General features: G+C 71.3%; 53 protein-coding genes (2 of these 53 cut by a window edge). 30 read left to right on the top strand and 23 right to left on the bottom strand.

Annotation, left to right across the window (positions count from 1 at the left end; genetic code table 11):
• The 3 genes from ACFYZ8_RS05025 to ACFYZ8_RS05015 all read right to left on the bottom strand — a co-directional run.
• Positions 1-135 carry the 5' portion of an ABC transporter permease subunit gene (locus ACFYZ8_RS05025; protein WP_359034426.1) on the bottom strand. It extends 774 nt beyond the left edge of the window, so only the first 135 of its 909 coding nucleotides appear in the window; the start codon lies at positions 133-135; its stop codon lies beyond the left edge, outside the window.
• Positions 136-148: 13 nt separating this feature from the next.
• A complete protein-coding gene (locus ACFYZ8_RS05020; RefSeq protein WP_388535262.1) occupies positions 149-1,153 on the bottom strand; it encodes a carbohydrate ABC transporter permease in 1,005 nt (334 codons plus the stop codon).
• A 110-nt stretch (positions 1,154-1,263) separates the two neighbouring features.
• A complete protein-coding gene (locus ACFYZ8_RS05015; protein WP_359034422.1) occupies positions 1,264-2,532 on the bottom strand; it encodes an extracellular solute-binding protein in 1,269 nt (422 codons plus the stop codon).
• A gap of 362 nt (positions 2,533-2,894) precedes the next feature.
• On the opposite strand from ACFYZ8_RS05015, the gene ACFYZ8_RS05010 reads away from it, so the two are divergent.
• Entirely contained in the window at positions 2,895-3,929 is a 1,035-nt protein-coding gene (locus tag ACFYZ8_RS05010; RefSeq protein ID WP_388535266.1) for a LacI family DNA-binding transcriptional regulator, read from the top strand.
• A 131-nt stretch (positions 3,930-4,060) separates the two neighbouring features.
• Complete coding sequence (locus ACFYZ8_RS05005; RefSeq protein WP_388535269.1) at positions 4,061-4,927, top strand: phosphatase PAP2 family protein; 867 nt, start codon at positions 4,061-4,063, stop codon at positions 4,925-4,927.
• On the opposite strand, the gene ACFYZ8_RS05000 is transcribed toward ACFYZ8_RS05005, so the two are convergent.
• Complete coding sequence (locus tag ACFYZ8_RS05000; protein ID WP_388535271.1) at positions 4,915-7,902, bottom strand: bifunctional [glutamine synthetase] adenylyltransferase/[glutamine synthetase]-adenylyl-L-tyrosine phosphorylase; 2,988 nt, start codon at positions 7,900-7,902, stop codon at positions 4,915-4,917. The two genes, ACFYZ8_RS05005 and ACFYZ8_RS05000, sit on opposite strands and share 13 nt — an antisense overlap.
• A gap of 246 nt (positions 7,903-8,148) precedes the next feature.
• On the opposite strand from ACFYZ8_RS05000, the gene ACFYZ8_RS04995 reads away from it, so the two are divergent.
• Positions 8,149-8,658 carry a pyridoxamine 5'-phosphate oxidase family protein gene (locus ACFYZ8_RS04995; RefSeq protein WP_359034414.1) on the top strand — a complete coding sequence of 170 codons (510 nt, stop codon included), beginning with the start codon at positions 8,149-8,151 and terminating at the stop codon, positions 8,656-8,658.
• A 40-nt stretch (positions 8,659-8,698) separates the two neighbouring features.
• Positions 8,699-9,133 carry a VOC family protein gene (locus ACFYZ8_RS04990; RefSeq protein WP_359034411.1) on the top strand — a complete coding sequence of 145 codons (435 nt, stop codon included), beginning with the start codon at positions 8,699-8,701 and terminating at the stop codon, positions 9,131-9,133.
• Positions 9,134-9,215: 82 nt separating this feature from the next.
• On the opposite strand, the gene glnA is transcribed toward ACFYZ8_RS04990, so the two are convergent.
• Positions 9,216-10,577: a type I glutamate--ammonia ligase gene (gene glnA, locus ACFYZ8_RS04985; protein WP_359034409.1), complete on the bottom strand. Its 1,362-nt coding sequence runs from the start codon at positions 10,575-10,577 to the stop codon at positions 9,216-9,218.
• Between the two features lie 339 nt (positions 10,578-10,916).
• On the opposite strand from glnA, the gene ACFYZ8_RS04980 reads away from it, so the two are divergent.
• The 3 genes from ACFYZ8_RS04980 (at position 10,917) to ACFYZ8_RS04970 (ending at position 14,271) form a co-directional block, all read left to right on the top strand.
• The gene (locus ACFYZ8_RS04980; RefSeq protein ID WP_359034407.1) at positions 10,917-11,573 is read left to right on the top strand and encodes a DUF3105 domain-containing protein; all 657 of its coding nucleotides are present in this window, start codon (positions 10,917-10,919) and stop codon (positions 11,571-11,573) included.
• Positions 11,574-11,584: 11 nt separating this feature from the next.
• Positions 11,585-12,187, top strand: coding sequence for a DUF305 domain-containing protein (locus ACFYZ8_RS04975; protein ID WP_388535275.1), 603 nt, complete (start codon positions 11,585-11,587; stop codon positions 12,185-12,187).
• Positions 12,188-12,330: 143 nt separating this feature from the next.
• Complete coding sequence (locus tag ACFYZ8_RS04970; protein WP_388535277.1) at positions 12,331-14,271, top strand: protease pro-enzyme activation domain-containing protein; 1,941 nt, start codon at positions 12,331-12,333, stop codon at positions 14,269-14,271.
• 75 nt (positions 14,272-14,346) lie between these two features.
• On the opposite strand, the gene ACFYZ8_RS04965 is transcribed toward ACFYZ8_RS04970, so the two are convergent.
• Entirely contained in the window at positions 14,347-14,766 is a 420-nt protein-coding gene (locus ACFYZ8_RS04965) for a hypothetical protein (RefSeq protein WP_388535280.1), read from the bottom strand.
• Between the two features lie 66 nt (positions 14,767-14,832).
• Here ACFYZ8_RS04965 and ACFYZ8_RS04960 point away from each other — a divergent pair, with 66 nt between their 5' ends.
• Positions 14,833-16,869 carry an NAD(+) synthase gene (locus ACFYZ8_RS04960; RefSeq protein ID WP_359034399.1) on the top strand — a complete coding sequence of 679 codons (2,037 nt, stop codon included), beginning with the start codon at positions 14,833-14,835 and terminating at the stop codon, positions 16,867-16,869.
• Between the two features lie 105 nt (positions 16,870-16,974).
• On the opposite strand, the gene panB is transcribed toward ACFYZ8_RS04960, so the two are convergent.
• Positions 16,975-17,841, bottom strand: a complete 867-nt coding sequence (panB, locus tag ACFYZ8_RS04955; protein WP_359034397.1) for a 3-methyl-2-oxobutanoate hydroxymethyltransferase — start codon at positions 17,839-17,841, stop codon at positions 16,975-16,977.
• Positions 17,842-18,022: 181 nt separating this feature from the next.
• Here panB and ACFYZ8_RS04950 point away from each other — a divergent pair, with 181 nt between their 5' ends.
• From ACFYZ8_RS04950 to ACFYZ8_RS04935, 4 genes are all read left to right on the top strand, one after another.
• Complete coding sequence (locus tag ACFYZ8_RS04950; RefSeq protein ID WP_359034395.1) at positions 18,023-19,609, top strand: MFS transporter; 1,587 nt, start codon at positions 18,023-18,025, stop codon at positions 19,607-19,609.
• A gap of 537 nt (positions 19,610-20,146) precedes the next feature.
• On the top strand, positions 20,147-20,770 hold the full coding sequence (locus ACFYZ8_RS04945; RefSeq protein WP_359034393.1) for a TetR/AcrR family transcriptional regulator: 624 nt from the start codon (positions 20,147-20,149) through the stop codon (positions 20,768-20,770).
• Positions 20,771-20,967: 197 nt separating this feature from the next.
• Positions 20,968-22,017, top strand: a complete 1,050-nt coding sequence (locus ACFYZ8_RS04940) for an endonuclease/exonuclease/phosphatase family protein (protein ID WP_359034391.1) — start codon at positions 20,968-20,970, stop codon at positions 22,015-22,017.
• 104 nt (positions 22,018-22,121) lie between these two features.
• Positions 22,122-23,342, top strand: coding sequence for an MFS transporter (locus ACFYZ8_RS04935; protein WP_388535286.1), 1,221 nt, complete (start codon positions 22,122-22,124; stop codon positions 23,340-23,342).
• Between the two features lie 49 nt (positions 23,343-23,391).
• Here ACFYZ8_RS04935 and ACFYZ8_RS04930 read toward each other — a convergent pair whose 3' ends face one another.
• The gene (locus ACFYZ8_RS04930) at positions 23,392-24,351 is read right to left on the bottom strand and encodes an LLM class flavin-dependent oxidoreductase (RefSeq protein ID WP_388535288.1); all 960 of its coding nucleotides are present in this window, start codon (positions 24,349-24,351) and stop codon (positions 23,392-23,394) included.
• Between the two features lie 86 nt (positions 24,352-24,437).
• Here ACFYZ8_RS04930 and ACFYZ8_RS04925 point away from each other — a divergent pair, with 86 nt between their 5' ends.
• A complete protein-coding gene (locus tag ACFYZ8_RS04925) occupies positions 24,438-25,190 on the top strand; it encodes a helix-turn-helix domain-containing protein (protein ID WP_388535291.1) in 753 nt (250 codons plus the stop codon).
• Positions 25,191-25,222: 32 nt separating this feature from the next.
• Here the strand turns inward: ACFYZ8_RS04925 and ACFYZ8_RS04920 are convergent, their stop codons facing one another.
• Positions 25,223-25,645: a hypothetical protein gene (locus ACFYZ8_RS04920; protein WP_388535294.1), complete on the bottom strand. Its 423-nt coding sequence runs from the start codon at positions 25,643-25,645 to the stop codon at positions 25,223-25,225.
• A gap of 181 nt (positions 25,646-25,826) precedes the next feature.
• Between ACFYZ8_RS04920 and ACFYZ8_RS04915 the strand changes: the two genes are divergently transcribed.
• Together ACFYZ8_RS04915 and ACFYZ8_RS04910 are read left to right on the top strand one after the other, a co-directional pair.
• Positions 25,827-26,852 (top strand): ATP-binding cassette domain-containing protein, encoded by a 1,026-nt coding sequence (locus ACFYZ8_RS04915; protein ID WP_359034387.1) that lies wholly within the window; start codon positions 25,827-25,829, stop codon positions 26,850-26,852.
• A complete protein-coding gene (locus ACFYZ8_RS04910) occupies positions 26,849-27,664 on the top strand; it encodes an ABC transporter permease (RefSeq protein WP_359034385.1) in 816 nt (271 codons plus the stop codon). Before ACFYZ8_RS04915 ends, ACFYZ8_RS04910 begins: the two co-directional genes overlap by 4 nt.
• 18 nt (positions 27,665-27,682) lie before the next feature.
• On the opposite strand, the gene ACFYZ8_RS04905 is transcribed toward ACFYZ8_RS04910, so the two are convergent.
• Entirely contained in the window at positions 27,683-31,003 is a 3,321-nt protein-coding gene (locus ACFYZ8_RS04905; protein WP_388535297.1) for a BTAD domain-containing putative transcriptional regulator, read from the bottom strand.
• A gap of 572 nt (positions 31,004-31,575) precedes the next feature.
• Here ACFYZ8_RS04905 and ACFYZ8_RS04900 point away from each other — a divergent pair.
• On the top strand, positions 31,576-32,346 hold the full coding sequence (locus ACFYZ8_RS04900; protein ID WP_359034381.1) for a site-2 protease family protein: 771 nt from the start codon (positions 31,576-31,578) through the stop codon (positions 32,344-32,346).
• On the opposite strand, the gene ACFYZ8_RS04895 is transcribed toward ACFYZ8_RS04900, so the two are convergent.
• Both ACFYZ8_RS04895 and npdG read right to left on the bottom strand, forming a co-directional pair.
• Positions 32,328-32,510, bottom strand: a complete 183-nt coding sequence (locus ACFYZ8_RS04895; protein WP_359034379.1) for a hypothetical protein — start codon at positions 32,508-32,510, stop codon at positions 32,328-32,330. The genes ACFYZ8_RS04900 and ACFYZ8_RS04895 overlap by 19 nt on opposite strands.
• Before the next feature lie 92 nt (positions 32,511-32,602).
• Positions 32,603-33,310 (bottom strand): NADPH-dependent F420 reductase, encoded by a 708-nt coding sequence (gene npdG, locus ACFYZ8_RS04890; protein ID WP_359034377.1) that lies wholly within the window; start codon positions 33,308-33,310, stop codon positions 32,603-32,605.
• Between the two features lie 184 nt (positions 33,311-33,494).
• Here npdG and ACFYZ8_RS04885 point away from each other — a divergent pair, with 184 nt between their 5' ends.
• Positions 33,495-34,103: a hypothetical protein gene (locus ACFYZ8_RS04885; RefSeq protein ID WP_359034375.1), complete on the top strand. Its 609-nt coding sequence runs from the start codon at positions 33,495-33,497 to the stop codon at positions 34,101-34,103.
• A 92-nt stretch (positions 34,104-34,195) separates the two neighbouring features.
• Positions 34,196-35,452, top strand: a complete 1,257-nt coding sequence (locus tag ACFYZ8_RS04880) for an MFS transporter (RefSeq protein WP_359034585.1) — start codon at positions 34,196-34,198, stop codon at positions 35,450-35,452.
• On the opposite strand, the gene ACFYZ8_RS04875 is transcribed toward ACFYZ8_RS04880, so the two are convergent.
• On the bottom strand, positions 35,453-35,683 hold the full coding sequence (locus tag ACFYZ8_RS04875) for a hypothetical protein (RefSeq protein ID WP_359034373.1): 231 nt from the start codon (positions 35,681-35,683) through the stop codon (positions 35,453-35,455).
• A gap of 58 nt (positions 35,684-35,741) precedes the next feature.
• On the opposite strand from ACFYZ8_RS04875, the gene map reads away from it, so the two are divergent.
• Positions 35,742-36,599: a type I methionyl aminopeptidase gene (gene map, locus ACFYZ8_RS04870; RefSeq protein WP_359034370.1), complete on the top strand. Its 858-nt coding sequence runs from the start codon at positions 35,742-35,744 to the stop codon at positions 36,597-36,599.
• 11 nt (positions 36,600-36,610) lie between these two features.
• Here the strand turns inward: map and ACFYZ8_RS04865 are convergent, their stop codons facing one another.
• The gene (locus tag ACFYZ8_RS04865; protein ID WP_388535302.1) at positions 36,611-37,255 is read right to left on the bottom strand and encodes a PhzF family phenazine biosynthesis protein; all 645 of its coding nucleotides are present in this window, start codon (positions 37,253-37,255) and stop codon (positions 36,611-36,613) included.
• A gap of 157 nt (positions 37,256-37,412) precedes the next feature.
• Between ACFYZ8_RS04865 and efeO the strand changes: the two genes are divergently transcribed.
• Genes efeO through ACFYZ8_RS04845 form a run of 4 tightly spaced genes read left to right on the top strand, consistent with a single transcriptional unit; the run spans position 37,413 to position 41,653 of the window.
• A complete protein-coding gene (gene efeO, locus ACFYZ8_RS04860) occupies positions 37,413-38,558 on the top strand; it encodes an iron uptake system protein EfeO (RefSeq protein ID WP_359034366.1) in 1,146 nt (381 codons plus the stop codon).
• A 10-nt stretch (positions 38,559-38,568) separates the two neighbouring features.
• Positions 38,569-39,819, top strand: coding sequence for an iron uptake transporter deferrochelatase/peroxidase subunit (gene efeB, locus ACFYZ8_RS04855; protein ID WP_388535305.1), 1,251 nt, complete (start codon positions 38,569-38,571; stop codon positions 39,817-39,819).
• A 3-nt stretch (positions 39,820-39,822) separates the two neighbouring features.
• Positions 39,823-40,695 carry an iron uptake transporter permease EfeU gene (gene efeU, locus ACFYZ8_RS04850; RefSeq protein ID WP_359034362.1) on the top strand — a complete coding sequence of 291 codons (873 nt, stop codon included), beginning with the start codon at positions 39,823-39,825 and terminating at the stop codon, positions 40,693-40,695.
• Positions 40,655-41,653: a hypothetical protein gene (locus ACFYZ8_RS04845; protein ID WP_359034360.1), complete on the top strand. Its 999-nt coding sequence runs from the start codon at positions 40,655-40,657 to the stop codon at positions 41,651-41,653. The genes efeU and ACFYZ8_RS04845 overlap by 41 nt, the downstream gene beginning before the upstream one ends.
• A gap of 18 nt (positions 41,654-41,671) precedes the next feature.
• On the opposite strand, the gene ACFYZ8_RS04840 is transcribed toward ACFYZ8_RS04845, so the two are convergent.
• Both ACFYZ8_RS04840 and ACFYZ8_RS04835 read right to left on the bottom strand, forming a co-directional pair.
• Positions 41,672-42,409, bottom strand: a complete 738-nt coding sequence (locus tag ACFYZ8_RS04840) for a bifunctional DNA primase/polymerase (RefSeq protein WP_359034358.1) — start codon at positions 42,407-42,409, stop codon at positions 41,672-41,674.
• A gap of 113 nt (positions 42,410-42,522) precedes the next feature.
• A complete protein-coding gene (locus ACFYZ8_RS04835) occupies positions 42,523-43,152 on the bottom strand; it encodes a TetR/AcrR family transcriptional regulator (RefSeq protein ID WP_388535309.1) in 630 nt (209 codons plus the stop codon).
• Positions 43,153-43,255: 103 nt separating this feature from the next.
• Between ACFYZ8_RS04835 and ACFYZ8_RS04830 the strand changes: the two genes are divergently transcribed.
• The gene (locus tag ACFYZ8_RS04830) at positions 43,256-43,450 is read left to right on the top strand and encodes a DUF6243 family protein (RefSeq protein WP_359034354.1); all 195 of its coding nucleotides are present in this window, start codon (positions 43,256-43,258) and stop codon (positions 43,448-43,450) included.
• A 318-nt stretch (positions 43,451-43,768) separates the two neighbouring features.
• On the opposite strand, the gene ACFYZ8_RS04825 is transcribed toward ACFYZ8_RS04830, so the two are convergent.
• From ACFYZ8_RS04825 to ACFYZ8_RS04815, 3 genes are all read right to left on the bottom strand, one after another.
• Positions 43,769-44,761, bottom strand: coding sequence for a small ribosomal subunit Rsm22 family protein (locus ACFYZ8_RS04825; protein WP_388535312.1), 993 nt, complete (start codon positions 44,759-44,761; stop codon positions 43,769-43,771).
• Between the two features lie 73 nt (positions 44,762-44,834).
• Positions 44,835-46,010: a serine hydrolase domain-containing protein gene (locus ACFYZ8_RS04820; RefSeq protein ID WP_359034350.1), complete on the bottom strand. Its 1,176-nt coding sequence runs from the start codon at positions 46,008-46,010 to the stop codon at positions 44,835-44,837.
• Positions 45,962-47,260 (bottom strand): multidrug effflux MFS transporter, encoded by a 1,299-nt coding sequence (locus tag ACFYZ8_RS04815; protein ID WP_359034348.1) that lies wholly within the window; start codon positions 47,258-47,260, stop codon positions 45,962-45,964. Before ACFYZ8_RS04815 ends, ACFYZ8_RS04820 begins: the two co-directional genes overlap by 49 nt.
• A 117-nt stretch (positions 47,261-47,377) precedes the next feature.
• Here ACFYZ8_RS04815 and ACFYZ8_RS04810 point away from each other — a divergent pair, with 117 nt between their 5' ends.
• The 4 genes from ACFYZ8_RS04810 (at position 47,378) to ACFYZ8_RS04795 (ending at position 51,711) form a co-directional block, all read left to right on the top strand.
• On the top strand, positions 47,378-48,406 hold the full coding sequence (locus ACFYZ8_RS04810) for a Gfo/Idh/MocA family protein (protein ID WP_388535315.1): 1,029 nt from the start codon (positions 47,378-47,380) through the stop codon (positions 48,404-48,406).
• Between the two features lie 21 nt (positions 48,407-48,427).
• On the top strand, positions 48,428-49,186 hold the full coding sequence (locus tag ACFYZ8_RS04805) for an SDR family oxidoreductase (protein ID WP_388535318.1): 759 nt from the start codon (positions 48,428-48,430) through the stop codon (positions 49,184-49,186).
• 344 nt (positions 49,187-49,530) lie between these two features.
• A complete protein-coding gene (locus ACFYZ8_RS04800; RefSeq protein WP_388535321.1) occupies positions 49,531-50,991 on the top strand; it encodes an ABC transporter permease in 1,461 nt (486 codons plus the stop codon).
• 27 nt (positions 50,992-51,018) lie between these two features.
• Positions 51,019-51,711: an ABC transporter ATP-binding protein gene (locus tag ACFYZ8_RS04795; RefSeq protein WP_359034339.1), complete on the top strand. Its 693-nt coding sequence runs from the start codon at positions 51,019-51,021 to the stop codon at positions 51,709-51,711.
• A gap of 13 nt (positions 51,712-51,724) precedes the next feature.
• Here ACFYZ8_RS04795 and ACFYZ8_RS04790 read toward each other — a convergent pair whose 3' ends face one another.
• Positions 51,725-52,705, bottom strand: coding sequence for an aldo/keto reductase (locus tag ACFYZ8_RS04790; protein ID WP_359034337.1), 981 nt, complete (start codon positions 52,703-52,705; stop codon positions 51,725-51,727).
• Positions 52,706-52,772: 67 nt separating this feature from the next.
• On the bottom strand, positions 52,773-53,099 hold the full coding sequence (locus ACFYZ8_RS04785) for a nuclear transport factor 2 family protein (protein WP_359034335.1): 327 nt from the start codon (positions 53,097-53,099) through the stop codon (positions 52,773-52,775).
• Positions 53,100-53,231: 132 nt separating this feature from the next.
• On the opposite strand from ACFYZ8_RS04785, the gene ACFYZ8_RS04780 reads away from it, so the two are divergent.
• The gene (locus ACFYZ8_RS04780) at positions 53,232-53,807 is read left to right on the top strand and encodes a DoxX family membrane protein (RefSeq protein ID WP_359034333.1); all 576 of its coding nucleotides are present in this window, start codon (positions 53,232-53,234) and stop codon (positions 53,805-53,807) included.
• 50 nt (positions 53,808-53,857) lie between these two features.
• On the top strand, positions 53,858-54,208 hold the full coding sequence (locus tag ACFYZ8_RS04775) for a MazG-like family protein (protein WP_359034331.1): 351 nt from the start codon (positions 53,858-53,860) through the stop codon (positions 54,206-54,208).
• A 14-nt stretch (positions 54,209-54,222) separates the two neighbouring features.
• Here the strand turns inward: ACFYZ8_RS04775 and araD are convergent, their stop codons facing one another.
• Entirely contained in the window at positions 54,223-54,948 is a 726-nt protein-coding gene (gene araD / locus ACFYZ8_RS04770; protein WP_388535325.1) for an L-ribulose-5-phosphate 4-epimerase AraD, read from the bottom strand.
• A gap of 22 nt (positions 54,949-54,970) precedes the next feature.
• A protein-coding gene (gene araA / locus ACFYZ8_RS04765) for an L-arabinose isomerase (protein WP_388535328.1) crosses the window boundary here: on the bottom strand, positions 54,971-55,072 show its end. Its footprint extends 1,416 nt past the window's final position; the window shows 102 of its 1,518 coding nt (coding positions 1,417-1,518); its start codon lies beyond the right edge, outside the window; it ends in the stop codon at positions 54,971-54,973.

Below are 55,072 nucleotides of genomic sequence, written 5' to 3'. Positions count from 1 at the left end.
CGCGACGATCAGGATGCCGTGCGAGGCGAGGGAGCCGGCGAGGCTCTGCTCTCCGCGGCGGCGGACCCGGCCGGGGGCCTGTGCGGGGCCGGCCTCGGACACCGCGGCGGAGGTCTCGACTGTGGTCGTACTCATGGGAGCTCCTGCCTCAGATCGCGAGCTGCTGGTCGTTGCGGTTCAGCCAGCGGCGGTAGAAGGAGGTGAAGACGATCAGGATGGCCAGCAGCAGGATGCCGTACGCGGCCGACTGCGCGAAGTCACGCGGCTGCTGTCCGAAGCCCAGGTAGTAGGCCCAGGTGACGAGGATCTGCGCGTCCGGCGCGGTGGTGCCGAACAGCAGGAAGATCACGGCGAACTGGTTGAACGTCCAGATGATGCCGAGCAGGACGACGGTGGAGCTGACGCTTCTGAGTCCCGGCAGGGTGACGTACCGGAAGCGCTGCCAGGCGCTCGCGCCGTCCATCTCGGCGGCCTCGTACAGCGAGGCGTCGATGGACTGGAGTCCGCCGAGCAGCGAGACCATCATGAACGGCACCCCGCACCAGGTGTTGACCATGATCGCGGCGAACCGCTGCCAGAAGGTGTCCTCCAGCCAGGCCGGACTCGGCAGGTGGAGGGCGTCCAGGGCGGTGTTGATGATGCCGCCGTCGGCGAGCATGAAGCGCCAGCCGAAGACGGTGACGAAGGTCGGCACGGCCCAGGGCAGGACCAGGATCAGCCGGTACAGCGTGCGTCCGCGCAGCTTCTGGTTGAGCAGCAGCGCGAGGCCCAGGCCGACGCAGTAGTGCAGGGCGACGCACAGCGCCGTCCAGACGACCGTCCAGATGAAGTGCGACCAGAAGCGGTCGTAGGCCGTGTCGCCCCACAGGATGTCGGCGTAGTTGTCCAGGCCGATGAACTTGTAGGTGGCGTCGATGTGGTTGACGCCGATCGTGCGGGCCGTGTTGAGGCTGTTGGCGTCGGTGAGGGTGAGGTAGACGCCGTAGACCAGGGGGTACAGCACGAGGACGCCGAGGACGACGGCGACCGGGGTGATCATCGCGTAGGCGTACCAGTGCTTCTGGTAGCTGTGCTTCAGGCGTTGGCCCGGCCCGGGCCGCGGCGCGCGGTCACCGTGGCGCTTGCCGGTGGCGCGGTCGATGGCGACTGTCATGTACGACACCTTCTGGAAGTTCTACGGCTCTGAGAAGTGGCTGCGCACAGGCCGGTGGCCGCCGGATCCCCTCTCCCCCCAGGACCGGGAGATCCGGCGGCCACGCGGGCTCACTTGCTGAAGTCCGGCACCAGCTTGGCGATGGCGGCCTCGGCGTTGCCCAGGCCCTTGTCCAGGGACTCCTTGCCGCCCGCGATGCTGTTCAGCTCGGTGTCGAGCGGGGTCAGCAGGGAGCTGTACTCCGGCAGGGCCACCCGCGGCTGGGCGGAGGCGAGGACCGTCTGGTAGCCGGCGATGCCCGGGTCGGCCTTGACCTCGGCGGTGTAGGCGTCGTCGCGGGTGGGCAGCGTGGAGTTCTTCAGGGCGATCTGCGTCTGGGACTTCGCGGAGGTCATGAAGCCCACGAACTTCGCGGCCGCCTTCTGGTGGGCGGAGTCCGAGCCGGCGTAGACCGAGAGGTTGTGGCCGCCGGTCGGGGCGCCCGCCTTGCCGGTGGAGCCGGCCGGGACGGTGGTGATGCCGAGGTTGGACTTGTCCGTGAACGCGGAGCCCTTGTAGAAGTTGGTGATCTCCCACGGGCCCTGGATGATCGCGGCGACCTTGCCGTTGACGAAGGCGTCCTGGATGTGGGCGTAGGCGTCGGCGGTGGTGTCGGCCTTGTGCAGGCCCTTGCCGGAGAAGAGGCTCAGCCAGGTGCCGTAGCCCTTCTTGGCGGCGGCCGAGTTCACGGTGATCTTCTTGGCGGAGGCGTCGACGGTGTCGGTGCCCTCGCCGAAGAGGAACGGCTGGGCGTAGTAGGCCGCGGTGGAGCCCCAGTAGCCGTCGACGCCGGTCTTCGACTTGATCGTGGCGGCGGCGGTCTTCAGGTCGTCCCAGGTCTTGGGGGCCTCGACGCCGGCCTTCTGGAAGAGCTGCTTGTTGTAGACCAGGGCGAGGGTGTCGGTGACGAAGGGGACGCCGTAGGTCTTGCCGTCGTACTGGGCCTGCTCGATCAGGTTCGGCTTGAACTTGGCCTGGTCGGCCAGGGCCTCGGTGCCGTCGAGCGGCAGGAAGTAGCCCTTCTTGGCGAAGGCGGGGGTCCAGCCGACGTCGGAGCGCAGCACGTCCGGGGCGCCGCTCGCGCCGGCGGCGGTGTCGAACTTGTTCTGCGCCTGGTCGAACGGGACGTTGACGTACTTGACCTTGATGTCCTTGTTGGCGGCCTCGAAGTCCTTGATCAGGGCCTTGTACGTCGGCGCCTCATTGGTGGCGTTGGAGGTGTCCCACCAGGTGATGGTGGTCGGACCGTCGGCCTTGTCGCCGCTGTCGCTTCCGCCGCAGGCCGTCGCCGCGAGGGCGAGGGACGCCACCAGCGCGGTGGCCGCTATGCCACGCCGCATTGAGTTCTCCTTGAGGGTGAAAGCCCGTGTGCTGCGGAGAGAGGCCCCGTCTGCCCTCTCCGTCTGCCGACTGCGCCTTTGCGGCCGCCGGGCGAGTGGGAACGTAACAGCGATGCAAGACTTGCGAAAGAGCTTGCAGAAAAAAAGTGCAAGAGAGTGCGGAAGTTACCCCCTCGTGATCCCTCGTCGATCGTCACGAGACCCTTGTTTTACGGGGCTGAGCGGGACGACTACGGGTTGTGCAAGACTCTGCAAGCTCTTGCCATCCTCCTCCCGGACAGGAATCATCCCCTTGCGGGACAAGGGGCACCGACCAGAACAGAGGGACCGCGATGACGATACGGCCGGTACAGTCCGGTGCCGTGACCACACGGCTAGCCGACATCGCTGCTCAGGCGGGGGTGAGCGAAGCGACCGTCAGCCGCGTCCTCAACGGGAAGCCGGGTGTCGCCGCCACCACCCGCCAGTCCGTACTGGCCGCCCTCGACGTGCTCGGCTACGAACGCCCGGTGCGGCTGCGGCAGCGCAGCGAGGGCCTGGTGGGCCTGATCACCCCCGAGCTGGAGAACCCGATCTTCCCGGCCCTGGCCCAGGTGATCGGTCAGGCGCTGACCCGGCAGGGCTACACGCCCGTCCTCGCCACCCAGACCCCGGGCGGCTCCACGGAGGACGAGCTCACCGAGATGCTCGTCGACCGGGGCGTGGCGGGCATCATCTTCGTCTCCGGGCTGCACGCGGACACCTCCGCCGACATGCAGCGCTACGAGCAGTTGCGGGCGCAGGGCGTGCCATTCGTGCTCGTGGACGGTTTCTCGCCGAAGGTGCAGGCGCCGTTCATCTCCCCCGACGACCGCGCGGCGATGGCACTTGCGGTGACGCACCTGGTGTCGCTCGGGCACACGAAGATCGGTCTCGCCCTCGGCCCCAAGCGCTTCGTGCCGGTCCAGCGCAAGATCGAGGGCTTCGTCCGCACCATGCACGACCTGCTCGGGCTGGCCGCGGCGACCGTCGAGGACGACCTCGTCCAGCACTCGCTGTACACCCTGGAGGGCGGTCAGGCGGCCGCCACCGCCCTGATCGACCGGGACTGCACGGCCGTGGTGTGCGCGAGCGACATGATGGCGCTGGGCGCGATACGGGCGGCCCGGCAGCGGGGCCTGGAGGTGCCGCGGGACGTGTCGGTGGTGGGCTTCGACGACTCCCCGCTGATCGCCTTCACCGACCCGCCGCTGACGACGGTCCGCAAGCCGGTGCCCGCCATGGGGCAGGCGGCGGTGCGGACCCTGCTGGAGGAGATCGGCGGAACTCCCGCGCCGCACAGCGAGTTCGTGTTCATGCCTGAGCTGGTGGTTCGCGGTTCGACGGCTTCGGCCCCCGGGGAACGCTCTCGTCCGTAGGGCGGAGAGACCGGGCTCCGCGCCGTGCGTCGGGAGGAGAACGGGACAGTCTTCCCGTCGTAGGACATGCGACCCGAACCCGACCGGGGGATGATCGGTGGGGTAAGGCGTTTCTGGCAGACTTTGTGCCTATGGGTGACTCGACCGTGACCAGCCTGGAAGACCGCGAGAACGCGGCCGCTCCGGACTCCCTCACGGCCGTGGACCGGCCCGGCCTGCTGCGCCGGCTGCGCACCCCGCGCCGGCCCCGCCTGTGGTTCGAGATCCTGTTGATCGCGGTGAGTTACTGGACGTACTCACTGATCCGCAACGCGGTGCCGGAGCAGAAGGCGGAGGCGCTGCGCAACGCCGACTGGATCTGGCGGATGGAGCACCATCTGGGCATCGCGGTCGAGGAGTCCGTCAACCACGCGGTGAACTCGGTGACTTGGCTCATCGTGGGGATGAACTACTACTACGCGACACTGCACTTCGTCGTGACGCTGAGCGTCCTCGTCTGGCTCTACCGCAGCCATCCCGGCCGCTACGCGGCAGCCCGCATGGTTCTGTTCGCGACGACGGGCGTGGCACTGGTCGGTTACTACCTGTATCCGCTGGCACCCCCGCGGTTGATGAGCGGCGGGAACTTCGTCGACACGGTCATGGTCCACCAGACCTGGGGCTCGATGGCCTCCGGCGACCTGAAGCACATGTCCAACCAGTACGCGGCGATGCCGTCCATGCACATCGGCTGGTCGCTGTGGTGCGGCCTGACGATCTTCGCGCTGGCGTCGGTGCCGTGGGTGCGCGTCCTGGGCCTCCTCTACCCGGCGGCGACGCTCCTGGTCATCGTCGCCACGGCCAACCACTTCTGGCTCGACGCGGTGGGCGGCGTCCTGTGCCTGCTGTTCGGCTTCACGGTGGCGCGCCTCTGGTACGGGGCGCTGCCGTACGCGTTGCCGAAGGTGGTCCCGGACCCGGGGGGCCGGGACCGGCGCCGGAAGGCCTACGCCCCGTAGAACAGCTCCTCCACCACGCCCCGGGCCCGTCGGGCCGTACGCCGGTAGTCGTCCAGCATGTCTCCGGCGTGACCCGGCCCGTACCCCAGGTACCGGCCCACGGCGGCCAGTTCGCGTGCCTCGGTCGGGAACGTGTCCCCGGCCCGGCCCCGCACCAGCATCACCGCGTTGCGCACCCGGGTCGCCAGCACCCATGCCTCGTCGAGGACCTGGGCGTCGTCCGCGGAGATGAACCCGGCGTCCCGCGCGGCGGTGAGGGCCGCGCGGGTACGGGTCGTGCGCAGCCCCGGCGCCTGCGCCCCGTGCCGCATCTGGAGCAGCTGGACCGTCCACTCGACGTCCGAGAGCCCGCCCGGCCCGAGCTTGGTGTGCAGTTTCGGGTCGGCACCGCGCGGCATCCGCTCGGACTCCATGCGTGCCTTGAGCCGCCGGATCTCGCGTACGGCGTCGTCACCGAGGCCGTCCGCCGGGTAGCGCAGGGGGTCGATGAGCTCGACGAAACGGCGGCCCAGATCCTCGTCGCCGGCCACCGGTTCGGCCCGCAGCAGCGCCTGCGACTCCCAGACCAGCGACCAGCGGCGGTAGTAGGCCGCGTACGAGGTCAGCGTGCGCACCATCGGCCCGGACCTGCCCTCCGGGCGCAGGTCGGCGTCGATGAGCAGCGGCGGGTCGGCGCTCGGGATCTGCAGCAGACGGCGCATCTCGGAGACGACCTTGTCGGCCGCCTGGGAGGCCTCCCGCTCGTCGACGCCCTCGCGCGGTTCGTGCACGAACAGGACGTCGGCGTCGGAGCCGTAGCCGAGTTCGTGACCGCCGAAGCGGCCCATGCCTATCACGGCGAACCGGGTCGGCAGGGTCTCGCCCCAGCCGTCCCGGACGACCGCGCGCAGGGTGCCGGCGAGGGTCGCGGCGGTCAGGTCGGACACGGCGGCGCCGACGCGGTCGACCAGGGCGCCCTGGTCCGGTTCGGCGGGCTGGGTCTCGGTGCCGTAGGAGCCGACGATGTCCGCGGCGGCCGTACGGAAGAGTTCGCGGCGGCGGACTCCACGGGCCGCCGTGACGCCCTGGACGGCGCCCTCGGCACGGCCGACGGCGGCGAGTATCTCCTGCTCGAGACCGGCCCGCCCGCGCGGGTCGAGTCCCCCGCCGTCGCCGTCCCCGAGCAGCGCCACCGCTTCCGGGGCGCGCATCAGCAGGTCGGGGGCGAGGCGCCCGGCGGACAGGACCCGGGCGAGGTTCTCGGCGGCGGCGCCCTCGTCGCGCAACAGCCGCAGATACCAGGGCGTCTTGCCCAACGCGTCCGACACCTTGCGGAAGTTGAGCAGTCCGGCGTCCGGGTCGGCGGACTCGGCGAACCAACCCAGCAGGACGGGAAGGAGAGTTCGCTGGATGGCTGCCTTGCGGGTGATCCCGGAGGCGAGGGCCTCCAGGTGGCGCAGGGCGGAGGCGGGGTCGGCGTACCCGAGCGCGACCAGCCGCTCCCGGGCCGCCCCGGCACTCAACCTGATCTCCCCGGCCCCGAGTTGGGCCACGGCGTCCAGCAGCGGCCGGTAGAACAGCTTCTCGTGCAGTCGTCGTACGACGGAGGCGTGCCGCTTCCACTCGCGGTTCAGGTCGGTCACCGGGTCTGCGCGCAGGCCGAGGGAGCGGCCGAGGCGGCGCAGGTCGGCCTCGTCCTCGGGGACGAGGTGGGTGCGGCGCAGCCGGTAGAGCTGGATGCGGTGCTCCATGGAGCGCAGGAAGCGGTAGGCGTCGTCGAGCTGTGCGGCGTCGGCGCGGCCTACATAACCGCCGGCGGCGAGGGCCTGGAGGGCGTCGAGGGTGGTGCCGCTGCGCAGCGAGCCGTCCTCGCGGCCGTGCACCAACTGCAGGAGCTGTACGGCGAATTCGACGTCCCTGAGGCCGCCGGGGCCGAGCTTGAGCTGCCGGTCGAGCTCGGCGACGGGGATGTTCTCGACCACCCTGCGCCGCATCTTCTGCACGTCGGCGACGAAGTTCTCGCGCTCGGCGGCCTTCCAGACCAGGGGTTCGAGGGCGGCGACGTACTCCTCACCCAGCGCGAGGTCGCCGGCGACCGGGCGGGCCTTGAGGAGGGCCTGGAACTCCCAGGTCTTGGCCCAGCGCTGGTAGTAGGCGAGGTGGCTGGAGAGGGTGCGCACCAGCGGGCCGTTCCTGCCCTCGGGCCGCAGATTGGCGTCGACGGGCCAGATGGACCCCTCGACGGTGGTCTCGGAGCACACCCGCATCATGTGCGAGGCCAGCTTGGTGGCGGCGCGCAGGGCCTTGCCCTCGTCGGCCCCTTCGACGGCCTCCCCCACGAAAATCACATCGACGTCGGAGACGTAATTGAGTTCATGTCCCCCGCACTTGCCCATCGCGATCACCGCGAGCCGGCACAGTGCGGCGTCCTCGGGGGCGGCCGTACGCGCTATGGCGAGGGCGGCGCGCAGGGTCGCGGTGGCGAGGTCGGCGAGTTCGGCGGCGGTCTCGGCGAGGTCGGTGGTGCCGCACACGTCACGGGCGGCGATGGACAGCAGACAGCGCCGGTAGGCGACGCGCAGGGTGACGGGGTCGGCGGCCTCGGCGAGCCCGCGCTCGAACTCCTCGACACCGGGGTGCAGGTCGCGCGGCTCGTAGGTGACGAGGGCCTGCCAGTCGCCGGGGTGCCGGGCGAGATGCTCGGCGAGCGCCTGGGACGCGCCGAGCACCCCGAGCAGCCGGTCCCGGAACGGCTTCGCCGCTATCACCGTGTCGAGCAGCTCCCGGTCGGGCTGCGCCTCGAGCAGCCGTACGAGACCGAGCAGCGCGAGATCGGGGTCGGCGGTCCCGCCGAGCGCCTCCAGGAGCACCGGGTCGTTGCGTACGGCGCTCAGCTCCCCGCTCTCCAACAACCGCTCGGCGGCCGACGGATCGGTGAAACCGTGCCGCAGCAGCCGCGTGAAGGTACTGCTCCTGCGCCCCGGCGCCGACGTCATCCCGGCCTCCCGTCCGATCAAGGTCGTGTCGATCGAGCGTAACCGGAGAGCCGGGGAGAAGCGCCTGGGCGCGGGCGGGTGGATTCCGGGCGCGGCCGGGCCGGTCTCCTGGCCGGACACGGCCCCGGCGCCGGCGCCGGGCGGATCGTCGTCTGCCCCGCATCCGGACCACGCCTTCGGCAGACTGGGAGTGTCGAGCCGGACCGCCGCGGTGGCCCGGGTGTTCCCCGAGCCGGAGGCTTCGTGATGACCGAGAAGGAACCCGAGACCCACCTCGATGAGCGCTACAGCGACCCCGGCGCGACGGCGCACTCCTGGGTCGACGCGGAGTCGCTGCTGGCCTCCGCCGAGCTGTTCTGGATCTCGACGGTACGGCCGGACGGGCGCCCGCACGTCACGCCGTTGCCGGCGGTGTGGGCGCACGGGGCGCTGCACTTCTGCACCGGCCCGGAGGAGCGCAAGGCGAAGAACCTCGCGCACAACGCGCACGTGACGCTGACGACCGGCAACAACATCTGGGACAAGGGCTACGACCTGGTGGTGGAGGGCGAGGCGGTGCGGGTGTCGGACGACGCTCGCCTCCGGGAGCTGGCCGCCGCGTGGGAGGCCAAGTACGGCGACTTCTGGCGCTTCGAGGTGCGGGACGGCTACTTCCATCACGGACCGGGACACGCTGTCGTCTATGCGGTGGCGCCGCGCACTGTTTTCGGCTTCGGTAAGGGACAGCCGTTCAGCCAGACGCGGTGGCGCTTCTGAGGACGGCCCTGGGTACTGACGTCGACAAGGGAGTCACGCCATGGACATGAGCCTCGAAGTGATCATGCTGCCCGTCACGGACGTGGACCGGGCCAAGGAGTTCTACCGCGACAAGGTCGGCTTCCACGTGGATCTGGACGGCGAGGTGATGGAGGGGGTCCGCATCGTCCAGCTCACCCCGCCCGGTTCCGGCTGTTCGATCGCCCTGGTGGACGGCCTCCAGGTCCCGACGGGCGCCCCGCAGCCCGGCACGTACCACGGCATGCAACTGTGTGTGACGGACGCGAAGGCGGCGTACGAGGAGCTCACCTCGCGTGGCCTGGACGTGAGCGAACCGGTTCAGTTCGCCCCGCAGGACGGCGCCACCTTCATGTATTTCAAGGACCCGGACGGCAACGGCTGGGCGATCCAGGAGTACAGGCGCCGGGAGACGGAGCCGCTGCACAAGGTCCTCGCGGACCAGGCGGCCCAGTAGCTCACCTGTAGGGGCGCGGGGAACTGCGCGACAAGCCCCCCGGGCAGCCGTCGCGACAACCCCGCGCCCCTACGGCGAAGCCTTACAGCACCGGCAGGTTCTTCCGCAGCTCGAAGGCCGTGACCTCGCTGCGGTACTCCTCCCACTCCTGGCGCTTGTTGCGCAGGAAGAAGTCGAAGACGTGTTCGCCCAGGGTCTCGGCGACCAGGTCGCTGCGCTCCATCAGGGTGAGGGCCTCGCCCAGGTTCTGGGGCAGGGGTTCGATGCCCATCGCGCGGCGCTCGGCGTTGGACAGGGCCCAGACGTCGTCCTCGGCGCCCGGCGGGAGCTCGTAGCCCTCCTCGATGCCCTTGAGGCCGGCGGCCAGGAGCAGGGCGTAGGCCAGGTACGGGTTGGCGCCGGAGTCGAGGGAGCGGACCTCGATGCGGGCCGAGCCGGTCTTGCCGGGCTTGTACATCGGGACGCGGACCAGGGCCGAGCGGTTGTTGTGGCCCCAGCAGATGTAGGAGGGGGCCTCGCCGCCGGCGCCGGCGGTGCGCTCGGTGCCGCCCCAGATGCGCTTGTAGGAGTTCACCCACTGGTTGGTGACCGCGGAGATCTCCGCCGCGTGCTTGAGCAGGCCCGCGATGAAGGAGCGGCCGACCTTGGAGAGCTGGTACTCCGAGCCGGACTCGTAGAACGCGTTCCGGTCGCCCTCGAAGAGCGAGAGGTGGGTGTGCATGCCCGAGCCCGGGTGCTCCGAGAAGGGCTTCGGCATGAAGGTCGCCTGGACGCCCTGCTCCAGCGCCACCTGCTTCATGACCAGGCGGAACGTCATGATGTTGTCGGCCGTGGAGAGCGCGTCCGCGTAGCGCAGGTCGATCTCCTGCTGGCCCGGGGCGCCCTCGTGGTGGGAGAACTCGACCGAGATGCCCATCGACTCCAGCATGGTGATCGCCTGGCGGCGGAAGTCCATGCCGATGTTCTGGGGGGTGTGATCGAAGTAACCCGAGTTGTCGGCGGGCGTCGGGCGCGAGCCGTCCAGCGGGCGGTCCTTCAGGAGGAAGAACTCGATCTCCGGGTGGGTGTAGAAGGTGAAGCCCAGGTCGGAGGTGCGGGCCAGGGCGCGCTTCAGCACATACCTCGGGTCCGCGAAGGACGGGGAGCCGTCCGGCATGAGGATGTCGCAGAACATCCGGGCCGTGCCGGGGGCCTCCGCGCGCCAGGGCAGGACCTGGAAGGTCGACGGGTCCGGCTTGGCGATCATGTCGGATTCGTATACGCGGGCGAATCCCTCGATCGCCGAGCCGTCGAAGCCGATGCCCTCGTCGAAGGCCTGTTCCAGCTCCGCCGGGGCCACGGCCACGGACTTGAGGAAGCCCAGCACGTCCGTGAACCACAGGCGTACGAACCGGATGTCGCGCTCCTCCAAGGTCCGGAGCACGAACTCCTGCTGCTTGTCCATCTTCCGCTTCCCCATCCTTGCTGGTCAGGCCGCCTGTCTCCGTGTCCCGCAGGAGGCGGTCGGGCACCTGAGCATCACACCACAACACCGTTTCGTGCGCGTTGCCGACCTTGATCGTCGCGGCGACCCGGGAGTGAACGCCTCCCGTCCGGCGGATGTACTGCTCTGCCGCCCATCTTGCCTGCTCGGACTGACATACGTAATGCCCGGCCCTCCCCGTCTCACCGCGCGTCCGGGTTTCCTGTGGGCTCCCTGCGAGGAGTCACCCCGGCCCCACTACGATCAGCGGACCGATCGTCACCATCCGTCCCGCCCCTTTCCCCCAGAAGGACACACCTCATGGGTTCCGCCAAGAAGAGCACCGCCGCGGCACGCAAGGCGCGCATAGAGGAGATGCGGCGCGCCGAGCAGTCCCGGGAGCGCCGCAACCGGATCCTCACCATCGGCGCCGCCGTGGTCGTCGTCGCCGGTCTGGTCGTCGGCTCCATCGTGCTGGTGCAGTCGCAGTCCGACGACACGGCGGCCGACGGCAAGAACAAGGGTCACTTCGTCACGGGCTCGGACGGCGTGAAGACCTGGAAGGGCACGCTGGGCCGCAACCACGTCGTCAAGACCGTGAGCTACCCGATGGAGCCCCCGGTCGGCGGCGACCACAACCAGGTCTGGATGAACTGCAACGGCGACGTCTACACCAAGGCGCTCAACAACATGAACGCCGTGCACTCGCTGGAGCACGGCGCGGTCTGGGTGACGTACACCAGCGCGGCCAAGAAGGCCGACGTCGACGCACTCGCGGCGAAGGTGAAGAAGACGCCGTACACGCTGATGAGCCCGGACGACAAGCAGAAGGACCCGATCATGCTGTCGGCGTGGGGCCACCAGCGGACCGTGACGGGGGCGAAGGACCCGAACGTCGACAAGTTCTTCGAGCAGTTCGTGCAAGGCGAGCAGACGCCCGAGCCGGGCGCGGCGTGCACGGGCGGTATGGGGCAGTGAGGTTCGCGGGAGTGGCCGTGGCCGTGGCGGGCGTGCTCGTCGCGGCCGGCGCGATCACCTACGCCGTGGCCGAGGACGGCGGCTCGGGCGACACCCCGTCCGCACAGTCCGCGGACGCCGGCTTCGCGCGTGACATGGCCGTACACCACCAGCAGGCCGTCGAGATGTCGTACATCGTGCGCGACCGCACCAAGGACGTCGAAGTGCGGCGGCTCGCCTACGACATCGCGCAGACGCAGGCCAACCAGCGCGGCATGCTGCTGGGTTGGCTGGATCTGTGGGGGCTGCCGAAGGTGTCGGCGGATCCGCCGATGACGTGGATGGACATGGGTGACATGCCGTCGGCGGGCGAGGGTTCGCTGATGCCGGGCATGGCGACCAACAGCGAGATGAAGAGGCTGGGCACGCTCAACGGCAAGCAGGCCGAGATCTTCTACCTCCAGTTGATGACGGACCATCACCGGGGCGGTATCCACATGGCGAAGGGCTGTGTGCAGAAGTGCGAGGTGGGGGTGGAGAAGCGGCTGGCGCAGGGGATGGTCGACGCGCAGCAGTCGGAGATCGACCTGATGGCGGGGATGCTGAAGGAGCGGGGGGCAAAACCGCGATCATAGAGGGTTAACCCTCGAACGAGCCTTTTTCATTAGGTTAATTGGGCTCCTCTTGGCATGCCCATTCCCCTGGCATGAACCGTTCGTCGCCAGAGTGGCCACACCGTCGAGTGATCACTCGCGACGAACCGCATCTTGGGGGTTCCATGAGATCCAACCGCGCCAAATTCCGCGCCGGGGTGAGCATGGCGGCGACACTGCCGATGCTCGCGGGCGCGCTGGCGCTCGGTATACCCGCGGCCCACGCCGCGGACAGCCCGAACCGTGACACGCTGGCCGGGACCAAGCCCGCGTGGGCCACCGCCAAGGCCGACAAGGGCGCCACCTCGGACAGCGCCCAGGTCTCCGCCCGGGTGTACCTCGCCGGCAAGGACGCCGCCGGCCTCGCCGCCTACGCGAAGTCGGTCTCCGACCCGGCCTCGGCGTCGTACGGCAAGTACCTGAGCGCGAAGCAGGCGCAGGCCCGCTTCGGCGCCACCAAGGCGCAGGTCGCCGCGGTGAAGTCCTGGCTGGAGTCGGCGGGTCTGAAGGTCACCGGGGTCTCGCAGCACTACGTCTCCGTCACCGGTGACGTGGCCGCCGCCGAGAAGGCCTTCGGGACCCAGCTGCACAACTACACCAAGGGCTCCAAGACCTACCGCGCCCCGGCCAAGGCCGCCTCCGCGCCGGCCGCTCTGGACGGTGCCGTGCTGACCGTCACCGGCCTGGACAACGCGCCGCACAAGTCCAGCGCCAAGGACCAACTGCCGCCGCCGGACGCCGTGTTCAAGAACTCGGGTCCGTTCTCCTCGTACTACGGCTCGAACATCGCGAGCACGCTGCCCGAGGCCTACGGCACGAAGATCCCGTACGCGATCAAGGGCTACACCGGCAAGCAGCTGCGTGCCGCCTACGGCGCGGGCACGTACACGGGCAAGGGGGTGCGCGTGGCCATCACCGACGCGTACGCCTCCCCGACGATCGCCTTCGACGCGGCCACCTACGCGAAGAAGAACGGCGACGCGGCCTACACCACCAGCCAGCTGAAGCAGGTCCTGCCGAAGAACTACACGAAGACCGAGGAGTGCGGGGCGGCCGGCTGGTACGGCGAGGAGACCCTCGACGTCGAGGCCGTGCACGCGGTCGCGCCGGACGCGAACATCACGTACGTGGGTGCCGCGTCCTGCTACGACGACGATCTGATCGACTCGCTCAGCAAGGTCGTCGACAACCACCTGGCCGACATCGTCTCCAACTCCTGGGGCGACATCGAGGCCAACCAGACGCCGGACCTCGCGGCCGCCTACGACCAGGTCTTCCAGCTCGGCGCGGTCGAGGGCATCGGTTTCTACTTCTCCTCCGGCGACAACGGCGACGAGGTCGCCAACACCGGGACCAAGCAGGTCGACGTCCCGACCAGTTCGGCGTGGGTGACGTCGGTGGGCGGTACCTCCCTCGCCGTCGGCAAGGGCGACAAGTACCTGTGGGAGACCGGCTGGGGCACCGAGAAGGCCACGCTGTCCGCGGACGGCAAGAGCTGGACGAACTTCCCCGGCGCGTTCACCTCCGGTGCGGGCGGCGGCACCAGCAGGACGGTCGCCGAGCCCTTCTACCAGAAGGGTGTCGTCCCGGACGCGCTCGCCACGGCCAACAACGCCGCCGGCAACCGCGTGGTCCCGGACATCTCCGCGATCGCCGACCCGAACACCGGTTTCCTGGTGGGTCAGACGCAGACGTTCCCCGACGGCTCGCAGCAGTACAGCGAGTACCGCATCGGCGGCACGTCGCTGGCCTCGCCGGTGATCGCGGCCGTGCAGGCGCTGGCGCAGCAGGCGGCCGGCGGCAAGGCGCTCGGCTTCGCCAACCCGTCGATCTACTCCAAGTACGGGTCCCGCGTGTACCACGACGTCACGGACAACCCGACGGGCTCCGGCCTCGCCGTGGCGCGCGTCGACTTCATCAACAGCACTGACGCCGGCGGCGGTCTGAGCACCTCGGTCCGCAGCCTCGGCAAGGACAGCTCGCTGTCCGCGGTGAAGGGCTACGACGACGTCACCGGCGTGGGCACGCCCGCGAACGGTTACGTGCGGTCGTTCGGCCGGCACTGACCGGACGTACGTCCACCCAGGGGCCCGGTCCCGAAGGCGAGAACCTTCGGGGCCGGGCCCCCGCACATGTCCCGCCTACCGTCGCGGCATGGGATCCGTGCGCCCGGGGCGGCCGGTCGTCGCGTGGAGCACGAGCCCCAGGGCCAGCAGGAGGGCCCCGGCGACGAGGAACGGCACCGGCGTGTACTCCTCGGTGCAGCTCTGCCCGCCGGTCACCGCGTGGCACACCTCGCCCGGGCCGCCCCGGTTCAGGTACGCGAGGTAGAACAGCGGCAGCGCCAGCCCCGAGACGGCGCCCACGGCAGCGCGTGCGGGCCCGGCACGGAGCAGGAACACCGCGGCCACCCCGGCGGGGACGAGGAAGGCCGCGCCCACCGTCAGGATCGCGGCGAGGCCGATGCCGCCGCACGCTCCCACCAGGAGCCAGGCCAGGAACCAGCCCCATCCCGGCCAACGGGCGGGGCCTTCGTGGGTCTTGCCGCTCACGGCGCTCATGAACGGCAGCATAAGGACCCAGGCCCCCAGCCGCTATAGCGTCGCTCTGACGATTACACTGATCGTGTGCCTGCTCTGAACTTCTGGTCCATCTATCAGCACGGGTTCGCACGCGTCGCCGCGTGTACGGGTCACACCGTCATCGCGGACCCGCCCGCCAACGCCGAGGCGGTGCTGCGCCACGCGCGCCGGTGCGATGCGGAAGGGGTCGCCGTCGCCGTCTTCCCGGAGCTGGGTCTGTGCGGCTACTCCATCGAGGACCTGCTGCTCCAGGACGCGCTGCTCGACGAGGTCGAGGCGGCGCTCGGGGAGGTGGTCGCCGGGTCGGCCGACCTGCTCCCGGTGCTGGTCGTCGGGGCCCCGCTGCGCCACCGCAACCGGGTCTACAACTGCGCGGTGATCGTGCACCGCGGCCGGGTCCTCGGTGTCGTACCGAAGTCGTACCCACCCAACTACCGCGAGTTCTACGAGCGTCGGCAGATCGGCGACGGCGCCGACGAGCGCGGCGGGTCGATCCGGGTCGGCGGCGCGAGTGTGCCGTTCGGCGTGGACCTGCTGTTCGAGGCGGCCGACGTCCCCGGTCTCGTGCTGCACGCGGAGATCTGCGAGGACATGTGGGTGCCGGTGCCGCCCAGCGCGGAGGCCGCGCTCGCCGGTGCGACCGTCCTGGTCAACCTCTCCGGCAGCCCGATCACGGTCGGCCGCGCCGAGGACCGCAAGCTGCTGTGCCGCTCGGCGTCCTCGCGCTGCCTCGCCGCGTACGTCTACGCGGCGGCCGGACTCGGCGAGTCGACGACCGACCTGTCCTGGGACGGACAGGCCATGGTCTACGAGAACGGCGTGCTGCTGGCCGAGACGGAACGCTTCCCGCAGGGCGACGAGTACGCGGTGGCCGACGTGGACCTGGACCTGCTGCGGCAGGAGCGGATGCGGATGGGCACGTTCGACGAGAACCGGCGGACGCATCAGGCGCGCACCGGTGACTTCCGTACGGTGTCGTTCGAGCTCGACCCGCCGTCGGGCGACCTGGGGCTCAAGCGGCGCCTGGAGCGCTACCCGTTCGTGCCGGCCGACGCCGAGCGGCTCGCCCAGGACTGCTACGAGGCCTACAACATCCAGGTCGCCGGGCTCCAGCAGCGGCTCGCCTCGATCGGCGGCCCGAAGGTGGTCATCGGGGTGTCCGGCGGCCTCGACTCCACGCACGCGCTGATCGTCGCCGCCCGCGCGATGGACCGGGCCGGCCGGCCCCGCAGCGACATCCTGGCCTGGACGCTGCCCGGCTTCGCCACCAGCGACCACACGAAGGGCAACGCCCACCGTCTGATGCGGGCCCTCGGCGTCACCGCGGCCGAGCTGGACATCACGCCGACGGCGCGCCTGATGCTCAAGGAGATGGACCATCCCTTCGCCTCCGGCGAGCCGGTGTACGACGTCACCTTCGAGAACGTCCAGGCGGGCCTGCGCACCGACTACCTGTTCCGGCTGGCCAACCAGCGCGGCGGCATCGTGCTCGGCACCGGTGACCTCTCCGAGCTGGCGCTCGGCTGGTCCACGTACGGCGTCGGCGACCAGATGAGCCACTACAACGTCAACTCGGGCGTGCCGAAGACGCTGATGCAGCACCTGATCCGCTGGGTCATCAGCAGCGGGCAGTTCGACGCGGAGACCGGTGACATCCTCGACGCGATCCTCGACACCGAGATCAGCCCGGAGCTGGTGCCGGGCGAGGAGATGCAGTCCACCGAGTCCAAGATCGGCCCGTACGCGCTGCACGACTTCACGCTCTTCCACGTCCTGCGCTACGGCTTCCGGCCCTCGAAGATCGCCTTCCTGGCCTGGCACGCCTGGCACGACGTCGACGCGGGTGAGTGGCCCCCCGGCTTCCCCGAGGCCAAGCGCGGCACGTACGACCTGCCGGAGATCCGGCGGTGGCTGGAGGTGTTCTGCAAGCGCTTCTTCGCGTTCGCGCAGTTCAAGCGCTCGGCGATGCCGAACGGGCCGAAGGTGTCGGCGGGCGGTTCGCTGTCGCCCCGCGGTGACTGGCGGGCACCGTCGGACGGGTCGGCACGGGCGTGGCTGCGGGATCTGGAGCGGTTCGACTAGTCGCCGGGCGGCACGTCCGACTGCCCTGGAACAGAGAGCGCCCCGCCGACGGGGGAAGATCGGCGGGGCGCTGTGGTGCCACGGTGGCTCTGGGGGCCGTGGGCCCTAGTGGACGGAGTGCTCCTCCAGCGGGAACGTGCCGCCGACGACGTCCTCCGCGAAGGCCTTGACCGCGCCGGACATCACCTCGCGCAGGTTGGCGTACTGCTTGACGAACTTCGGGACCCGCCCGCCGGTGAGGCCGAGCATGTCGGTCCAGACGAGGACCTGCGCGTCGGTCTCGGGGCCGGCGCCGATGCCGACCGTCGGGATGTGCAGGACCCTGGTGACCTCGGCCGCGAGCTCGGCCGGGACCAGCTCCAGGACGACGGCGAACGCGCCCGCGTCCTGGACGGCCTTGGCGTCGCGCAGCAGCTGCTGGGCGGCCTCCTCGCCGCGGCCCTGGACGCGGTAGCCCATGGCGTTGACGGACTGGGGGGTCAGGCCGATGTGGGCCATGACCGGGATGCCGGACTCGACAAGGAGCCGGATCTGCTCGTGGGAGCGCTCGCCGCCCTCCAGCTTCACGGCGCCGACACCGGCCTCCTTGACCAGCCGGGTCGCCGAGCGCAGCGCCTGCACCGGGCCCTCCTGGTAGGAGCCGAAGGGCAGGTCGCCGACGATCAGGGCGCGCGAGGTGCCCCGTACGACGGCCGCCGACAGCATGGTCATCTGGTCCATCGTGACGGGCACGGTGGTCTCGTAGCCGAGATGGCAGTTGCCCGCCGAGTCGCCGACGAGCATGACCGGGATGCCGGCCTCGTCGAAGACGGACGCGGTCATGGCGTCGTAGGCGGTGAGCATGGGCCACTTCTCGCCGCGTTCCTTGGCGAGGGCGATGTCCCGGACAGTGATGCGGCGGGTGCCCTTCCCCCCGTACAGCGCCTTGCTGCCGTCGGAGGGCTTGGTGTGGGCAGCCGAAAGCTGCGTCATTGCAACGGCTCCTTACGTCATCTCGAGGCGCCCTCACGGCGTCCCCGGATCCCCTCCATGGTGGCACCTCGTGCCAGTCAGGGCCAGGGGTGGTCGGTGTGACCGTTCCGGCACGTAAGGTCTCGGTAAAGAATTACGATACGAGACGGTGCCGTATCGTAATGCCGCTACTCTCGGACGCATGACTACCGCAGTCCCTGAATCCCGGGTATCAGAGGCGGTGCACCGGCGCCGTTGGGCGATCCTCGGTGTGCTGATGCTGAGCCTGCTGATCGTGGTTCTCGACAACTCGATCCTGAACGTCGCGATCAAGACGATCTCGACCCCCGCGCCCACCGGTCTGGGCGCCACCCAGAGCGAGCTGGAGTGGGCGATCAACGCCTACACCCTGGTCTTCGCGGGCCTCCTGTTCACCGCCGGCCTGCTCGGCGACCGGCTCGGCCGCAAGAAGGTGCTGCTGGGCGGCCTGGTCGTGTTCGGCGCCGGTTCCGCGCTGGCCGCCTTCTCCGGCTCGCCGGTCCAGCTGATCGCCTTCCGCGCGCTGATGGGCCTCGGCGCGGCGTTCGTCATGCCGGCCACGCTCGCCGTACTGATGAACGTCTTCGAGCGCGAGGAGCAGCCCAAGGCCATCGGCATCTGGGCGGGCGGCGTCGGACTCGCCATCGCCATCGGCCCGATCACCGGCGGTGTCCTCCTGGACCACTTCTGGTGGGGCTCGGTCTTCCTCATCAACGTGCCGATCGTGGTGCTCGCGCTCGGGCTGATGCTGTGGCTGGTGCCCGACTCCCGCGACCCGAATCCCGGCCGGATCGACCCCGTCGGTGTCGTGCTGTCGGTCATCGGCCTGGTCCTGCTCGTCTACGGCATCATCAAGGGCGGCCAGCTCGCCGACTTCACGGACGCGACCGTACTGGCCACCATCGGTGCCGGTCTCGCCGTGCTCGTGGCGTTCGTCGTGTTCGAAAAGCGCAGCGACCATCCGTCGATCGATGTCACCTACTTCAAGAACAAGGTCTTCTCGGCCGCGATCGGCGCCATAGGGCTGGTCTTCTTCGCGCTGATGGGTGTGACCTTCTTCTCGGTCTTCTACACCCAGAGCGTGCGCGGCTACTCGCCGCTCCAGACCGGTCTGCTGATGCTCCCGCTGGCCGCCGCGCAGCTGATCTTCGCGCCGCGCGCCCGGCTGGTCGTCGACCGCTTCGGCAACCGGGCCACGACGACCGGGGGCATGCTGCTGATCGCCGCGATGCTGTGCGCGTTCGCCGCGCTGGAGGCGGACACCCCGATCTGGCTCCTCGAAGTGATCTTCTTCCTCATGGGCACCGGCATGGCGCACATCATGACGCCGACCAGCGTCGTCATCATGCAGGCCCTGCCGCGCGAGAAGGCGGGCTCCGCGTCCGCGCTCAGCAACACCTTCCGGCAGGTCGGCGGCGCGCTCGGCATCGCCGTCCTCGGCTCGGTGCTCTCCACGGCCTACCGCAACGGCATCGAGTCCCACCTCGGGCTGCTCCCGGCCGGCGTACGGCACACCGCGGGCGAGTCCATCGAGGCCACGCTCGGCGTCGCCGCGAAGCTCGGCCCCCGCGGTGACGCCCTGGTCGGCCCGGCCAACGACGCCTTCCTGCACGCGATGCACGTCACCGCGCTGTGGGGAGCGGGCGTGGCCCTGGTCGGCGCCCTGGTGGTGGCCCTGTACCTGCCGGGCCGCCCGGCGGAGCGTCAGCCGGGCGAGGAGGAGCAGGAGTTGGTGCCCGCCGGCGAGTGACCCGGCCCGGTGGGGCGACCGCCAGGGACGGCGCCACACCGGGCCGGGCAAGGCAAGACCGGGCAGCGCGACCGGGCGCCGGGGCCGGGCTGCGGGACCAGGCAGGGCGACCGGGCAAGGCGGCCGGGCAGCGCGGCGGGGAACAGTGAAGCCCCGAGCCGTGATGCCAGGAGGTTTGACGCCGGGCCGGTGACCGGAGGCCCGCGGCAGGAGGCGGACGGCGGACGCCGTAAGCCGCGGCGCCGAAGGGATTCCGGCCGGCCGGGGCACGTCCCCGGCGGTGGACAACCCGGCGGCGCCTGGCCCGGCGCAGACCCGGGCTCCGGCTCCGGCTCCGGCTCCGGCTCCGGCTCCGGCTCCGGCTCCGGCTCCGGCCAAGTGGAACGACAGGCTACGACCGCGAGTTGAGGAGGTCACGGGACCGGAGCGGGCGGCGGGCCGACCCCGCCGAGGACGTGGGCCGAACATCACCCCGCCCCTCCCGCAATGCCGTGGGCCAGGGACAATCATCTCATCCCACAGAGAGGACGAAGCGACGTGAGCGGCCTCGCCGAGAGTCAGTCCAGGCAGCCGGGGGCCGTGCGGGGCCGGCCCCGCAGTGAGGCGGTGGAGCGGTCCATCATCGAGGCCGTCATCAAGCTGCTGGAGGACGGCGTGCCGCTCGCCGAGCTGTCCATCGAGCGCATCGCCCGTACCGCCGGCGTCGGCAAGGCCACCATCTACCGCCGCTGGAACGGCAAGGAGGAGCTCTTCGTCGACGTCGTGCGCACCGCCGAGCCCCCGGACCCCGACCTGCCCGGCACCTCGATGCGCGACGATCTCGTGGCACTGCTCGAGCAGTTGCGGCAGCGCGGGCTGATGGCCCGTTCCTCGGCGCTGCTGCACAGCGTGTTCGCCCAGATGAAGAGCAGCCCGAAGGTCTGGGACGCCTACCACACGATCGTCGTCGCACCCCGCCGCCGCAAGCAGGTCGCCATCCTCCGTCAGGGCCAGGCCAACGGCGAACTCCGCACGGACGTCGACATCGAGCTGCTCAACGACCTGTTCATCGGCCCCATGCTCCTGCGCACCGTGATGCAGCCCAACGCCGCTCTGCCGGAGGGCCTGTCCGAACAGATCGTCGACACCCTCCTCGAAGGCCTACGCCCCGTCAGTTCCTAGTGTGCGCGTTTCGTCACAGAGGGCGCTTTCCCCACCGGGACGGGGAACTCGCGCAGGCGACTTGTACGTCATCGCCCCCGTACGGTCGTCATGGGACGACGAGATGAGAGCCGATCATCCCCTAGGGTCGTACGGGGTGTCTGAGACCCCCCGGCAACGGGGTGAACGGTGTGCACGGCAGGTAGTGAGGCGACGGTATGGCGCAGCAGGCGTACGTGACGGAGACGGCGGACGGCGGCTCGGGACCCGAGCGCCGCAGAGACCGGTTCCGGCGCCTGCTCGGCCGCCCGCTCGCCGGCTGGCGCGGTGACCGGCGGATCTGGCGCCGCGGCATCGTCCTGGCCGCCCTCGCGGTGATCGTCGCCCTGGTGATGCTGCTGCACGCGCAGATCCCGAACGCCATCGGCAACCTCGGCAGTCTCACCGAGACCTTCCTGCCGTGGCTCGGCGTGTTCGTCCCGGTGCTGCTCCTGCTCGGTTTCCTGCGCAGGTCCGCGACCGCGCTGATCGCGGTGCTGCTCCCGGCGGCCGTGTGGCTGAACCTCTTCGGCGGGCTGCTCTCCGACAAGGACGCCACCGGCGGCGACCTCACGGTGGCCACCCACAACGTCAACGCCGACAACCCCGACCCGTCCGGCACCGCCCGGGACGTGGCCGCCTCCGGCGCGGACGTGGTGGCCCTGGAGGAGCTGACCGCCTCCGCGGTGCCGGTGTACGAGAAGGCGCTGGCGTCGACGTACCGGTACCACGCCGTCGAGGGCACGGTCGGGCTGTGGAGCAAGTACCCGCTGACCGGCGTGCGGGCCGTCGACATCAAGCTGGGCTGGACGCGGGCCATGCGGGCCACGGTCGCCGCCCCGGACGGCCAGGTCGCGTTCTACGTCGCCCACCTGCCCTCCGTACGGGTGAAGATGGAGGCCGGGTTCACCGCCCGGCAGCGCGACAAGAGCGCCGACGCGCTGGGCGAGGCCATCGCCGACGAGAAGCTCCCCCGCAAGATCCTGCTCGGCGACCTCAACGGCACGATGAACGACCGCGCGCTCAACGCCGTCACCTCGCAGCTGCGCTCCACGCAGGGCGCGGCGGGCAGCGGCTTCGGGTTCAGCTGGCCGGCGTCGTTCCCGATGGCGCGGATCGACCAGATCATGGTGCAGGGCGTGGAGCCGGTGAGCTCGTGGACACTGCCCCAGACTGGCAGCGACCATCTGCCGGTGGCGGCCCGTGTGAACATCGCCACCTCGTCGTAACCCGCCGGAAGCCCCCTGGAATACCGGGCACGGGAGTGTTTGTTCCGTAGTTGAACATAAGCTCGTACGGAACTCCGCTCTCCCCTGAAAGGCTCGGCTCTTCTATGCCCTTGGCCCTGCTCGCACTGGCCGTCGGCGCTTTTGGTCTCGGCACCACCGAATTCGTGATGATGGGCCTGCTGCCCGACGTCGCCGACGACCTGAACATCTCGATCCCCACCGCGGGCCACCTGGTCTCCGCGTACGCGCTGGGCGTGGTGATCGGTGCCCCGCTGCTCGCCGCGGTCACCGCCCGCATGTCCCGCCGTACGGTCCTCATCGGCCTGATGGGACTGTTCGTGGCCGGCAACGCGCTGTCCGCCCTCGCCCCCGGCGAGCACTGGCTGCTCGCGGCCCGCTTCCTGAGCGGGCTGCCGCACGGTGCCTTCTTCGGGGTCGGCGCGGTCGTCGCCACCGGCATGGTGGCGCCGGAGCGCAAGGCCCGCTCGGTGTCCCTGATGTTCCTCGGCCTGACCCTCGCCAACATCGCGGGCGTGCCCGTGGCCACCCTCATGGGCCAGCACCTCGGCTGGCGGGCGACCTTCCTCGGCGTCAGCGCGATCGGCCTGGCGGCGATAGCCTCCCTGGCACTCCTCATCCCGCACGACCACGCGCACGCGCCCGCCATGGGCCTGCGCCGCGAACTGGTCGCGCTGAAGTCGGTGCCTGTCTGGCTGGCGCTCGGCACCACGGTCGCGGGCTTCGGCGCGCTGTTCTCCGCGTACAGCTACATCACGCCGATGCTCACGGACTCCGCCGGTTACGCCGACTCCAGCGTCACCCTGCTCCTCGCCCTGTTCGGCGTGGGCGCGACGGCGGGCAACCTGCTGGGCGGGCGCCTGGCCGACCACTCGCTGCGCGGCACCCTGTACGGCGGTCTGACCTCGCTGGTCGTGGTCCTGGCCGTGTTCCCGGTGCTGATGTCGGCGCAGTGGAGCGCGGCGGTCGCGGTCGTCCTGCTGGGCACGGCGGCCTTCGTCACCGGCTCCCCGCTCCAGCTGATGGTCATGGAGAAGGCGTCGGCCGCCCCCTCCCTGGCCTCCTCCGCCAACCAGGCCGCGTTCAACCTGGCCAACGCCGGCGGCGCCTGGATCGGCGGCCTCGCCCTGGCCGCGGGCCTCGGCGTGACGTCCCCGGCCCTGACCGGGGCGGCCCTGGCCGTGCTCGGCCTCGGGGTCGCCGCGATCGCCACCCTCGTGGATCGGCGCCGCGCGAGCGAGTCCCCCGCCCGCGAACGCGTGATCGCGACCCATCTGCCGGAACACGCGGAGGCAGTACACCACTGACCAGTCCTACGACGAGGGGGGCGCCCGGAGATCTCCGGGCGCCCCCCTTTCATGTCAGCGTTCGGGCCCGTTCCCGTACGGCGGGGATCAGATCGGCGAGACGCTCCAGCTGATCCTGCTGGGCCGACCGGCCCAGGGCGCCGAGGCGGACGACGAGATGCCGGGCACCTGCGGCGGCGTACCGCATCAGGTGGTCGAGGACCTGGTCGGCGGAACCGGTGACGACCGCCTGGATCCTGCTCAGGTCCTCGAGCGGCATGCCGTAGGTGGCGCGGGCGTAGTCGTCCAGCGCGCGGCGACCGCCGACGGGGTCGTCGTCGAGGCGCAGGGAGACGAAGAGGGCCGGGGTGATGTCCTCGGCGCGGCGGCGCGCGTCGGCCGCGGCGCCCAGGATCCGCAGGAGACCGGACGCGTAGTCGGCCGGTTCTGGCGGGTAGGGCAGCCATCCGTCGTACATGCGGCCGGTCCGGGCGAGAGCCGCCGGTGTCGCGCCGCCGAGCCAGATCGGGGGCCCTCCGGGGCGGTGGGGCCTGGTGGCGGGCGGGAGTTCGTCGTGGTGGAGGACCTCGCCGTGGAAGGAGCCCGCTCCGGTCCACAGGGCCCGCCAGAGGGCGACCGTCTCGTCGAGGCGCGCGAAGCGCCGTTCCCAGGGGACCTCGGACAAGGTGTAGAGGGGGCGGCCGAAGCGGCCGGGGAAGCCGGCGCCGACCGTGACGGTGAGCCGGCCGGCGGACAGGAGGTCGATCGAGGCCAGAGCCTGTGCGGCCTGCACCGGCCGGCGCAGGAACGGCAGCAGGGCAGCCGTTCCCAGGGTGACGGTCTCGGTCGCCGGTGCCAGCGCGGCAAGCATCGTCAGGGCCTCGACGCGCGGGGTGAGCAACGAGTCGTTGACGAACAGGGAGGAGAAGCCCGCCTGTTCCGCCCGTCGGCCGAAGGCCACCAGGTCGCGCGGGTCTTCGGTCGCGCCCCACTGGGACGTGCCGGTCGGAAGCAGTACGCCGATGTCCATGGCCGCGATGCTTCCGGTCGGCGGGAATGGCGACAATTCCCTCCGGGGAATGGCCCGGACTCCCCCGGCCGCCGTAGAACTGCCACGTGGACTTCCCCCGTGCACTCCGCGACCGTCGTACCCGCCGTCAGCTCAGCCAGCTCGACCTGGCACTGCGGGCGGGCACCACCCAGCGGCACCTCAGCTTCATCGAGTCCGGCAGATCCCGGCCGGGCCGCACCATGGTCGTACGTCTGGCCGAATCGCTCGAACTGCCCCTGCGGGAGCGCAACGAGCTGCTGCTGGCGGCCGGGTATGCGCCCGTCTATCCGGAGAGCTCGCTCGACGACCCGGTGCTCGCGCCCGTGCGTACGGCGATCGACCACATCCTGCGCGGGCATCTCCCCTATCCGGCAGTGGTCGTGGACCGCGGGGGCGACCTGATCGCCGCGAACAGCGCGTTCGAGCTGCTCACCGAGGGGGCTGCGGAGGAGTTGGTCGGGCCGGGAAGGAACGTCTACCGGCTCGCGCTGCATCCGCGGGGTCTGGCGCCCCGCATCCGCAATCTCGCCGAGTGGGCTCGCCACATCCTCGCCGGCCTCGGCCGGCTGCCGGCGCTGCGGGACGAACTCGCCGGGTACGTGCCCGAGCTGGAACCGTCCGCCGGGCAGCTCGGCTTCGCGGTTCCGCTGCATCTGGATTCCGCGTACGGCGAGTTGCACCTGATGACGACGGTGACCACCTTCGCCACCGCCGTGGACGTGACGCTGTCCGAACTGAAGCTGGAGGCGTTCCTGCCCGCCGATCCGATGACGACCGAGGCACTCAGCACCGCGCACTCGGCCCGGGTGGCACCGTAGAACTCGACCGCTGTTCCCCGGCTCCGCCCGTCTCACGGGCCCGGGAACATGTGGTCGGTCCTGATCCGGCCGTCGTCGCCGAGGACGAGGACGACCAGGCCGCCGCCCAGGACTTCGCCGCTGCGGGCGAGGACCGTCTCCCAGCCGCACTTGACCACGCCGTGCAAGCGGACGGCGTCGTGCCGTGACCGGAAGGTGAAGCCCTCCTTCTCGACGAACCGCTCGTGGCTTCGCGTCACCCGGGTCTCGATCGCGTCGTGCCCGTGGGCCTCGAGGGTCGTGTGGTCGAAGCCGAGGGCCGCGGCGGCCTCCCGGATCTCCTCGGGCGGCTGGAGGACGTGGGTGCCGTCCTCGGCCCAGAGCTGTTCGACCGCCGCGCGGCGGGTGACGGGATCCGGCTCCGTCCAGCAGGCGAGGTAGCGGTCGGCCAGGTCCTGGGGGTCGATGTCGATCACACGGATCTCCTCGTGACGGCGTGGGTGCGTGGGTGCGTGGGTGCGTGGCCAGATCTTCCGGGGCCCAGACGGGGGCGGACAATTCCTCGTCGGGAATGCCCAAAGGCGCTGTCGGTGACCTGTAGACCCCTGTAGGCGACCTGTCGGTGGTTTGTCGGCGGGGGCTGACACCGTTCTCGGTATGACGCGAATCGACAAGAACCCCCAGAGCGGGGACTGGGCCGTTTCCGTGCGGGGGCTGGTCAAGCACTACGGCGAGACCAAGGCGCTGGACGGCGTCGACCTGGACGTGCGCGAGGGCACCGTGATGGGTGTCCTCGGGCCGAACGGCGCCGGCAAGACCACCCTCGTACGCATTCTCTCCACGCTCCTGTCCCCCGACGCCGGGCAGGCCACCGTCGCCGGTCACGACGTCGTGCGCCAGCCCCGCCAGCTGCGGCGGGTCATCGGGCTCACCGGGCAGTACGCCTCGGTGGACGAGAAGCTGCCCGGCTGGGAGAACCTGTACATGATCGGGCGGCTGCTCGACCTGCCCCGCAAGGAGGCCCGCACCCGGGCCGACGAGCTGCTGGAGCGGTTCTCGCTGACGGATGCCGCGAAGCGGCCGGCGAGCACCTACTCCGGCGGTATGCGGCGCCGGCTCGACCTCGCCGCCTCGATGATCGGGCGCCCCCAGGTGCTCTTCCTCGACGAGCCCACCACCGGTCTCGACCCGCGCACCCGCAACGAGGTGTGGGACGAGGTCAAGCGCATGGTCGGGGACGGCGTGACCGTCCTGCTGACCACCCAGTACATGGAGGAGGCCGAGCAGCTGGCCTCCGAGCTGACCGTGGTGGACCACGGCAAGGTCATCGCCGCCGGCGCCATCGAGGAGCTCAAGGCGAAGGTCGGCGGACGCTCGCTGCGCGTACGACCGCTGGATCCGCTGCAGCTCCAGCCGCTCGCCGGATGGATCGACGAGCTCGGCATCACCGGCCTCGCGACCTCCACCGTGGACACCGAGAGCGGCACCCTCATCGTCCCGATCCTCAGTGACGAGCAGCTGACCGCCGTGGTCGGCGCGGTCACCGCGCGCGGCATCACCCTGTCCTCCATCACCACCGAACTGCCCAGCCTGGACGAGGTGTTCCTGTCCCTCACCGGCCACCGCGCCAGTGCCCCGCAGGACACCGTTCCCACCGACACCCGCGAGGAGGTCGCCGTATGAGCGCCGCAACCGCCACCATCACGGACGCCGACGCCAGGATTCCGCTGCGCGGCCATCTGCGCCACACCGGCGCCCTCGTCCGCCGCAACCTGCTGTGGATCCGCCAGGACCCGGAGTCGATGTTCGACGCGATCCTGATGCCGGTCGTCTTCACCCTGCTGTTCGTCTACGTCTTCGGCGGCTCGATCGGGCAGGCCCTGGGCGGCGGACAGGACGGCTACGTCCAGTACGTCATCCCGGGCATGATCGCGATGATGAGCATGACCCTGTCCCAGGGCGTCGGCACCGGCTTCAGCCAGGACTTCAACTCCGGTGTGATGGACCGTTTCCGGTCCCTGCCCATCGGGCGCGGCTCGGTCCTGTTCGCGAAGATCTCCGTGGAACTGCTGCGGATGCTGTTCGCGACCACCGTGCTGATGATCGTCGCCGTTCTGGTCGGCTTCGACATCCACCACTGGGCCGGGCTGTTCGCGGCGGTCGGTCTGTCCGCCGTGTTCGCCTCCTCGATCATGTGGGTGTTCCTCACCCTGGGCGTGATCCTGAAGAACGCGCAGTCCGTGCAGGCGATGGGCTTCCTGGTGCTCTTCCCGCTCCAGTTCGGCTCGTCGATCTTCGCGCCGACGGCCTCGATGCCGGGCTGGCTCCAGCACTTCACCGACTACAACCCGCTGTCCACGCTGGCCGACGCGGCCCGCGGGCTGATGGTGGGCGGCCCGGTCGCGCACGACCTGTGGGTCACGCTCGGCTGGTCGGCGGCGATCACGGCGGTGGCGGCACCATACGCGATCCACAAGTTCCGTACGAAGAACTGAAGTCCGGCTCGGTGCGCGTCACACCAGGGCGGCGGCCTCCTGCGGGGAGAGGCCGCCGCCCTCCGCGTACGCCGACTCGTAGGCCGCGTCGCCGAGCACCGCGCGCAGCTCCCGCTCGGCGTCCCCCCGCACCCTGCGCTCGACGGACGTCGGCACGTGACCGGGCGGCAGCAGCGCGTCCCCGGCCCTGAGGCAGCGGGCCCCGTCCCGGGCCCGGGCACCGCCCTCGGCCGCGGCGAGGGCGAGCGCGGCGATGTGCAGGTACATGGTGCGCATGTGCGGGGCGATGGTCAGGGCCAGCGGGTCCTCGGACTTCTCCAGCGCCCGGCGGGTCAGGGTCAGACACTCCTCGTAGCAGCCGTCGACCGCCTCCAGCCAGGCCTCCGAGCCGAGGATGAAGGCGTCGAAGATGACGAAGTGGGCGATGCCGAACTGCTGGCGCAGCAGCCGGAGTTGTTCACGCGCTTCGTCGACGCGGCCGGTGAGTCCGAGCCGGCCCGCGAGGAACATCCGGGAGGCGGGCATCGCCTCGTTGCGGGCGCCGTCCTGGTCGGCGATCACCTCGCGCAGCAGCAGTTCGCCGCGCTCGGCCTCCCCCGTCTCCAGCAGGGTGCTGCCCAGCCGGGCGTTGAGCACGGACTTCTGGGCGCGGGCACCGAGCTGTTCGGCCCGTTCGATCGCCCGCTCGTAGTCGTCGGCGGCCGCGCGCCACTCGCCCTTGCGCTCATGGGCCTCGGCACGTGCGGACAGCGCCTCGGCGGTTCCCCACAGGTCACCGAGCCGCTCGTAGATCTCCAGCGCCTCCTCGGCGTCCTGGATGGCGTCGCCGGCCCAGTCGGAGCGGTTGGCGAGCAGGTTGGCCCGCCACTGGAGGGCCGCGGCGAGCTCCCACTCGTAGCCCGGGGTGGCCCGGCAGGTGTCGACGGTCGCCTGAATCACGTTGCGCAGCCGGTCCATGTCCCCGGTGAGCATGATGGCGAAGAACCACAGGGAGCCCGGCATCCGGCAGGTCTGTGCCATGCCGGGCTCGTAGGTGGCGGCGATGGACCGCAGCTTGGCCTGCGCGTGCTGGTTCTGCCAGGCGTCCAACTCGGTGTCCATGCAGGCGAGATGGACGAGGTGAGCCCCTCGCCTGGCCTCCTCCAGCACCTCGCCGGTCCACGGCGGCGGGGTGTCCGTGCAGCGCTCCCACACCGGCGCGGCCGGGCGGACCGGCTCGGTGAAGGGGTCGGGGCCGAGGGTCTGGACCTCGCGGGACCAGTTGCGGGCCTCGATGCGCAGGTCGCGCATCTGCCAGTACCAGGCCAGGGACAGGACCAGGCACAGCCCTTCCTGCTCGTCCCGGTCGGCCACGGCCCGGCGCAGGGCGGTGCGGAGGTTCTCGTACTCGCGCTGAAGGCGCCCGATGGCGGCGAGTTGGCCGGGACCCCGCAGCAACGGGTCGGTGGTGCGGGCGAGTTCGCGGTAGTACGTCAGATGCGCGCGCTCGGCGTCGGCCCGCGAGCCGTCCGCCTCGTCCAGGCGCTCGCCGGCGTATTCGGCGACGGTCTCCAGAAGCCGGTAGCGCATCTCACCGTCCCCCGAAGGGGCGGTCACCACCAGGGACTTGTCGACGAGCGAGCCGAGCGCCTCCAGCGCGGCGGGGCCGCACACGGCCTCGGCGGCGGCCAGGTCGCAGCCGCCGGCGAACACCGAAAGGCGCCGCAGGACGTCCCGTTCCTCCTCGTCGAGCAGGTCCCAGGACCAGTCGACGACGGCCCGCAGGGTCTGCTGGCGGGGCAGGACGGTACGGCTGCCCGAGGTGAGCAGCCGGAAGCGGTCGTCGAGCCGGTCGGCGATCTGACGCGGGGTCAGCATCCGCAGCCGGGCCGCCGCGAGCTCGATACCGAGGGGCAGCCCGTCGAGACGCCGGCAGATCTCGGCGCAGGCCGCCGCGGTCTCCTCGTCGGCGTCGACCCGGAACCCGGGCCGGGCCGCGGCCCCCCGGTCGGCGAGCAGCCGCAGCGCGACCGGCTCGGGCAGGGGCTCCACGGGCCGCAGCAACTCCCCCGGCACACCCAGGGGTTCACGACTGGTGGCCAGGACGGTCAGCCCCGGACAGCGCTCCAGGAGCGTCTCCGCCAGCCGGGCCGCCGCGTCGACCACATGCTCGCAGTTGTCCAGGATCAGCAGCATGCTGCGCCGGCCGCAGTGCTCGGCGAGCCGTTCCACGGGATCGTCGGGCCGCTCGCCACCGGCGGCACGCATCGCCTCGGCGCCGGCGCCGTACAGCACGGTCTCCCGGGCCCCGACGGCGGTGAGCACGGCCTCGGGCACGGCGTCCGGATCGTCGACCGGCGCGAGCTCGGCGAGCCACACCCCGTCCCGCACCACGTCCCCCACGGCCTCGGCGGCCTCCTGCGAGAGCCGGGTCTTCCCGGCCCCGCCCGGCCCGAGCAGCGTGACCAGCCGCGCGGCGGCGAGGTCGCCCCGGATGGCCTCGATGTCGGCTTCCCGGCCGACGAAAGAGGTGAGGCGGGCCCGGAGATTGCCGACGGGAGGCGCAGGAACCGCCGACGGCCGCTCACCCACCGGCCCACGGCCGTGCGCACCCGCACTTTCGCGGGTCGGCTCCGGCCGCAGCAACTCCCCGTGCAGCGCCCGCAGTTCGGCTCCCGGGTCCGCTCCCAGCCGGTCCGCGAGCAGCTGCCGTACGGACTCGTACGCGGCCAGCGCCTCCGCCGTACGACCCGTGTCGCGCAGGGCACGCAGCCTGAGGGCCTGGAGGGGTTCGTCGAGGGGGTGGGCGTCGCACAGGGCCGTCAGTTCGAGAAGCGCCAGGTCGGCCTGACCGAGAGCGAGCGCGGCGGTGTGGCGGGCCCGCAGGGCGTCCAGCCGGCGGCCCTCCGCGCGTGCCGCGTCGGCCGTACGGTCGGGCAGATCCGCCAGCGCAGGCCCCCGCCACAGGGCCAGGGCGTCGTCCAGGACCCCGGCCGCCTTCGCGGGATCGCCGTCGGCCAGCGCCCGCACGCCGTCACCGGCGAGCCGCTCGAAACGGTGCAGGTCGATGTCGTCGGACGCGGCGGTCAGCCGGTACCCACCGTCCACGGAGGCCACCGCCTCCGCCCCGAGCGCCCTCCTGAGCCGCCCCACCAGCGCCTGCACCGCGCCGGTCGCGTCGGCGGGCGGATCACCGTCCCACACCTCGTCCACCAGCACGCTCACCGGAACGGTGCGGCCGGGCCGCAGAGCGAGCACGGTCAACAGAGCACGCAACCGCGCTCCGCCCACCGGGACGGGGGTGCCGTCGGGACGGAGTGCCTGAGTGGTGCCGAGGATGCGATAGCGCACGGGGTCCATTGTCTCCGGTGAGGTCGGGGCGGGTCACGGGGTTGCTTCGGTGGGGTGTCGGATGGGGGGTGCCGGCGGCTGTCGGGCGGCTGCGGGCCGGTGGGGGCTGGTCGCGCAGTTCCCCGCGCCCCTGGGTGGGTCAGGTCGGCGCCGGCCAGGACGGGCCGTTGGCCGCGTACGGCGGGAAGGGGACGGGGTGGGGGGTGTCCGCCCGCAGCGGCCGGCGTCCGTTATCCAGTACTGCTCAAGTGACCGAGCCGCCGGACCGAGGACGGATACCCCCCACCCCCGCCCCCCCCCCCCCCCCCCAAACAAAACCCCAAAAACCCCCCCCCCCCCCCCCCCCCCCCCCCCCCCCGGCCCCGACCCACCCACCGAACAGAACGCGCTACACACGCCCCCACCGAAGCCGAGCCAGGCCGCCGCAGGCATTCAGGGGCGCGGGGAACTGCGCAAAACGCCCGCCCCCACCACCCCGCACCCGCACACACAACCGCACCGGAACCTCCGCCCCACCCCAAGACGTTCTCACCTCTGCCCGGTACCGTCGCGCGCATGTCCAGTCCAGTCCAGGGAGCCCCATGACCACCGCCACCACCCGCCACAGCGACCGGCGAATCAGCCCCGTATTCCTCGGGATCGTCGCCGTCACGGCGGTGACCGGCTGGGCCACCTGGACCGGATTCGCCGAGAAGCCCGGCGTCGCCGTGTTCCTGTTCGTGACCGGCGCCTGGGTCGTCTCCCTCTGTCTGCACGAGTACGCCCACGCCCGCACCGCCCTGCACAGCGGCGACATCACGATCGGCGCGAAGGGCTACCTCACGCTGAATCCTCTGAAATATACCCACGCCCTGCTGAGTATCGTCCTCCCCGTCATCTTCGTGATCATGGGCGGCATCGGCCTCCCCGGCGGCGCGGTGTTCATCGAGCGTGACAGGATCCGCGGCCGCTGGCGGCACAGCCTGATCTCCGCGGCGGGCCCCCTCACGAACGTCCTGTTCGCGATCGCCTGCGCGGCCCCGTTCTGGCTGGGCGCCCTAGACGGCGTACCCCAGGAGTTCCGCTACGCCCTGGCCTTCCTCGCCCTGCTCCAGGTCTCGGCCGCGCTCCTGAACTTCCTGCCGGTCCCGGGCCTGGACGGCTACGGCGTCATCGAGCCCTGGCTGTCGTACGGCGTCAAGCGCCAGATCGAGCCCTTCGCCCCCTTCGGCCTGCTGTTCGTGTTCGCGCTGCTGTGGGTTCCGCAGGTCAACGCCGTGTTCTTCGACGTGGTCCACGCGGTCCTGAACGGACTCGGGGTCAGCGAGCAGGAATCGGCGAACGGCTGGAGCCTCTACCGCTTCTGGGCGTAGGCCTCGGCCTTCCCGCGCTTGACGTAGTACCAGCACATGTTCGACGAAAGCCCCGCCAGCAGCACCCACACGATCCCCAGCCAGCTGCCCTGCGTGAAGGAGACGACCGCCGCCGCGACGGCGAGGAGGCAGACGGCGAGGGCGTAGACGGCGAGGCGGGGCATTTCCACGGGCTCCTGTCAGGGGGACACTGCTGCGTTACGGCGTCCAGTGTCCCCCATCAGCTCACCATCAGCTCACCTCGGCTCACCTCGGCTCACACGTCCGTGACCCGCAGCCCCGCATGCGCCTTGTACCGCCGGTTCACCGAGATCAGGTTGGCGACCAGCGACTCCACCTGGTGGGCGTTGCGCAGCCGGCCCGCGAAGATGCCGCGCATGCCGGGGATACGCCCGGCCAGCGCCTGCACGATCTCCACGTCGGCCCGCTCCTCACCGAGCACCATGACGTCGGTGTCGATCTCCTCGACCTGCGGGTCCTGGAGCAGCACGGCCGACAGATGGTGGAAGGCGGCGGTGACCCGCGAGTCCGGCAACAGCAGGGCGGCCTGCTCGGCGGCACTGCCCTCCTCCGGCTTCAGCGCGTAGGCGCCCTTCTTGTCGAAGCCGAGCGGGTTGACGCAGTCGACGACCAGCTTGCCGACGAGTTCCTCGCGCAGCGACTCCAGGGTCTTGCCGTGGCCGTCCCACGGCACGGCGACGATCACGATGTCGCTGCGGCGCGCGGTCTCGGCGTTGTCGGCGCCCTCGACCCCGTGCCCGAGTTCGTCGGCGGCGGCCTGGGCGCGGTCGGCGGCCCGCGAGCCGATGATCACCTTCTGCCCGGCGCGGGCGAGCCGGTAGGCGAGGCCCTTGCCCTGCGGCCCGGTCCCGCCGAGCACGCCGACGACGAGCCCGGAGACGTCGGGAAGGTCCCAGGGGTCCTTGGCGGGAGCCTTCTGTGCAGCACTGTCGGTAGAGGTCATGGGCCCGACTTTACGTCCGCGCCGGCCGCCCCGGCCGACCGGGTGAGCCGCGTCACGGGCACCCGCCGGAAGCTCGCGGACCCCGGTGTCCCGGTCACCCCGGGGAGTCCGGCTCTGCCCGGTTCGGGCGAATCCGGGGTGAACCGCGGGTCACCGGCGCCCGCTTGCGGCAGGATGCGGCCCCATGGACGCCGTACGGGTCGCGCTGCTGCGCGAAGTGCTCGCCGGGACCGAGTGGTTGGGGGCCACGCGGCGCTTCGCGGGCGTGCTGCGCGGCTCGGTGGTCTCGCACGGCGGTGGGCTGCTCCTGGTCGGCACTCCGGAGTACGAGCCGTGGCATCTGGCGGCGCACCTGGTCGACGAGGCCGCCTGGTCGGGCACGCCGGAGCTGGCCCCCACGCTCGTACGCCACGACGTGCGCCCCTCCGACCCCCCGCACCTGTCCGTCGGGCCGGGGCGGCTCGCGGCGGCCCGGCGCGGGGAAACCCTGCTGGTGGTGTCCCCGTCCCCGGACCGGGCGGGCGCCCCGCTTCTGGAGCAGGTCCACGACGCCCGGCGGGCCGGTGCGACGGTCCTCTCCCTCGGCCCCGGCGAGGGCGAACTCGCCGCGATGGCCCACGAGTCGCTGGCCGTGCCGGAGGCCACGGACCTCGATCTGGACACCGTGCAGCACCTGGTGAGCGCGGCGGCCGGGGAGAACTCCGTCCCCACGCCCAGGGGCCGGCGGCGGTTCCGGGACCGGCTGTCGCGACTGGCCGACCAGCTGACGGCGCCGCCTCCCGCCCGCTGGTAGCCGCGAAAAGCAGTTGCCCGGCCGGGCGGCTCCCCGGACCATGACCGGTCGTGACCGACGACGCCCTTGAACCCCCCTCCGGCTGGCGCGCGATGCTTCCCGACCTCGCCCCCTGGCGGGCCTCGCGGGACTTCCGGCGGCTGTGGTACTCGGGGCTGATCTCGAACTTCGGCAGTTTCCTGACCTTCGTGGCACTGCCGGTGCAGCTGAAGGACCTGACGGAATCGGCGGCGGCCGTGGGCGCGATCGGGGCCGTGGAGCTGATCCCCCTGCTCGTCTTCGGCCTGTACGGCGGCGCGCTCGCGGATGCCTGGGACAAGCGGAAGCTGATCCTGTGGACCGAGGTGGGACAGGGCCTGCTGAGCGCGGCCCTGCTGCTCAACGCGCTGCTCCCGCGCCCCGCCGTCTGGCCGCTGTACGCCGTCGCCGCCCTGTCCTCCGCCCTGGTCTCGGTGCAGCGCCCGGCGCTCGACTCCCTCTGGCCCCGGATCGTGGCCCACGAGCACCTCCCGGCGGCGGGCTCGCTGAACTCCTTCCGCTGGACGGTCGGCGGGGTCGCGGGCCCGGCGCTGGCGGGCGTGGTCGTGGCCTACGCGGGCCTGGGCTGGGCGTACGGCGCGGACCTGCTGACGTTCGTCGTCTCGGTCGCGCTGGTCGTACGGATCGCGGCCGCACCCGCCTCCCACGAAGCGGCGAAACCCTCCCTGAAGGCCATCGCCGAGGGCGCCCGGTACGCCTGGAGCCGCAAGGAACTCCTCGGCACCTACGCCGTCGACCTCGCCGCGATGTTCCTGGCGATGCCGCTGGCCCTGCTGCCGTTCCTCGCGGACGAGCTGGACGCCGAGTGGTCGCTGGGCCTGATGTACGCGAGTGTCCCCTTCGGAGCCCTGCTGGTGAGCCTGGTCAGCGGCTGGACCGCGCGGATCCACCGGCACGGGCGGATGGTGGTGCTGTCGGCCGCACTGTGGGGCCTGGCGATCGCGGCGGCCGGGATCATGAGCGACGTCTGGCTGGTGCTGCTGTTCCTGACCGTGGCCGGCGGCTGCGACATGGTCAGCGGGATCTTCCGGGGGATCATGTGGAACCAGACGATCCCGGACGAGCTGCGCGGTCGGCTCGCCGGGATCGAGTTGCTGTCGTACTCGGTGGGCCCGACCGTCGGCCAGGTCCGCAGCGGTGGTTTCGCCGCGTGGTGGGGCGTGCGGACGTCGGTCTGGTCGGGCGGGGTGCTGTGCGCGGGGGCGGTGGGCCTGCTGGCCCTGTGCCTGCCGAAACTGATGACCTACGACGCCCGCAGCGACGAGCACGCGGCCCAGGTACGGGAACAGCGGGCCGCGGCCCGGGTGTGATCAGTCGTCCTCCCGGCCCCCCGCCGGGGCGTCGTGCCACTTGGGGTCGTTCTCCCACTCGAGGTTGCGCTCGCGGGCCGTCTCCATCGCGTGCTCGGCCTCCTTGCGGCTCGCGTACGGCCCGAAGCGGTCCTTGGCCGGGCACTCGGGCCCTTCCTCGACCTTCTTGTGCTCAAGGCAGTAGTACCACTCGCCCGCTTTACCGACCGTGCGCTTCTTGAACAAGGCCATGACCAGCTCCTCTCGCCACGGACATGTTCCCCCATCGCCGCTGGATAGACTCGTCCGCATGTCTGGCCAGTCGCTGCTCGTGCCCGGGGAACTGTCCCCCACCCGTTCCGTGCCCGGAAACATCCGTCGCCCCGAGTACGTCGGCAAGCCCGCGCCGACGCCGTACACCGGGCCGGAGGTGCAGACCCCGGAGACCGTGGAGGCGATGCGGGTCGCCGGCCGTATCGCGGCGCGGGCGATGGCGGAGGCGGCGAAGCTGATCGCCCCCGGGGTGACCACCGACGAACTGGACAAGGTGGCGCACGAGTACATGTGCGACCACGGCGCCTACCCGTCGACGCTCGGTTACCGGGGTTTCCCGAAGTCCCTGTGCACCAGCCTCAACGAGGTGATCTGCCACGGCATTCCGGACTCCACCGTGCTGCGGGACGGCGACATCATCAACCTCGACGTGACGGCGTACATCGGCGGGGTGCACGGCGACAACAACGCGACGTACCTGGTGGGTGACGTCGACGAGGAGAGCCGGCTGCTGGTGGAGCGCACCCGGGAGTCCCTGGAGCGCGCGATCAAGGCGGTCAAGCCGGGCCGCCAGATCAACATCATCGGCCGCGTGATCGAGTCGTACGCCAAGCGCTTCGGGTACGGAGTCGTCCGGGACTTCACGGGCCACGGAATCAACTCCTCCTTCCACAGCGGCCTGATCATCCCGCACTACGACAGCCCGCACGCGACGACGGTCATCCAGCCCGGCATGACCTTCACGATCGAGCCGATGCTGACGCTGGGGACGCACGAGTACGACATGTGGGACGACGGCTGGACGGTCGTCACGAAGGACCGCAAGCGGACGGCCCAGTTCGAGCACACGCTGGTGGTGACGGAGACCGGGGCGGAGATCCTGACGCTGCCGTAGCGGGCGGGTTCTCAGCGCTCCAGGAAGACCCGGCCGCCGATCTCCACCCAGTCCCCCGGCTGCGGTGCGGTGAGGATCTGGGAGCCGGCGCCCTGGACGATGTTCAGGGCGCGGCCCAGTGCTGCGGTGAGCTGGAGGGCGGCGGCGCCGGTGGCCTCGTCCTCCTCGACGCCGTCACCGCGGCCGGGGAAGCCCCGGGCCCGGATGCGTCCGGCGGCCTCGTCCTCCCAGGCCCAGGCGTAGATCCACTCCCCCGTCGGCGGAACGGCCAGGTCGTCCACCTCGGCGGCGCTGCGGTACTGCCGGAAGGTCCGCGGCGCCGCCCACTCGGCCCGCGCCTCGATCCAGCTGAACTCTCCGTCGAGCCGGGTGCCGACGACACCGGCGGGCGTGACGAGCTCGGGCACGTCGAGCAGCCAGGCGGCCCCGACACAGGGGTATCCGGCGAACGGCAGCCGCACGGAGGGGGTGTAGATGTCGATGATCCCCCGCTCGGGATCGTCGACGAACACGGTCTCGCTGAACCCGAGCTTCGCGGCGAACGCCTGCCGCTCGTCCCGGTCCGGGAGTACGGACCCCTCACGGACGACTCCCAGCTCATTGCCGTAGCCGCCGTTCGGCGCGCAGAAGACGCGCAGCACGTCGTAGTCAGTCACGGGGGAATTGAAACATCCGCTCGGACCCCCGCAGCTCCACTGCCTCCGGAGCGGACCCTTTGAATCTCCCTTGACCTTTACTTGACGTTTATTTTGAGCCATACATAGATAAGCCTCAGATAAGTTAGGCGAGCCTATCCAACCCTCAGGAGCTCGTATGCGCGCCGTCAGACTGTCCGTCGTCACCGCCACCGCCGTGGCGGCCCTGACCGCCGTCACGGGGTGCACGGAGAAGGGAAGCTCCGGCGACAGCGACCGCGTGATCGACGTGACCGCCACGGACAGCAAGTGCGAGGTCTCCAAGAAGGAGTTCCCGGCCGGCCACGTGGAGCTCGCGATCGAGAACAAGGGCTCCAAGGTCACCGAGGTCTACGTCCTGTTCCCGGACGACCGGATCGTCACCGAGCGGGAGAACATCGGCCCCGGCACCAAGCAGAAGGTCACCGCCGAGGTGAAGGCCGGCACCTACACCATCGCGTGCAAGCCCGGCATGAAGGGCGACGGCATCCGCCAGCAGGTCAAGGCCACCGGCGGCACCGCGGCCAAGCGCGACCCGCGCCTGGACGCCGCCGTCGCCTCGTACCGCGAGTACGCGCAGGAGCAGGCCGACGCGACCCTGCCGCCGGCGAAGACCTTCGCGGCCGCGGTCAAGGCCGGGGACCTGGAGGCCGCCAAGAAGGCCTACGCGCCCTCCCGCATCGGCTGGGAGCGCACCGAGCCGGTAGCGGAGTCCTTCGGCGACATCGACCCCAAGGTCGACGTCCGGGCCGACGGTCTGGAGGCCGGCCAGAAGTGGACCGGCTGGCACCGCCTGGAGAAGTCCCTCTGGCAGGACAAGAAGATCACCGCCGCGGACAAGACCCTCGCCGACCAGCTGATCACCGACCTCACCGACTGGCAGAAGCGGGTCGGCAAGGCGGACATCACCCCGACCTCCATGGCCAACGGCGCCAAGGAACTCCTCGACGAGGTCGCCACCGGCAAGGTCACCGGCGAGGAGGAGCGCTACTCGCACACCGACCTCGTCGACTTCAAGGCCAACGTCGAGGGCGCCGAGAAGTCCTACGAGCTGCTGAAGCCGGTCGCCAAGGAGAACGACGCGGCCCTGGTCACCGAGCTCGACAAGCAGTTCGCGGCGCTGAACACGCTGCTGGACAAGTACCGGACCGACAAGACGTCGTACGACTTCACCTCGTACGACAAGGTCGGCGACGCCGATCGCAAGCAGCTGTCGGACGGTGTGAACGCGCTCGCGGAGCCGCTGTCCAAGCTCGCCGCCGCCGTCGCCACCAAGTCCTCCTGAGGCGGGAGCCATGACGGACACGGAAAAGACCACGGCTCCCTCGCGCCGCGCGCTCATCGGCTGGGGCGGGGCCGGGCTCGCGCTCGGTGCCGCCGCGGCCGGTGGCGCGGTCGCGATGACCCGGTCCGGCGACGACGACATCTCCCCGACCGCCGCCGACGCGGGTGCCGCCGTCGAGTTCCACGGCGCCCACCAGGCGGGCATCGCCACGCCCGTGCAGGACCGGCTGCACTTCGCCGCGTTCGACGTGACGACCGACGACCGCGCCGAGTTCGTCCAGATGCTCAAGGACTGGACGGCGGCGGCCCGCCGGATGACCGCGGGCAAGGCGGTCGGCGAGGGGGCGTACGGCGGTCTCGCCGAGGCGCCGCCGGACGACACCGGGGAGGCGCTCGGGCTCAAGCCGTCGCGGCTGACGCTGACGATCGGCTTCGGCCCGTCCCTGTTCGAGAAGTTCGACCTGGCCGGTCACCGGCCCGAGGCGCTCGTCGATCTCCCGCAGTTCGCCGGGGACAACCTCGACAAGAACCGCAGCGGCGGCGACCTGTGCATCCAGGCCTGCGCCGACGACCCGCAGGTCGCCGTGCACGCCGTGCGCAACCTCGCCCGGATCGGCTTCGGCAAGGTCGTCATCAGGTGGTCGCAGCTCGGCTTCGGGAAGACCTCGTCGACCACCCCCGACGCGCAGACCCCGCGCAACCTGATGGGCTTCAAGGACGGCACCCGCAACATCGCGGGCACCGAGACGGACCGGCTGAAGAAGTTCGTGTGGGCGGACGGCAAGGACGCGGACTGGATGGCGGGCGGCTCGTACCTCGTCGCCCGCCGCATCCGCATGCACATCGAGACCTGGGACCGCACCTCGCTCCAGGAGCAGGAGGACATCTTCGGCCGGGACAAGGGCGAGGGCGCCCCGGTCGGCAAGGCCAAGGAGCGCGACAAGCCGTTCCTTCCGGCGATGAAGCCCGACGCGCACGTGCGGCTCGCGCACCCCGACTCCAACGGCGGGGCGACGATCCTGCGCCGCGGCTACTCCTTCACCGACGGCACGGACGGTCTGGGCCGGCTGGACGCGGGGCTGTTCTTCCTGGCGTACCAGAAGGACGTCCGCGAGGGCTTCATCCGCATCCAGCGCCATCTGTCCACCGACGCGCTCAACGAGTACATCCAGCATGTGGGTTCGGCGGTCTTCGCCGTCCCGCCCGGCGTCCGCGACCAGGACGACTGGTGGGGCAGCACGCTGTTCTCCAAGGAGGCGTAGTCCGTGTTCTCCAACTACCTGATCGGTCTGCGCGAAGGCCTGGAGGCCTCTCTCGTCGTCTGCATCCTGATCGCCTACCTGGTCAAGACGGGCCGCCGGGACGCCCTGCGGCCCATCTGGACGGGTATCGGCGTCGCCGTCGCGCTCGCCCTGGGTTTCGGGTGCGCGCTCGAATTCGGCTCCCAGGAGCTGACGTTCGAGGCGCAGGAGGCCCTCGGCGGCTCCCTGTCGATCATCGCGGTCGGCCTGGTGACGTGGATGGTGTTCTGGATGCGGCGCACCGCCCGGCACCTGAAGTCCGAGCTGCACGACAAGCTGGACACCGCCCTCCAGATGGGCACCGGCGCCCTGGTCGCCACCGCGTTCCTCGCCGTCGGCCGGGAGGGCCTGGAGACCTCCCTGTTCGTGTGGACGTCCGTGCACGCGGCCGGTGACGGCACCCCGCGCCCGCTGATCGGGGCGGCCCTGGGCATCCTGACGGCCATCGTCCTGGGCTGGCTGTTCTACCGCGGCGCCCTGCGCATCAACCTCGCCAAGTTCTTCACCTGGACCGGCGGGATGCTGGTCGTCGTGGCCGCGGGCGTGCTGGCGTACGGCGTCCACGACCTTCAGGAGGCGAACTGGCTGCCGGGGCTGTACACCAAGCCCTTCGACATCAGCGACACCATCCCGCCGGACAGCTGGTACGGCACGCTCCTGAAGGGCGTGTTCAACTTCCAGCCGGACCCGACGGTGCTTCAGGTCACGGTGTGGCTGCTGTACTTGATCCCGACGCTCGCGCTGTTCCTCGCCCCGGTAGGGTTCGCCTCCGGGAAGGGGAAGGTGAAGGCACCTGATGAGCAGGGATCGCGGCCCTCGAAGGCTCCGCAGGCTTGACCGGAGCGCACTGATAGCAGCCTGTGTGACCGCTTTGTCGTTGACGGCGAGCGGATGCGTGGTGGTGCACGGGGAGCGGGAGGTGCTTCCCGCGACCACGAAGGCGGAGGCCGCCAAGGCGCTCCAGCAGTTCACGAACGCGTACAACGCGGCGGACAAGGCCTACGACAGCTCGCTGGACGCCGCCCACGTCACGGGCGCGCTCGGCGCCATCGACGCGGCGCGGCTGAAGGCCGGCAAGACCAACAGCCCGAGCGGCAACGCCACGCACACCCCGCTGAAGCTGTCCGACGTGACGTACACCATCCCGAAGAAGGCGGGCTGGCCGCGCTGGTTCGTCGCCGACGCGGCCGGCAACAAGGGCGGCACGGCGCGCTGGTTGCTGGTGTTCACCCGCGACGGGATGGACGAGCCGTTCCAGGTGGCGTATCTGACGTTGGTGGCCCAGGGCAAGGTGCCGCAGTTCAAGAAGGACGCGGACGGCTGGGCCGAGGCGGTTCCGGCGGACTCGGCCGAACTGGCCGTCCCGCCCGCCGAGGTGGCCCAGGAGTACGCGACCTACCTCAAGAACGGCAGCGACACCTTCACGGACGGCCCGTACACCAGCGCCTGGCGTGCGACGCGCGCGAAGGACGCCAAGCGGCCGGGCCTGGTCACGCAGTACATCGACGAACCGATGACGAACGGCGACTACGCGCCGCTGGCCCTGCGCACGACGGACGGCGGGGCGCTGGTGTTCTTCGCCACGCACCTGTTCACGAAGCAGACGGCCGCCCCGGGCACCTCGATCCCCACCACCGATGACGTGCGGGCCCTGACGACGGGCGAGATCAAGCAGTCCCTGACGATGGAGATCGTCTCGAACTCGGTGGCCGTCGACCCGCCCAAGGGCGCGGGCGGGCAGCAGGTGACCATGCTCGGCAGGATCCAGGGGCTGACGTCCGCGAAGGGCTCGTAGCGGCCCGGGAACCGGGCGCTACCGGCGCAGGGGCCAGGCCGTGTTCGCGTGGTCCGGCTCCTCGCCGACGTAGCGGGCGCAGACGTCGGTGAGGACTTCCAGCAGGCTCAGCGGGTCGGGCAGCGGGTGTTCGAGGCCGCGGACCCAGTGCACGGTCTGGTCGCCCGGCAGCCGGGCGGGCGGTACGAGGACGTAGGAGCCGCGGCAGTGCCAGCGCAGGCCGGGGTGTTCCTCGGCCGTCTCGGGGTGGCAGTCCAGTTCGCACGGCCACCACTCGTCCTCGTCCTCGGGGGTGCCGCGGGTGAGGGTGAAGAAGAGGAGCCGGCCGTCGTCGCTCTCGGCGACGGGGCCCACCTCGATGCCGGAGTCCAGGAGCCGCTCCAGGGCTTCCCGGCCCGCCTCCACGGGGACGTCGAGGACGTCGTGGACCATGCCGGTCGCGGTGATGAAGTTGGCCTGCGGCTGGTTCCGGGCCCAGCGCTCGATCTGCCCGCGGTCGGTGGTCGACTGGGTCTGCCAGGCGAAGGACACGGGGTGACGGGCGGGCGTCGGACACCCGACCCGGTCGCAGGAGCAGCGGTAGCCGGGGGCGGGGTGCGCGGCGGGCGCGAGCGGCAGCCCGGCCTCGGCGGCGGCCAGCAGCAGGGCCTCACGACCGCCGTCGTCCCCGGCGGCGGTCTCCTTCGGCCTGCGTCCGCGCAGCCACTGGGAGAGTTTGCCCTGCAGGCCGGTCCGGCCTCCCGACTCCGCGCTCATCTACCACCCTCGCCTCGCTGTCGTGCGGAACAGCATGCCTTATGGTCCCACCTTCCTCCGCTCCGGGGGGCCCTGAGCGGATATGAGGGGCTTGGAACGCGTGCGGGGGCGGTTCAGCGGGGTGCGATGCCGTTGAGGGCGTAGTCGACGAGGGTGTCGGTGTAGTCGTAGCTGATCGGGCCGGTGTACTGGAGCCAGCGCTGGGCGAGGGGTGAGACCCAGAGTTCGAGGGCGATGCGCGGGTCGATCTCGGGGCGTACCTGGCCGGCGTCCTGGGCGGCGCGCACCCGGTCGACGTACAGCTGGAGCGAGGGTTCGAGGAGCTTGGCCATGAAGGCCCGGCCGACCTGTTCGTTGACGACGCCCTCGGCGGCCAGGGCGCGGGAGGGGGCCTCGAAGCGGGGGTCCTTGAGCTGGTCGACGGTGAGGCGCAGTACGGCCTTGAGGTCGGCGGCGAGGTCTCCGGTGTCCGGGATGGCGTACGTCTGCCCGGGGCCGGCTTCCCGTGCGGCCTGCTCGCTCAGGTCGAGGAACGCCTCCATCAGCACCTCCGCCTTCGACGACCACCAGCGGTAGATCGTCTGCTTGCCGACGCCGGCCCGGGCGGCGATCCCCTCGATGGTGGTCTTCGGGTAGCCGACCTCGGCGACGAGGTCGAGGGCGGCGTCGTAGATGGCGCGGCGGGACCGCTCGCTGCGGCGGGTGGTGTCGGGGGCGGGCTGCTTGGGCTTCGGGGTGGCCATGGGGGCGAACTTATCAGGTTGACAAGACGGTGCGTCTCGCCGGAGGGTGGAGAGGTCGAGCGAGACGATACGTCTCGTCATGGTTCGGTGAAAGGGGACACTCATGACGCGAGGTGGAGCGGGCGGCATGCTCGGAGTCGGCGGGACCCGCAGCAACCTCGGCCGCAAGGCGCTGCGCGGCGGCGACCGCGACGGGCGGATCGGCGGCGCGCGGGACCCGCAGGCCCGGAAGCGCGAGCTGTTGCGGAAACTCCGGGAGAGGCGGGAGCCGGGCGCGACGGGGGAAGCGTCGTCGTGACCGGGGGGCCTGCGGGTCGGGCCGGGTCCTGTCCCACAGGCCCCCGGTCCCCCGGCGGCCGGGCCCTGGCGGGGTCTGCCGCGTGTGATCGCACGAGGCCGGTGCGCCATCGTGGCGCGGAGCACCTCGGACACGTCGGCAACGCCGCGAGCGCGCCGGCCCGAGCGGGGCCCGGTACCTGCGGCCGCAAGGCGGCGGAGGGAGCCGACGCGGAGCGACGGAGGTCGCCGCGCGAGCGAAGCCGAGCAGGGGGAGAGTGCGACGACGCCGCGGATGGGCGTGCCGGACCCGCGACGCCGGAAGGATCCGAACGACGCCCTAGCTGTCCGCAGGGGGCCAGCTGTCGCCCCAGGCCGTGTCCCTCGCCGCCTTGTACAGGTCGCCGTGGCGCTTGGTGATCGTGCGGCGGGTCAGCTGTTCGTCGGGCTCGCACAGGTCGAGGAGGACCTGGCCCTTGCGGATCTGCGGGCGGCGGATCACCCGGGCGGGGGCCGGGGTGACCGGGAGGCGGGTCGCGGCGACGTAGCTGAACTTCTCGTCCTCGTAGGGCAGCGAGCCGCCCTTGACCTGGCGGTGGAGGGAGGAGCGGCTGACCCGCGCCGAGAAGTGGCACCAGTCCTCGCCGGGCGCGATCGGGCACGCGGCGCTGTGCGGACAGGGCGCGGCGACGCGGAACCCGGCGGCGATCAGGCGGTCCCGGGCCTCGATGACGCGGGCGTACCCGGCGGGGGTTCCGGCCTCGACGATCACGACCGACCGCGCCGACTCCGCCGCGGTGTCCACGAGGGCGGTGCGGTCGGCGGGGGTGAGTTCGTTGAGGACGTAGGAGACGGTGACCAGGTCCGTGGTGGCGGGCAGGGTGAGGTCCTTGCCGATCCTGGCGCGCTGCCAGCGGGCGTCCTTCAGGGCCGGGTTCGCGAGGGCGATCTCACGGCCGAGGGCGAGCGCGGGGTCGGACCAGTCGAGGACGGTGACCGCGCGGTCGCCGGGCCAGGTGGCGCTGACGGCCCAGGTCGCGGCGCCGGTGCCGCCGCCCACGTCGGTGTGGTCGGTGGGGGTCCAGTCGGGGACCGCCTCGGCGAGCGCCTCCAGGGCCGCGTGGACCGCCTCGAAGGTGGCGGGCATGCGGTAGGCGGCGTAGGCGGCCACGTCCGCGCGGTCGCGGAGGATGGGGATGTCGGTGGGGGTGGCTCCGCGGTAGTTGGCGATCAGGCGGTCCACCGCCTGGGCGGCCTGCTTCGGGGGGAGGCCGTCGAGGAGGGTGGCGAGGCTGGCGCGGAGGGTCTCCGACGGCGGTGCGGGGGCGGTCACCCGGTGATTCTAGGGGCCGGGGGTGTGGGGGTGGACTCGCCCGTTTCTGAAAGGCAGCGCCCCCTCACGCCCCTCACGCCCCCCGCACCGCCCGCGCCACCCGCGTCGCCAGCGCCGCCCTCGGCCGGTTGTCCGGTGGGCGTCTCCTCGGATGCACCGTGTTGGCCAGCAGCACGACGAAGGTGTCCGTCGACGGGTCCAGGACCAGGGACGTGCCCGTGAAGCCCGTGTGACCCGCAGCCCCGTGTCCCGCCAGCTCCCCCATGAACCACTTCTGGTCGATGGCGAAGCCCAGCCCCGGTGGGGTCAGCAGGAGTTCCACGAAGTCCGGGCCGAGGATGCGGGCGGGGCCGTACGCGCCGCCCGCCAGCAGGGCCCGGCAGAAGACCGCGAGGTCGCCCGCGGTGGAGAAGAGGCCCGCGTGGCCCGCCACCCCGCCCAGCGCCCACGCGTTCTCGTCGTGGACCTCGCCCCGCAGCATCCCCCGGTCCGCCTTGGCCCAGGGCCTGCGCTGGTCCTCCGTGGCCGCCGCCCCGGGGCAGGGGCCGAAGCGGGTGGAGGTCATGCCGAGGGGGCGGGTGATGCCCTCGTGGACGAGGACGTCGAGGGGGCGGCCGGTGATGCGTTCCAGGACGTGCTGGAGGAGCAGCGGGTTGAGGTCGGAGTAGGTGTAGGTGCCGGGGACTCCGACGGGCGGCTCGGCCCGCAGCAGGTTCAGGCGGGCCTCGTGGTCGTCGCAGTCGTGGAGCGGGAGTTCGGGGCGCAGTCCCGAGGTGTGGGTGAGCAGCTCGCGCACGGTGATGTGGTGGGTCGCGGCCGCCGTGAAGTCCGGGAGGTAGGCGCCCACCCGGGCGTCGATGCCCAGCGTGCCGCGCTCGATCTGCTGGACGGCCGCGACGGCGGTGAACAGCTTGGTGAGGGACGCCAGGTCGAAGGGGGTGTCCACGCGGACGGGGACGCGTGCCTCCACGGGCAGCTCCACGCCCGCGTCGGCCTCGGGGTCGTAGGACGCGTAGCGGACGGCCCAGCCGGACGCCTCCTGCACGGCGATCACCGGGCCGCGCCCCGCGACCAGCACGGCGCCGGGGGCCCAGGGGGGTGCGCCGGTGGTGAGGGCGTGGAACTCCCGGACGAGATGCCGCAGTTCCTCCGGGTCGAGCCCGGCCCGCTCCGGGGTGTCGGTGCGCAGTCTCGGTGCGCTCAGTTCTCTGCTCCCTCCGCAGTCGCACGTCTGTTCCAGGGACGGCACATTGCCATGAAACAGGTGAGGGCTACCAGTGCGGCCGCCAGTTGGACGACCGCCATCGGGACGGCGGTGTCCTCCCCGGCCATCCCGACCAGCGGGGAGGCGACCGCTCCGATGAGGAAGGAGGAGGTGCCGAGCAGGGCGGACGCGGACCCGGCGGAGTGCTTGGTGCGCAGGAGGGCGAGGGACTGGGCGTTGGGCAGGGTGACGCCCATCGCGGACATCAGGACGAAGAGGCCGGCCGCGACCGGGAACAGGCCCACCTCGCCGAAGACCCCGGTCGTCATCAGCAGCAGAGCCGTGGCCGCCGCGGTCACCACGAGCAGGCCCACGCCCAGGACCCGGTCCAGACCGACCCGGCCCACCAGCACCTTGCCGTTGATCTGGCCGACGACGACCAGGCCGACCGAGTTCACGCCGAACAGCAGGCTGAACGTCTGCGGGGAGGCGCCGTAGATCTCCTGGACCACGAACGGGGACGCCGAGATGTAGGCGAACAGCGCGGCGAAGGCGAAGCCGCCGGTGAGCATGTAGCCGGTGAAGGGCAGGTCGGCGAGGAGGCGGCGCATGGAGTGCAGGGCGTCGGCGACGCCCCCGGTGTGCCGCTCGGCCGCCGGGAGGGTCTCGGGCAGCCGCGCCCACACCAGGGCGGCGAGCAGCGCCCCGATGACCGTCAGGACCACGAACACGCCCCGCCAGTCGGTCACCCGCAGGATCTGCCCGCCGATCAGCGGCGCCACGACCGGCGCGACCCCGCCGATCAGCATGAGGGTGGAGAAGAACCGGGCCATCGCGACCCCGTCGTACAGGTCCCGGACCACGGCCCGGGCGATCACTATGCCCGCGGCGCCCGCGAGACCCTGGGCCAGCCGGAAGCCGACCAGGAACTCGACGTTCGGCGCGAGGGCGCACAGCGCGGTGGCGAGGACGTACACGAGGAGACCGGCGAGCAGCGGGCGCCTGCGGCCCCAGCGGTCGCTCATCGGGCCGACCACCAGCTGCCCGAGCGCCATGCCGAGCAGACAGGCGGTGAGGGTGAGCTGGACGGTGGCGGCGGGCGCGTGCAGGGCGTCGGTGACCTCCGGCAGCGAGGGCAGGTACATGTCCATCGCCAGCGGGGGCGTGGCGGTGAGGCCGCCGAGGAGCAGGGTGACGAGCAGGCCGGTGCGGCGTACGGCGACGGTGGGCGGCTCCGTGTCCGGTACGGCCGCCTGCTGCTCCAGGTGCGGTGTCGGTGTGCCCTGCTCGGGCATGTGCCCCTCCCTCTGCGAGTACTGCGTGGTTCCGGGGGACGCCCCGGACCCCCGGCCACCTATGCTCTCAGCTCGTACAGGGTGGCGAAGGTCAGGTGAGCGAGGGTGGAGCCGGGCATGACGGAGCAGAGGGTGCGCTGGGGGATTCTGGCGACGGGCGGGATCGCGGCCGCGTTCACCGCGGACCTGGTGGATCTGCCGGACGCGGAGGTGGTCGCGGTCGCCTCCCGGTCCGAGGCCTCGGCGAAGGCCTTCGCGGAGCGGTTCGGGATCGGGCGGGCGTACGGCGAGTGGGGCGCCCTGGCCGAGGACGCGGACATCGATGTCGTGTACGTCGCCACCCCGCACTCGGCGCATCGCGCGGCCGCCGGGCTGTGTCTGGAGGCCGGACGCAACGTGCTGTGCGAGAAGGCGTTCACGCTGAACGCCCGGGAGGCCGAGGAGCTGGTCGCGCTCGCGAAGGACCGTGACCGCTTCCTGATGGAGGCCATGTGGATGTACTGCAACCCGCTGGTCCGTCGGCTCAAGGCTCTCGTCGACGACGGCGCGATCGGTGAAGTACGCACCGTGCAGGCCGACTTCGGGCTCGCCGGGCCCTTCCCGCCCGCGCACCGGCTGCGGGACCCGGCACAGGGCGGGGGCGCGCTGCTCGACCTGGGGGTGTACCCGGTGTCGTTCGCGCAACTGCTGCTCGGGGAGCCCTCGGACGTCACGGCGAAGGCGGTGCTCTCCGAGGAGGGCGTGGACCTCCAGACGGGCGCGCTGCTGTCCTGGGACAGCGGGGCGCTCGCCTCGCTGCACTGCTCGCTGACCGGCGGTACGGCCACGATCGCCTCGGTGACCGGCTCGCTGGGCCGGATCGACATCCCGAACGGCTTCTTCCACCCGGACCGTTTCGTCCTGCACCGCGACGGGCGCGACCCCGAGGAGTTCGTCGCCGACCCGGCCGACGGACCCCGCAACAGCCTCAAGCACGAGGCCCGCGAGGTGATGCGCGCGCTGCGGGCCGGGGAGACCCAGTCCCCGCTGGTGCCGCTGGAGGGCACCCTCGCGGTGATGCGGACGCTCGACGCGGTACGGGACCGGATCGGGGTCCGCTACCCGGGAGAGGTGACCGGGGAGGTCGTCACGCCGGCCTCGGTCTGAGAGCGCCTACGCTGCGGGCCCATGGACACCAAGAACGTGAAGACCGCCGTGGTGACCGGCGCGGGCTCGGGGATCGGCCGCGCGGTCGCCGTGGAACTGCTGCGGACGGGCTGGGCGGCGGCGCTGGCCGGGCGGCGGACCGAACCCCTGGAGGAGACGGCGGCCCTCGTGCCCGAGGGCGCCGCTCTCGCCGTACGGACGGACGTCTCACGGCCCGAGGACGTGGCCGCGCTGTTCGCCGCCGCCGTGGAGCGGTTCGGGCGGGTGGATCTGCTGTTCAACAACGCGGGGACGTTCGGGCCCGGCGGGGTGCCGGTGGAGGAGCTGCCGTACGACGCCTGGCGGCACGTGGTGGACACCAACCTCAACGGGGCGTTCCTGTGCGCGCAGGCGGCGTACCGGCAGATGAAGGAGCAGGATCCGCAAGGCGGGCGGATCATCAACAACGGCTCGATCTCGGCGCACACACCCCGGCCGCATTCCGTCGCCTACACCGCGACCAAGCACGCCCTCACCGGCCTCACCAAGTCGCTGTCCCTGGACGGGCGGCCGTACGGCATCGCGGTCGGGCAGATCGACATCGGGAACGCGGCGACCGACATGACCGCGAGCATGGGGGCCGGGGCCTTGCAGGCCAACGGCGAGGTCGTGCCGGAACCCGTGATGGACGTGGCCGACGTGGCGCGCACCGTGCGGCACATGGCGGAGCTGCCGCTGGCGGCGAACGTGCAGTTCGCGACCGTACTGGCGACGGCGATGCCGTACGTGGGGCGTGGCTGAGCAGCCGATTTCCACAAGCGGAATTTCCTGTTCCACCCCCGTCGCGGCCGGTTCACGGCTTATGCTCATCACGCGTCCTCCACAAGAGCTTCACACTTGAGGAGTGGCGTTCCGTCGACCTCGCCCGAGGGGGGAGCGCGGCGGCCGTCCATGGTCCGGGTGGGGGTGGATCTCGCGTGGGACCGCGAGGTACGCACCGGTCCGTGGACGGCCGCCGCGCGCATTCTCAGCTCACGCACATCCCTTCTCAGCCGGTACCTATCCCTTACTCACGGCCGCGCAATGCTGCCTCCCTACCTTGAGGGCGCGCCCACAGCGGGCGCCAAGAACCTTCGAGGAACGGGATGTTTGGCATCTATCTCAAGCGCGAGCTGGGCCGGCGCAAGAAGGCGGCCCTGGTCATCGCTCTGGGTCTGGCGCTCGGTATCGCCCTGGTCATCACCGTGAACTCGGTGTCGGCCGGTATGACCCGGGCTCAGGACAAGGTCCTGAAGTCGCTCTACGGCCTCGGCACCGACATGACCGTCACCAAGGCCAGGACGGCCCCCACGTCCGGGAGTTCGGGCAGACCGAACTTCCGGTTCGACGCGAGTTCCGACGGCGGCGACGACACGCAGAGCTCCGACCGTGTGATGACCCAGGGGGGTCAGGCCCTGGCGTCCAGTGCGGTCACGAAGGTCGCCCGGCAGAAGGGCGTGGCGAGCGCGGTGGGCGCGCTGACCCTGAACGTCACCAAGGTCGACGGCTCCTTCACCCAGGGCAAGGCGCAGAGCTCCGGCGGAAACAGCGGCCAGGGCGGTCCCGGCGGCTCCGGCGGCAACAGCACCGCCGCGCCCCGGGTCCAGGGCGGCGGCGCCGACTTCGACGTGAACTCCTACTCCGTCGCCGGCGTCGACGTCACCGACCAGACGCTCGGTCCGCTGGCCGGTTCGAAGATCACCACCGGCAGGACGTTCACGGCCGCGCAGACCGACGCGAAGGCCGCGGTCGTCAGCAAGGCGTACGCCAAGGAGAACTCCCTCAAGGTCGGCGGGACCCTGAAGATCTCCGGCACCAAGTACACGATCATCGGCATCGCCACGCCCGACAGCAGCGAGTCCACCACCGACGTCTACCTGCCGCTGAAGCAGGCCCAGACACTGGCCGACGCCAAGAACCAGGTCACCACGATCTACGTCAAGGCGAGCGACTCGAAGCAGATCGACTCCGTCAAGGCGGCGATCCAGAAGAACATCTCCGGTACGACCGTCACGACCTCCGCCGACCTGGCGCAGACCGTGTCCGGGTCCCTGTCCACCGCCTCCGACCTGGCGGCCGGCGTCGGCAAGTGGCTCTCCGTCGCCGTGCTCGCCGCCGCCTTCCTGGTGGCCGCGCTGCTGACCTCCTCGGCGGTCTCGCGCCGGGTGCGGGAGTTCGGCACCCTGAAGGCGCTCGGCTGGCCGAGCCGCCGGGTCACCCGGCAGGTCGTCGGCGAGTCGATGGTGAACGGTCTGCTCGGCGGCGTTCTCGGCATCGGGCTCGGCCTGGCCGCCACGTACACCGTGACCATGATCAGCCCCAAGCTGACCGCGCAGCTCGGCAGCACCGGCGGCGGTGGCGGCATGGGCGGCGGCCCGGGCGGCGGCGGCCCGGGGCAGCAGTCCACCCGGAACACCATGGAGATCGCGCTGTCCGCGCCGGTCTCGATGACCACCATCACGCTCGCGGTGGGCCTCGCGGTGACCGGCGGTCTGATCGCCGGGGCGATGGGCGGCTGGCGGGCGTCCCGGATGCGGCCGGCGGACGCGCTGCGCAGCGTGTCGTAACCCTCTCTTCCTCTCCACGGAGTTCCCATGTACAGACTCACCGGCGTCACCAAGCACTACACGCGCGGCAAGGAGACGGTGGAGGCCCTGCGGGGCGTCGACCTCACCATCGAGGACGGCGACCAGCTGGTCGTCCAGGGCCCCACCGGAGGCGGCAAGTCCACGCTGCTCCAGATGATCGGCGGCCTGGACCGGCCCACCGAGGGCAGCGTCGAGCTGGACGGCGTCGACCTCGCGAAGATCAGCGAGGCCAGGCTGACCCGGCTGCGGGCCGAGAAGATCGGCATCATCTTCCAGTCCTTCAACCTCATCCCGACGCTCACCGCCCAGGAGAACGTGGAGACGGCCCTCGTGCCGCTCGGCGTGAAGCCCGCCGAGCGGCGTGAGCGGGCCGCGGAGGCGCTGCGCTCGGTGGGCCTGGGCGAGCGGCTCAGCCACGCCCCCTCCGAGCTGTCCGGCGGTCAGCAGCAGCGGGTCGCCATCGCGCGGGCGCTGGTGAAGAAGCCGAGGGTGCTGCTCGCCGACGAGCCCACCGGCAACCTCGACGAGTCGATGCGGGACGAGATCATGGCACTCCTCGAAGGGCTGTGGCACGAGTACGGGCTGACGTTCGTCCTGGTCACGCATGACTCGTCGATCGCCCGGCGGGCGCCTCGCGTTGCCACCATCAAGGCGGGACGGATCACGTTGACCGAGCAGCAACAGGCCTACGTGCGGTAGGGGGCCGGGCCGCTCACCGTTCCAGGATCCGGTTGACCTCGGTCAACTGGTCCGCGGCGAGCGGCCCCTTCTCCATCGCGCCCGCGTTCTGCTCCGCCTGGGTCACCGAGCGGAAGCCCGGGATCGGAACGGTTCGTGGGCTGCGGGCCCAGATCCAGGCCAGGGCGCCCTGCGCGAGCGTGCGGCCGTCGCTCGTCAGGATCTCCTTCAGCGCGTCGATCCGCGCCAGCCACTCCGGGTCCGCCGCCGTGCCGTCGCCGAAGCCCTGGAGCCAGGCCGGGGGCTTGCTGCGGATGTCGCCGGTGTCCCGGGGGCCTTGGCGCTTGCCGGCCAGCAACCCCATGGCGAGCGGACTGCGGTTGACGCTCGCGAGCCCCGACTCCTCGCACAGGGACAGCATTTCGGGCGCGTCCTGCATGACGTTCAGTGCGTGCTGTACGGCCGCGCAGTGCTCCCCCTCGGCGAACACCGCGGCGCGGGCCGGGTCGTCGGTGCTCCAGGCGTAGGTGCGGATGAGCCCCTCGCGTACGAACTCCTCGCACAGGTCCCTGAGTTCGGCCGCGAGCAGCGGGTCCAGGTCGGACAGGTGGAGCTGGTACAGGTCGATGTGGTCGGTGCCCAGGCGTTCCAGGGACGCGGTGAGGGCACGGCGGGCGTACTCGGGCGTGGGGTCGGAGCCGGTGAGCGTGCGGGTTTCCTCGTCGAAGACGTTGCCCCACTTGGTGGCGAGGACGATGTCGTCGCGTCGCTTGCCCAGCGCCCGGCCCAGCACCCGCTCGCTGTGTCCGGCGCCGTAGGTGTCCGCCGTGTCGAAGAAGGTGACGCCCAGGTCGAGGGCGCGCCGCACGGCCCGTACGGACTCCTCGTCGTCGACCTTGCCCCAGCCGAGCGGCTGCCCGTCGGTGGCCTTCCATTCACCGCCGATGGCCCAGCAGCCGAAGCCGAGCGCGCTGACCTCGATGCCGGAACGGCCCAGAGTGCGTGTGATCTCCATGCCCGAGAACGCTAGGAGTTGAAGTGCGCTTCAGGGCAAGGGCTTCGGCGGGGGCGTCTTGCCGGGTTCAGGCCTGACCGGTCTCGAAGCGGGAGATCCTGCCGTCCTCCCCGACCGTGAAGTCCCAGCGGGTGCGCATCTCGCCCCAGGCGTCGTTGCGGTAGTGGGCGAGGAGAGAACGGCCGCCGTTGGACTCGTTGTCGACGTCGATGTGGCCGTGGGAGGAGAAGATCTCCCGGTCGACCCACTCGTCGAGGTCGCGGTCGCTGCCGTCGTCCGCCATGGTCGCACCGGGTGCGAGCACGGCCTGGAAGGCCTCGCGGTCATGGGCGTTGACGGCGGAGACGAAGGCGCGGACGGCCGGGTCGCTGAGTCTGGCGGTCTGAATCGTCATGGCAGCCAGACTCACACCGCGCCCGTGCGCCCGCCACCCGAACGGCCGCGCGAGTCTTCCGGGCAGGTGTGAGCGGTGCGACGGTGGAAACGCGAGGGGGGTCCCGTTCCGCTTCTTGTGCTGGGAGTCATCGTGACCGCTTACGACCGACGTGATCTGGGCCTGCTGCTCCTCCGGCTGGGAACCGGGGGTGTGCTGGCCGCCCACGGTGCGCAGAAATTGCTCGGCTGGTTCGGCGGCGGGGGCCTGGAGGGAACCGGCCAGTTCATGGAGTCCGTCGGCTACGCGCCGGGCAGGGCGAGCGCCACGGCGGCCGGGCTGGCCGAGGCGGGCGGCGGAACGCTGCTGGCGCTGGGCCTGGCGACCCCCGCGGCGGGTGCGGCGGCGGCCGGCGCGATGGCCGGGGCGTCCGCGGTGCACGCCCCCAACGGCTTCTTCAACGCGGGCGGCGGCTACGAGTACGCGGCCTCGCTGGGCCTCACGGCGGCGGGCCTCGCGGTGACCGGCCCCGGCCGGATCTCCCTGGACCACGCGCTCGGCCACACGGTGAACCGGGGGTGGATGGTGCCGGTGGCGCTCGCGGCGACGGGGCTGGTGACGGCGGCGGTCGTGGGGACGCGGGCCCGGCGGCTGCGGGAGAAGGAGAACGGGGGCGACGACGCGCAGGCGACGTTGTTCGACGAGGAAGAGGCGTTGTTCGAGGAGTAGCCGGGCCGGGGCCGGCCGGCCAGTCGGCGCCCCATGACAAGCTGCCCCGCATGACTGATCACGACGGGCCGGCTCCCGACCTCTGGAAGTCCGTGGACGCCCTGTGGACCTGGCTGGAGACGGACCAGCCGGTGAGCGGCCGCGAGGGACTCCTCCTGCGCATGCTGAAGCTCTCCGAGGAGGTCGGCGAGGTCTCCGAGGCGGTGATCGGGGCGATCGGCCAGAACCCCCGCAAGGGTGTCAGCCACACCTGGGAGGACGTGCGGGGCGAGCTGTGCGATGTGGTGATCACGGCGCTGGTGGCACTGCGCACCCTCACTCCCGACACCCGCGAGACCTTCATGACCCACCTGAACCGCGTCACGGAGCGCTCGCTGGGGTCCCGCCGCACAGAGGCGTGACGAGCAGAGGTGGGTCATCCCGACGGCGTCATGTCCGGGTTGCCGTAGTAGGCGTCGGGGCCGTGTTTGCGGGTGTAGTGGCGTTCCAGGAGGTGGGCGGGTGGTGGGGCGGTCGGGGACAGGGACAGGGTGTGCAGGGCGATGTCGGCGACGGCTTCGCAGATGATCGCGTGTTCGAGGGACTTGCGGGCGGTGGTGCCCCAGGTGAAGGGGCCGTGGCCGGCGACGAGGGCGGCGGGGACCTCGGCCGCCTTCTGGTCGTCCTTGTCGAGGGTGTCGACGATGACGACGCCGGTGTTGTACTCGTAGTCGTCGGCGCACTCCGCGGCGGTGAGGTCGCGGGTGACGGGGATGGGTCCGTTGAAGGTGTCGGCGTGGGTGGTGCCCAGGACGGGGATGTCGCGGCGGGCCTGGGCGAAGGCGGTGGCGTGGGTGGAATGGGTGTGGGTGACGCCGCCGATGGAGGGGAAGGCGCGGTAGAGGCAGCGGTGGGTCTCGGTGTCGGTGGAGGGGCGCAGATCGCCCTCGACCACGGCGCCGTCGGACAGCCGCACCGTCACCAGGTCCTCGATCGACAGCCTCTCGTAGGGCACCCCCGAGGGCTTGATCACGAACACGCCCGCCTCGCGGTCCACGCCGCTGACGTTGCCCCAGGTCAGGGTCGCGAGCCCGACCTGGGGAATGGCGAGATTGGCGTCCAGTACCTCTTGCCGCAGGCCGTCGCGGACTCGTACGGTCATCGGTTCTCTCCTGGGGTGGCCGTCACAGGGCCTGGGCGAGTCGGTGGTAGGCGGCGTTCCAGCGGATTTCCTTGCCGAACTGCTCGGTCGTGGTGTGCTCGTCGATGGTGAGCAGTTCGACGCC

The organism is Streptomyces sp. NPDC001668, from assembly GCF_042893155.1.
Taxonomy (GTDB): domain Bacteria; phylum Actinomycetota; class Actinomycetes; order Streptomycetales; family Streptomycetaceae; genus Streptomyces.
Note: the sequence above shows the minus strand (reverse complement) of the source record. Positions and strands in the feature narration are given on the sequence as shown.

Bases quoted from the DNA above. Each gene is read 5' to 3' on its own strand.
- ACFYZ8_RS05020 (WP_388535262.1), bottom strand. From the start codon at position 1,153: ATGACAGTCGCCATCGACCGCGCCACCGGCAAGCGCCACGGTGACCGC.
- ACFYZ8_RS05015 (WP_359034422.1), bottom strand. From the start codon at position 2,532: ATGCGGCGTGGCATAGCGGCCACCGCGCTGGTGGCGTCCCTCGCCCTC.
- ACFYZ8_RS05005 (WP_388535269.1), top strand. From the start codon at position 4,061: ATGGGTGACTCGACCGTGACCAGCCTGGAAGACCGCGAGAACGCGGCC.
- ACFYZ8_RS05000 (WP_388535271.1), bottom strand. From the start codon at position 7,902: ATGACGTCGGCGCCGGGGCGCAGGAGCAGTACCTTCACGCGGCTGCTG.
- ACFYZ8_RS04995 (WP_359034414.1), top strand. From the start codon at position 8,149: ATGACCGAGAAGGAACCCGAGACCCACCTCGATGAGCGCTACAGCGAC.
- ACFYZ8_RS04990 (WP_359034411.1), top strand. From the start codon at position 8,699: ATGGACATGAGCCTCGAAGTGATCATGCTGCCCGTCACGGACGTGGAC.
- glnA (WP_359034409.1), bottom strand. From the start codon at position 10,577: ATGGACAAGCAGCAGGAGTTCGTGCTCCGGACCTTGGAGGAGCGCGAC.
- ACFYZ8_RS04980 (WP_359034407.1), top strand. From the start codon at position 10,917: ATGGGTTCCGCCAAGAAGAGCACCGCCGCGGCACGCAAGGCGCGCATA.
- ACFYZ8_RS04970 (WP_388535277.1), top strand. From the start codon at position 12,331: ATGAGATCCAACCGCGCCAAATTCCGCGCCGGGGTGAGCATGGCGGCG.
- ACFYZ8_RS04965 (WP_388535280.1), bottom strand. From the start codon at position 14,766: ATGAGCGCCGTGAGCGGCAAGACCCACGAAGGCCCCGCCCGTTGGCCG.
- panB (WP_359034397.1), bottom strand. From the start codon at position 17,841: ATGACGCAGCTTTCGGCTGCCCACACCAAGCCCTCCGACGGCAGCAAG.
- ACFYZ8_RS04950 (WP_359034395.1), top strand. From the start codon at position 18,023: ATGACTACCGCAGTCCCTGAATCCCGGGTATCAGAGGCGGTGCACCGG.
- ACFYZ8_RS04940 (WP_359034391.1), top strand. From the start codon at position 20,968: ATGGCGCAGCAGGCGTACGTGACGGAGACGGCGGACGGCGGCTCGGGA.
- ACFYZ8_RS04935 (WP_388535286.1), top strand. From the start codon at position 22,122: ATGCCCTTGGCCCTGCTCGCACTGGCCGTCGGCGCTTTTGGTCTCGGC.
- ACFYZ8_RS04930 (WP_388535288.1), bottom strand. From the start codon at position 24,351: ATGGACATCGGCGTACTGCTTCCGACCGGCACGTCCCAGTGGGGCGCG.
- ACFYZ8_RS04915 (WP_359034387.1), top strand. From the start codon at position 25,827: ATGACGCGAATCGACAAGAACCCCCAGAGCGGGGACTGGGCCGTTTCC.
- ACFYZ8_RS04910 (WP_359034385.1), top strand. From the start codon at position 26,849: ATGAGCGCCGCAACCGCCACCATCACGGACGCCGACGCCAGGATTCCG.
- ACFYZ8_RS04905 (WP_388535297.1), bottom strand. From the start codon at position 31,003: ATGGACCCCGTGCGCTATCGCATCCTCGGCACCACTCAGGCACTCCGT.
- ACFYZ8_RS04900 (WP_359034381.1), top strand. From the start codon at position 31,576: ATGACCACCGCCACCACCCGCCACAGCGACCGGCGAATCAGCCCCGTA.
- ACFYZ8_RS04895 (WP_359034379.1), bottom strand. From the start codon at position 32,510: ATGCCCCGCCTCGCCGTCTACGCCCTCGCCGTCTGCCTCCTCGCCGTC.
- npdG (WP_359034377.1), bottom strand. From the start codon at position 33,310: ATGACCTCTACCGACAGTGCTGCACAGAAGGCTCCCGCCAAGGACCCC.
- ACFYZ8_RS04885 (WP_359034375.1), top strand. From the start codon at position 33,495: ATGGACGCCGTACGGGTCGCGCTGCTGCGCGAAGTGCTCGCCGGGACC.
- ACFYZ8_RS04880 (WP_359034585.1), top strand. From the start codon at position 34,196: ATGCTTCCCGACCTCGCCCCCTGGCGGGCCTCGCGGGACTTCCGGCGG.
- ACFYZ8_RS04875 (WP_359034373.1), bottom strand. From the start codon at position 35,683: ATGGCCTTGTTCAAGAAGCGCACGGTCGGTAAAGCGGGCGAGTGGTAC.
- map (WP_359034370.1), top strand. From the start codon at position 35,742: ATGTCTGGCCAGTCGCTGCTCGTGCCCGGGGAACTGTCCCCCACCCGT.
- efeO (WP_359034366.1), top strand. From the start codon at position 37,413: ATGCGCGCCGTCAGACTGTCCGTCGTCACCGCCACCGCCGTGGCGGCC.
- efeB (WP_388535305.1), top strand. From the start codon at position 38,569: ATGACGGACACGGAAAAGACCACGGCTCCCTCGCGCCGCGCGCTCATC.
- ACFYZ8_RS04845 (WP_359034360.1), top strand. From the start codon at position 40,655: ATGAGCAGGGATCGCGGCCCTCGAAGGCTCCGCAGGCTTGACCGGAGC.
- ACFYZ8_RS04840 (WP_359034358.1), bottom strand. From the start codon at position 42,409: ATGAGCGCGGAGTCGGGAGGCCGGACCGGCCTGCAGGGCAAACTCTCC.
- ACFYZ8_RS04835 (WP_388535309.1), bottom strand. From the start codon at position 43,152: ATGGCCACCCCGAAGCCCAAGCAGCCCGCCCCCGACACCACCCGCCGC.
- ACFYZ8_RS04830 (WP_359034354.1), top strand. From the start codon at position 43,256: ATGACGCGAGGTGGAGCGGGCGGCATGCTCGGAGTCGGCGGGACCCGC.
- ACFYZ8_RS04815 (WP_359034348.1), bottom strand. From the start codon at position 47,260: ATGCCCGAGCAGGGCACACCGACACCGCACCTGGAGCAGCAGGCGGCC.
- ACFYZ8_RS04810 (WP_388535315.1), top strand. From the start codon at position 47,378: ATGACGGAGCAGAGGGTGCGCTGGGGGATTCTGGCGACGGGCGGGATC.
- ACFYZ8_RS04805 (WP_388535318.1), top strand. From the start codon at position 48,428: ATGGACACCAAGAACGTGAAGACCGCCGTGGTGACCGGCGCGGGCTCG.
- ACFYZ8_RS04800 (WP_388535321.1), top strand. From the start codon at position 49,531: ATGTTTGGCATCTATCTCAAGCGCGAGCTGGGCCGGCGCAAGAAGGCG.
- ACFYZ8_RS04795 (WP_359034339.1), top strand. From the start codon at position 51,019: ATGTACAGACTCACCGGCGTCACCAAGCACTACACGCGCGGCAAGGAG.
- ACFYZ8_RS04790 (WP_359034337.1), bottom strand. From the start codon at position 52,705: ATGGAGATCACACGCACTCTGGGCCGTTCCGGCATCGAGGTCAGCGCG.
- ACFYZ8_RS04785 (WP_359034335.1), bottom strand. From the start codon at position 53,099: ATGACGATTCAGACCGCCAGACTCAGCGACCCGGCCGTCCGCGCCTTC.
- ACFYZ8_RS04775 (WP_359034331.1), top strand. From the start codon at position 53,858: ATGACTGATCACGACGGGCCGGCTCCCGACCTCTGGAAGTCCGTGGAC.
- araD (WP_388535325.1), bottom strand. From the start codon at position 54,948: ATGACCGTACGAGTCCGCGACGGCCTGCGGCAAGAGGTACTGGACGCC.